The sequence below is a fragment of the Nocardia sp. 348MFTsu5.1 genome (assembly GCF_000383535.1).
Taxonomy (GTDB): Bacteria; Actinomycetota; Actinomycetes; order Mycobacteriales; family Mycobacteriaceae; genus Williamsia; species Williamsia faeni.
Window position 1 is genome coordinate 515997 of sequence record NZ_KB911510.1, and the last position, 57671, is coordinate 573667.

Annotated in this window: 51 protein-coding genes and 1 pseudogene (2 of these 52 cut by a window edge); 35 read left to right on the plus strand and 17 right to left on the minus strand. The window is 64.4% G+C overall.

Translation table 11 applies throughout. The annotated features are described in order from the left end of the window. The 3 genes in view from H290_RS0105725 to H290_RS27890 are tightly spaced (at most 55 nt apart) and all read left to right on the plus strand, a layout consistent with a single transcriptional unit that may run on beyond the window. Positions 1-626: the 3' portion of an MlaD family protein gene (locus H290_RS0105725; protein WP_020105816.1), read on the plus strand. It extends 493 nt beyond the left edge of the window; 626 of the gene's 1119 nt are visible here — the last part of the coding sequence; its start codon lies off the left edge, out of view; it ends in the stop codon at positions 624-626. Positions 627-636: 10 nt separating this feature from the next. Then, positions 637-1794, plus strand: coding sequence for an MlaD family protein (locus H290_RS0105730; protein ID WP_020105817.1), 1158 nt, complete (start codon positions 637-639; stop codon positions 1792-1794). Between the two features lie 55 nt (positions 1795-1849). Beyond that, the gene (locus H290_RS27890) at positions 1850-2638 is read left to right on the plus strand and encodes a hypothetical protein (protein ID WP_020105818.1); all 789 of its coding nucleotides are present in this window, start codon (positions 1850-1852) and stop codon (positions 2636-2638) included. Positions 2639-2671: 33 nt separating this feature from the next. Here H290_RS27890 and H290_RS0105740 read toward each other — a convergent pair whose 3' ends face one another. The 6 genes from H290_RS0105740 to H290_RS0105765 form a co-directional block, all read right to left on the minus strand. Beyond that, positions 2672-3394 carry a Clp protease N-terminal domain-containing protein gene (locus H290_RS0105740; protein ID WP_020105819.1) on the minus strand — a complete coding sequence of 241 codons (723 nt, stop codon included), beginning with the start codon at positions 3392-3394 and terminating at the stop codon, positions 2672-2674. A 61-nt stretch (positions 3395-3455) separates the two neighbouring features. After that, positions 3456-4565, minus strand: a complete 1110-nt coding sequence (locus H290_RS0105745) for an ABC transporter ATP-binding protein (protein WP_020105820.1) — start codon at positions 4563-4565, stop codon at positions 3456-3458. A gap of 14 nt (positions 4566-4579) precedes the next feature. Next, positions 4580-5455, minus strand: a complete 876-nt coding sequence (locus tag H290_RS0105750; RefSeq protein ID WP_020105821.1) for a carbohydrate ABC transporter permease — start codon at positions 5453-5455, stop codon at positions 4580-4582. Then, on the minus strand, positions 5455-6417 hold the full coding sequence (locus tag H290_RS0105755; RefSeq protein WP_020105822.1) for a carbohydrate ABC transporter permease: 963 nt from the start codon (positions 6415-6417) through the stop codon (positions 5455-5457). The genes H290_RS0105750 and H290_RS0105755 overlap by 1 nt, the downstream gene beginning before the upstream one ends. Positions 6418-6421: 4 nt before the next feature. Then, complete coding sequence (locus H290_RS0105760; protein ID WP_081631493.1) at positions 6422-7828, minus strand: sugar ABC transporter substrate-binding protein; 1407 nt, start codon at positions 7826-7828, stop codon at positions 6422-6424. Continuing rightward, positions 7825-8820: a sugar-binding transcriptional regulator gene (locus H290_RS0105765; RefSeq protein ID WP_036518006.1), complete on the minus strand. Its 996-nt coding sequence runs from the start codon at positions 8818-8820 to the stop codon at positions 7825-7827. Before H290_RS0105765 ends, H290_RS0105760 begins: the two co-directional genes overlap by 4 nt. A 121-nt stretch (positions 8821-8941) precedes the next feature. Between H290_RS0105765 and H290_RS27895 the strand changes: the two genes are divergently transcribed. Next, positions 8942-9982 (plus strand): NAD(P)-dependent alcohol dehydrogenase, encoded by a 1041-nt coding sequence (locus H290_RS27895; protein ID WP_051121906.1) that lies wholly within the window; start codon positions 8942-8944, stop codon positions 9980-9982. Beyond that, the gene (locus H290_RS0105775) at positions 9979-11454 is read left to right on the plus strand and encodes a mannitol dehydrogenase family protein (RefSeq protein ID WP_020105826.1); all 1476 of its coding nucleotides are present in this window, start codon (positions 9979-9981) and stop codon (positions 11452-11454) included. Before H290_RS27895 ends, H290_RS0105775 begins: the two co-directional genes overlap by 4 nt. A 14-nt stretch (positions 11455-11468) precedes the next feature. On the opposite strand, the gene xylB is transcribed toward H290_RS0105775, so the two are convergent. The 4 genes from xylB to H290_RS0105795 all read right to left on the minus strand — a co-directional run bounded on the left by xylB (position 11469) and on the right by H290_RS0105795 (position 20072). Then, a complete protein-coding gene (xylB, locus tag H290_RS0105780; RefSeq protein ID WP_020105827.1) occupies positions 11469-12866 on the minus strand; it encodes a xylulokinase in 1398 nt (465 codons plus the stop codon). 3 nt (positions 12867-12869) lie between these two features. After that, positions 12870-15191, minus strand: coding sequence for a malto-oligosyltrehalose synthase (treY, locus tag H290_RS0105785; RefSeq protein WP_020105828.1), 2322 nt, complete (start codon positions 15189-15191; stop codon positions 12870-12872). A gap of 31 nt (positions 15192-15222) precedes the next feature. After that, positions 15223-17775: a glycogen debranching protein GlgX gene (gene glgX / locus H290_RS0105790; RefSeq protein WP_020105829.1), complete on the minus strand. Its 2553-nt coding sequence runs from the start codon at positions 17773-17775 to the stop codon at positions 15223-15225. A 74-nt stretch (positions 17776-17849) separates the two neighbouring features. Then, positions 17850-20072: an acyltransferase gene (locus H290_RS0105795; protein ID WP_020105830.1), complete on the minus strand. Its 2223-nt coding sequence runs from the start codon at positions 20070-20072 to the stop codon at positions 17850-17852. Between the two features lie 244 nt (positions 20073-20316). On the opposite strand from H290_RS0105795, the gene H290_RS0105800 reads away from it, so the two are divergent. From H290_RS0105800 to H290_RS0105830, 7 genes are all read left to right on the plus strand, one after another. Further along, the gene (locus H290_RS0105800) at positions 20317-21558 is read left to right on the plus strand and encodes an adenosylmethionine--8-amino-7-oxononanoate transaminase (protein ID WP_231373517.1); all 1242 of its coding nucleotides are present in this window, start codon (positions 20317-20319) and stop codon (positions 21556-21558) included. A gap of 13 nt (positions 21559-21571) precedes the next feature. Continuing rightward, a complete protein-coding gene (locus tag H290_RS0105805) occupies positions 21572-22738 on the plus strand; it encodes an 8-amino-7-oxononanoate synthase (RefSeq protein WP_020105832.1) in 1167 nt (388 codons plus the stop codon). Between the two features lie 18 nt (positions 22739-22756). Continuing rightward, a complete protein-coding gene (bioD, locus tag H290_RS0105810) occupies positions 22757-23422 on the plus strand; it encodes a dethiobiotin synthase (protein ID WP_020105833.1) in 666 nt (221 codons plus the stop codon). A 74-nt stretch (positions 23423-23496) separates the two neighbouring features. After that, positions 23497-24510 (plus strand): biotin synthase BioB, encoded by a 1014-nt coding sequence (bioB, locus tag H290_RS0105815; RefSeq protein WP_020105834.1) that lies wholly within the window; start codon positions 23497-23499, stop codon positions 24508-24510. A gap of 14 nt (positions 24511-24524) precedes the next feature. Continuing rightward, entirely contained in the window at positions 24525-24767 is a 243-nt protein-coding gene (locus H290_RS0105820) for a hypothetical protein (RefSeq protein ID WP_020105835.1), read from the plus strand. Continuing rightward, a complete protein-coding gene (locus H290_RS0105825; protein ID WP_196809502.1) occupies positions 24764-25369 on the plus strand; it encodes a DUF2567 domain-containing protein in 606 nt (201 codons plus the stop codon). Before H290_RS0105820 ends, H290_RS0105825 begins: the two co-directional genes overlap by 4 nt. A 23-nt stretch (positions 25370-25392) precedes the next feature. Next, positions 25393-26853 carry an MFS transporter gene (locus H290_RS0105830; RefSeq protein WP_036518256.1) on the plus strand — a complete coding sequence of 487 codons (1461 nt, stop codon included), beginning with the start codon at positions 25393-25395 and terminating at the stop codon, positions 26851-26853. Between the two features lie 356 nt (positions 26854-27209). Here H290_RS0105830 and H290_RS0105840 read toward each other — a convergent pair whose 3' ends face one another. Further along, positions 27210-27905, minus strand: coding sequence for an NUDIX domain-containing protein (locus tag H290_RS0105840; RefSeq protein ID WP_020105839.1), 696 nt, complete (start codon positions 27903-27905; stop codon positions 27210-27212). Between the two features lie 191 nt (positions 27906-28096). Between H290_RS0105840 and nadA the strand changes: the two genes are divergently transcribed. Beyond that, the gene (nadA, locus tag H290_RS0105845; protein WP_020105840.1) at positions 28097-29116 is read left to right on the plus strand and encodes a quinolinate synthase NadA; all 1020 of its coding nucleotides are present in this window, start codon (positions 28097-28099) and stop codon (positions 29114-29116) included. Then, a complete protein-coding gene (gene nadC, locus H290_RS0105850) occupies positions 29113-29979 on the plus strand; it encodes a carboxylating nicotinate-nucleotide diphosphorylase (RefSeq protein WP_020105841.1) in 867 nt (288 codons plus the stop codon). The genes nadA and nadC overlap by 4 nt, the downstream gene beginning before the upstream one ends. A gap of 24 nt (positions 29980-30003) precedes the next feature. On the opposite strand, the gene H290_RS0105855 is transcribed toward nadC, so the two are convergent. Further along, entirely contained in the window at positions 30004-30390 is a 387-nt protein-coding gene (locus H290_RS0105855) for a phage holin family protein (protein ID WP_020105842.1), read from the minus strand. Positions 30391-30512: 122 nt separating this feature from the next. Here H290_RS0105855 and hisD point away from each other — a divergent pair, with 122 nt between their 5' ends. The 10 genes from hisD (at position 30513) to H290_RS27900 (ending at position 38988) form a co-directional block, all read left to right on the plus strand. Continuing rightward, the gene (gene hisD, locus H290_RS0105860; protein ID WP_020105843.1) at positions 30513-31844 is read left to right on the plus strand and encodes a histidinol dehydrogenase; all 1332 of its coding nucleotides are present in this window, start codon (positions 30513-30515) and stop codon (positions 31842-31844) included. Beyond that, positions 31841-32983 carry a histidinol-phosphate transaminase gene (locus H290_RS0105865; protein WP_020105844.1) on the plus strand — a complete coding sequence of 381 codons (1143 nt, stop codon included), beginning with the start codon at positions 31841-31843 and terminating at the stop codon, positions 32981-32983. The genes hisD and H290_RS0105865 overlap by 4 nt, the downstream gene beginning before the upstream one ends. Continuing rightward, positions 32980-33600, plus strand: a complete 621-nt coding sequence (hisB, locus tag H290_RS0105870; protein WP_020105845.1) for an imidazoleglycerol-phosphate dehydratase HisB — start codon at positions 32980-32982, stop codon at positions 33598-33600. Before H290_RS0105865 ends, hisB begins: the two co-directional genes overlap by 4 nt. Further along, positions 33597-34253 carry an imidazole glycerol phosphate synthase subunit HisH gene (gene hisH, locus H290_RS0105875; protein ID WP_020105846.1) on the plus strand — a complete coding sequence of 219 codons (657 nt, stop codon included), beginning with the start codon at positions 33597-33599 and terminating at the stop codon, positions 34251-34253. Before hisB ends, hisH begins: the two co-directional genes overlap by 4 nt. A 22-nt stretch (positions 34254-34275) precedes the next feature. After that, on the plus strand, positions 34276-34527 hold the full coding sequence (locus tag H290_RS0105880; RefSeq protein WP_020105847.1) for a hypothetical protein: 252 nt from the start codon (positions 34276-34278) through the stop codon (positions 34525-34527). A gap of 8 nt (positions 34528-34535) precedes the next feature. Next, positions 34536-35282, plus strand: a complete 747-nt coding sequence (priA, locus tag H290_RS0105885) for a bifunctional 1-(5-phosphoribosyl)-5-((5-phosphoribosylamino)methylideneamino)imidazole-4-carboxamide isomerase/phosphoribosylanthranilate isomerase PriA (protein WP_020105848.1) — start codon at positions 34536-34538, stop codon at positions 35280-35282. Continuing rightward, positions 35279-36139, plus strand: a complete 861-nt coding sequence (locus H290_RS0105890; RefSeq protein ID WP_020105849.1) for an inositol monophosphatase — start codon at positions 35279-35281, stop codon at positions 36137-36139. The genes priA and H290_RS0105890 overlap by 4 nt, the downstream gene beginning before the upstream one ends. Further along, complete coding sequence (hisF, locus tag H290_RS0105895) at positions 36136-36909, plus strand: imidazole glycerol phosphate synthase subunit HisF (protein WP_020105850.1); 774 nt, start codon at positions 36136-36138, stop codon at positions 36907-36909. Before H290_RS0105890 ends, hisF begins: the two co-directional genes overlap by 4 nt. Positions 36910-36953: 44 nt before the next feature. Further along, entirely contained in the window at positions 36954-37301 is a 348-nt protein-coding gene (gene hisI / locus H290_RS0105900; RefSeq protein WP_028462842.1) for a phosphoribosyl-AMP cyclohydrolase, read from the plus strand. 118 nt (positions 37302-37419) lie between these two features. Then, the gene (locus tag H290_RS27900) at positions 37420-38988 is read left to right on the plus strand and encodes an HNH endonuclease signature motif containing protein (RefSeq protein WP_051121879.1); all 1569 of its coding nucleotides are present in this window, start codon (positions 37420-37422) and stop codon (positions 38986-38988) included. 67 nt (positions 38989-39055) lie between these two features. Here H290_RS27900 and H290_RS0105910 read toward each other — a convergent pair whose 3' ends face one another. The 5 genes from H290_RS0105910 to H290_RS0105930 all read right to left on the minus strand — a co-directional run bounded on the left by H290_RS0105910 (position 39056) and on the right by H290_RS0105930 (position 42329). Next, complete coding sequence (locus H290_RS0105910) at positions 39056-39841, minus strand: trans-aconitate 2-methyltransferase (RefSeq protein WP_020105852.1); 786 nt, start codon at positions 39839-39841, stop codon at positions 39056-39058. A 157-nt stretch (positions 39842-39998) separates the two neighbouring features. Then, positions 39999-40361, minus strand: a complete 363-nt coding sequence (locus H290_RS0105915) for a hypothetical protein (protein ID WP_020105853.1) — start codon at positions 40359-40361, stop codon at positions 39999-40001. Continuing rightward, positions 40358-41719 carry a hypothetical protein gene (locus H290_RS0105920; RefSeq protein ID WP_020105854.1) on the minus strand — a complete coding sequence of 454 codons (1362 nt, stop codon included), beginning with the start codon at positions 41717-41719 and terminating at the stop codon, positions 40358-40360. Before H290_RS0105920 ends, H290_RS0105915 begins: the two co-directional genes overlap by 4 nt. Further along, positions 41707-42003 carry a WXG100 family type VII secretion target gene (locus H290_RS0105925; RefSeq protein ID WP_020105855.1) on the minus strand — a complete coding sequence of 99 codons (297 nt, stop codon included), beginning with the start codon at positions 42001-42003 and terminating at the stop codon, positions 41707-41709. Before H290_RS0105925 ends, H290_RS0105920 begins: the two co-directional genes overlap by 13 nt. Further along, positions 42000-42329 carry a WXG100 family type VII secretion target gene (locus H290_RS0105930; protein ID WP_020105856.1) on the minus strand — a complete coding sequence of 110 codons (330 nt, stop codon included), beginning with the start codon at positions 42327-42329 and terminating at the stop codon, positions 42000-42002. The genes H290_RS0105925 and H290_RS0105930 overlap by 4 nt, the downstream gene beginning before the upstream one ends. A gap of 212 nt (positions 42330-42541) precedes the next feature. Here H290_RS0105930 and H290_RS0105935 point away from each other — a divergent pair, with 212 nt between their 5' ends. From H290_RS0105935 to H290_RS0105985, 11 genes and pseudogenes are all read left to right on the plus strand, one after another. Next, on the plus strand, positions 42542-42724 hold the full coding sequence (locus H290_RS0105935; protein ID WP_028462844.1) for a 4-oxalocrotonate tautomerase family protein: 183 nt from the start codon (positions 42542-42544) through the stop codon (positions 42722-42724). Between the two features lie 25 nt (positions 42725-42749). Then, a complete protein-coding gene (locus tag H290_RS0105940) occupies positions 42750-44312 on the plus strand; it encodes an anthranilate synthase component I (RefSeq protein ID WP_020105858.1) in 1563 nt (520 codons plus the stop codon). Further along, positions 44305-45051, plus strand: coding sequence for a Trp biosynthesis-associated membrane protein (locus H290_RS0105945; RefSeq protein WP_020105859.1), 747 nt, complete (start codon positions 44305-44307; stop codon positions 45049-45051). Before H290_RS0105940 ends, H290_RS0105945 begins: the two co-directional genes overlap by 8 nt. Positions 45052-45190: 139 nt before the next feature. Next, complete coding sequence (trpC, locus tag H290_RS0105950; protein WP_020105860.1) at positions 45191-46009, plus strand: indole-3-glycerol phosphate synthase TrpC; 819 nt, start codon at positions 45191-45193, stop codon at positions 46007-46009. Positions 46010-46024: 15 nt separating this feature from the next. Further along, positions 46025-47311, plus strand: a complete 1287-nt coding sequence (gene trpB, locus H290_RS0105955) for a tryptophan synthase subunit beta (protein WP_020105861.1) — start codon at positions 46025-46027, stop codon at positions 47309-47311. Next, on the plus strand, positions 47304-48110 hold the full coding sequence (trpA, locus tag H290_RS0105960; protein WP_020105862.1) for a tryptophan synthase subunit alpha: 807 nt from the start codon (positions 47304-47306) through the stop codon (positions 48108-48110). Before trpB ends, trpA begins: the two co-directional genes overlap by 8 nt. Then, positions 48107-49144 (plus strand): annotated as a pseudogene (lgt, locus tag H290_RS0105965) (prolipoprotein diacylglyceryl transferase); the annotation flags it as partial. The gene trpA and the pseudogene lgt, both read left to right, overlap by 4 nt. Before the next feature lie 183 nt (positions 49145-49327). Beyond that, positions 49328-53896: a glutamate synthase large subunit gene (gene gltB / locus H290_RS0105970; RefSeq protein ID WP_028462845.1), complete on the plus strand. Its 4569-nt coding sequence runs from the start codon at positions 49328-49330 to the stop codon at positions 53894-53896. After that, a complete protein-coding gene (locus tag H290_RS0105975; RefSeq protein WP_020105865.1) occupies positions 53889-55391 on the plus strand; it encodes a glutamate synthase subunit beta in 1503 nt (500 codons plus the stop codon). Before gltB ends, H290_RS0105975 begins: the two co-directional genes overlap by 8 nt. A 159-nt stretch (positions 55392-55550) precedes the next feature. Continuing rightward, positions 55551-56969 carry a pyruvate kinase gene (gene pyk / locus H290_RS0105980; RefSeq protein WP_020105866.1) on the plus strand — a complete coding sequence of 473 codons (1419 nt, stop codon included), beginning with the start codon at positions 55551-55553 and terminating at the stop codon, positions 56967-56969. 34 nt (positions 56970-57003) lie between these two features. After that, a protein-coding gene (locus H290_RS0105985) for an acyl-CoA thioesterase II (RefSeq protein ID WP_020105867.1) crosses the window boundary here: on the plus strand, positions 57004-57671 show its 5' portion. It continues 223 nt past the right edge of the window; the window shows 668 of its 891 coding nt (coding positions 1-668); its start codon is at positions 57004-57006; its stop codon lies off the right edge, out of view.

Consider the following 57671-nt stretch of genomic DNA (forward strand, 5'->3'; position numbering starts at 1 on the left):
CGATCAAATACCTGACCGAAATCGTCAACGAGCTCTCCGACGCGATCGGCGGCAAGTCGCCGGAACTGACCGGTCTGATCCAGGGTCTGACCACCGGTGTCAGCCGGCTTGCGATGAACACCGAGGAGATCGACACCTCGCTCGAGTCCCTGAACGGAGTGACCACCGACGTGGCCAACGGCCGGAACCAGTTGGTGGCATCCATCAACACGGTGGGTCCGGCGTTGGCTGTGGTCAACGGTCAGATCCCGTCGATCGTGACGACGATGAACAAGACCAAGGCGGTCACCGATGCGCTCAACGATTTCTTGGACACCCAGAGCGAGAACGCAGTGGAAATGGCCGACAACCTCGCGGCCGACGTCGACGCGTTCGGACGCGCCGCCGGCGAGCTCGGTCCGCTGGCCGACCAGCTCAGGGTCCTGACCCCGAAGTGGGTCGATGCGACGCCGGGCAGTGCTGCGACCGTGTCGGCGAGGGTCTGGTACCTGTCGCCAGGCTTCGGATTCGATTCCCGCAGCAGGCTTCCCGAGATGGAGGATCTCACCAATGGGGTCAACAGCCTGGAACAGACGCTCACCCGAGTGCTGGCGCGTCTGACCGGTACCCGCGGATGTTGTGGGTGAGGGGCGAGCGATGACAGCCTGGTTGCTGAAACACAAGATATTGCTCTCGAACCTTGCCCTGGTGCTCGTGATGTTCGTCGGCGTCGGCTATCTGAGCCTGGGTGTGCTGGGTTGGCGGCCGCTGGACGACCACTACAAATTGACCATCGAGTTCGCCAATTCGGGTGGTGTGCAAGACACCTCGGATGTCACGCTGCGGGGGGCGCCGATCGGTTCGGTGGAGAAGATCCGGACCACCCCGACTTCGGTCGAGGTGACGGTCGTCGTCGACTCCAAGTACAAGATCAGCAAGGACTCGCACATCGCGGCGCTCGGGTTGTCCGCTGTCGGTGAGCAATACGTCGACTTCCAGCCCAGTACCGCTGACGGACCGTACTTCTCGAACGGTGACAAGATCTCGATGACGCAGACGTCGTCGACGGTGGCGTTCCCGAAACTGCTCGAGTCGTCACTCGACGTGGTCCGGCAGATTGATCCGGACAAGCTGAGCATCACCATCAATGAACTCGACATCGCGCTCGACAGCAGCGGCCAGAACCAACTGCGCGCGTTGTTCAACAGCGGCGGCGTGATTTTCACCGATCTCTATCGGGTGCTTCCGGAGACCGTCAAGTTGATCCAGAACAGCGGCACGATCCTGGAGACGACGGCCGGCATCCAGCCTGATCTGGGAACCCTCACCGGTGGAGTTGCCGGACTGATCGACGCCCTGGTCGCGTCTGATCAGGAGTTGCGTGCGTTCCTCGGCAATGCGCCGGCGCAGCTGACAACCTTGAGCGGATCCCTGAATCAGCTGACCGATCCGCTGACGGGTGTGCTCACGCAGTTCCTCGACATCGCCGAGCAGGGTGCGTTGCGGGCCCCGGCCCTGGTGAATCTGTTCCCGTCTATCCGGGATGGTTCGATCACCGCGCAAGCGATGTTCCACGACGGGGCTTGGTGGGCGTTCGGGTCGATCTATCCGCGTCCGTATTGCCAATATCCGGTGCTGCCGGAATCACCGACCGAAGTCCTCGAGGCGTCGGTACCGGTCAACCTGTACTGCGTGACGGAAGACGAGACGCAGGATATTCGCGGAGCCGCCAACGCGCCACGTCCGCCCGGTGATGACACCGCCGGGCCGCCCCCGAACTTCGATCCGAATGCACGTACCGCCCCGTTGGGCTGAGCTGCGGTGTAGCACGCGCCGCCGTCTGACAATTGTGATGAGGTAGAAACGCCGTATGGCCGAGAACAACAATCCCGAATCCGAAAGCGAGCCCACCGAGGGTGTCTCGATCGGAAAGAAGCCGAGCGGGAAGCCCCGACGCAAGGCGACCGCGACTGTGGACCCTGAGCCCGCTGCTGCTGAGGCGACTGCTGATGAGCCGTCAACAAATGCTCCCGTTCCGGGGCGGGTCGAGAGTGACCCGAAAGCGAAGAGCGGCAAGCAGATCACCATCAGCCTCGCGGTTGTCGGCAAGGTGCTTGCCGGTGTGGTCGTCGTTGCACTGCTCGGGGCCGTGATCTTCTTCGGCGTGAACTGGAAGTCGGACCGGGCCAAGCTCGACGCGGCCGCGGATGCGAAGGCTGCGTCCGACTACTTCGTCACCCAATTGCTTGATTCGATGAACACCAGTACGGCCGGTGAGTACGTCAACAAGATGTCGCCACTGACCACAGGTGCGTTCCGGGACAACCTCCTCAACGAGCGGGAGAAGACGCAGTCCGACATCGCGTCGATGCAGCTGAAGATCACACCCGAGATCTGGTCGTCGGGCGTGGTGTCCAACACGAAGGATACGGCCACCACGCTGGTGGTCGCCGAGATCACGGGCACCAGCAGCGTGGCCACCACCCCGGTGACCAACCTGGGAATGTTCGAGCTGACCCTGGAGAAGCACGACGGGAAATGGCTTGTCTCCCAGATGGATCCGGGTCCGTCGAGCACGGGTGTGGGATCAACCGAACCGGGTACCGGGGCAGATCCGAACGCCACCGCTCCGGCACCGGCACCCGCTCCCGCTGGCTGATCGGGGGCCTCTGAATGGCGGTGGGTTCGCCATTCAGAGGTCTGCCAAGGCGGCTACAACACTGTCTTCGATTACGGGTTTTGTCAGGCCGAGCCGGTTGAGTACGCCGTCGTCGTGCTCGTGCTCGAGGAGCGCGAGCAAGATGTGCTCGGTCCCGATGTAGTTGTGGCCCAATCGCAGGGCTTCCCGAAACGTGAGTTCGAGGACCTTCTTGGCATCGTTGTCGTAGGGCGTGAGGTCGGGTAGGTCGGTCACCGGTGAAGGCAAGGTCGTGGTGAGAGCTGATCGCGCGGTGTCGAGTGACACCCCATTGGATGAAATTGCCTTGCTTGCAAGGGATTCGGGGTCAGCAAGGATGCCCAGCGCGAGGTGGGTCGGGCTGATCTCCGCGTTCCCGGCCGCTCGCGCCTCATTCTGGGACGCCATCACCACGTTCTTGGCCCGCGGGGTGAATCTGCTGAAACCCTGGGACGGGTCCAGGTCGTTCGATGACGGCATGTCTTTCGGAACGAACCGCTTCTGCGCGGCCTGCTTGGACACCCCCATGCTCCGTCCGATCTCGGACCACGAGGCACCGCTGCGTCGGGCCTGATCGACGAAGTGCCCGATGAGATGATCGGCCACCTCGCCCAAGTGGTCGGCGGCAATCACGGCGTTCGACAGCTGATCGAGTGCGTCGGGATGAACTGCCTTGATGTTGGATATCAAGTCGTCGAGGCGCACCGGATTGGTCATCTGCGTGGGTTCTTGTGCCATGCGTCAATGCTAGGTTGACGATCCGCGTGTCGTCAACCTTTGGTTGACGATGGGGGTGTGCCTACAGGCTGATGCGTTCTCCTGTTTCAGGGTGGAAGAGATGCACTTTGCCGCTGATCTGCCGCAGCCGGACCGCCTCGCCGATCTTCGCGGGCGAGCGCTGCGGTGAACGTGCGACGAGGCTGAGGCGACCGCCGTCGAGGGTGTGCACGTTGGGGTCTTCCAGATTGGCGTAGACGTAGGTTTCGCTGCCGAGTTCTTCGAGCAGCGCGACCGTGACGCCGAGGCCGTCGCTGCCTTCGGCGAGCGCGAGTTCCTCGGGCCGGATTCCGACGGTCACCTCCTGCAGACCGGACTTCTCGAGCAGGGTTGTCGAGTCGTCGTCGAGGTCGATGGTGGATCCGGCGACGGTGACCACACCGTCGCGTACCGGAGCGGTGAACAGGTTCATCGCCGGCGAGCCGATGAAGCCGGCCACAAAGGCGTTCTTCGGCCGGTCATAGAGTTCGGTGGGCGTGCTGAACTGTTGCAGAACACCCTTTTTCAGCACCGCGACCCGGTCGCCCATGGTCATGGCCTCGACCTGGTCATGGGTGACGTAGACGGTTGTGGTGCCCAGGCGGCGTTGCAGCGCGGCGATCTGGGTGCGGGTTTGGACGCGCAGTTTGGCGTCGAGGTTCGACAGGGGTTCGTCCATGCAGAAGACCTGCGGTTCACGGACGATGGCCCGCCCCATCGCCACGCGCTGGCGCTGGCCGCCGGAGAGTTTTCCGGGTTTGCGGTCGAGGTATTCGGTGAGGTCGAGGACTTTGGCGGCCTCGGCGACCTTGCGCTTGCGTTCCTCGACGCCGATGCCGCGCATCTTGAGTGCGAATCCCATGTTCTCGCCGACGGTCTTGTTGGGGTAGAGGGCGTAGTTCTGGAAGACCATGGCGATGTCGCGGTCTTTGGGGGCCACGCCGACCATGTTGTCGCCGCCGATTTTGATTGCGCCGCTGTCGATCTCCTCGAGTCCGGCCAGCATGCGCAGGGCGGTGGACTTCCCCGAACCGGAAGGTCCGACGAGAACGACGAATTCGCCGTCCTCGATGTCGAGGTTGAGAGAATCGACGGCCAGTGAATCGGCGCCGGGGTAGACGCAGCAGGCGTTTTCGTAGCTGATGGTTGCCATGATGATGCTCCTGGTTACTTGATTGCGCCGAAGGAAAGGCCGCGGACGAGTTTGTTTTGTGCGATCCAGCCGCAGATGACCACCGGCACGGCGGCGACCACCGAGGCGGCGGATAGTTGGGCCCAGTAGAGTCCCTGCCCGGACATGAATCCGGTGAGCGCCACCGGCATTGTCTGGGCGTTGACCGCTGTCATGTTCACCGCGAAGAAGAACTCATTCCACGAAAAGATGACGCAGATCAGGGCGGTGGCGGCGATACCCGGTGAGACGAGGGGCAAGATCACTTCGCGGACCGAGGTCCACAGGCTGGCTCCGTCGATTTCTGCGGCCTCGAGTATTTCTTTGGGGACTTCCAGGAAGAACGAGCGCATCATCCACACCGCGATCGGGAGGTTCATCGACGTGTACAGGATGATGAGAGTCCAGACGTTGTCGAGCATGCCGATCTGACCGACGATGACGTATAGCGGGATGATCACCGCGACCACCGGCAACATCTTTGTACTGATGAAGAAGAAGAGCGCGTCGGTGGTCTTCTTCACCGGTCGCAGCGACAGCGCGAAGGCGGCCGGAACACCCAGTAGCAGAACGAAGGTGGTGGAGACGACGGTGACGAACAGTGAGTTCAGCAGTGCGGTGCCGACGCCGGCGTCGAAGACCTCCTTGAACTGATCGAGCGTGGGGGTGAAGAAGAAGGTCGGTGGGTCGGTGGCTGCCTGGCTCTCCTGCTTGAAGGCGGTCAGCACCATCCACGCGACCGGAAAGAAGAATCCGATGGCGAGGATCCAGGTGAACGTGGTCAGCAGGGCCCCGCCCGGATTGCGTCGCTTCTTGATGTCCTTGATGTCGGTGTGTGGCTGTGCCGGTAACTTGTTCAGTGTGGTGGACATCAGATTCCCTCCTCTTTGCTGAAGCTCTTGAAGATAAGGCGCAACGCGAGGGTGGACAGGATGATCGTGGCGACCACCGTCACCACACCCATCGCTGCGGCCTGACCGACGTCGAAGCCGAGGAATGCGCGTTGGTAGATGTAGAACGGCAGGTTGGAGCTGGCCACACCCGGACCACCTGCGGTCATCATGTACACGGCGTCAAAGGTGTTGACCAGATAGATGGCGCCGAGTACCGCACCGAGTTCGATGAACCTACGCAGGTGGGGCAATGTCAGCTCGCGGAACAGCCGGAAGCTGGTGGCGCCGTCGACTCGAGCGGCCTCCTGGATGTCCTTGGGCATGGACTGCAGGCCGGCCAGGATCAGCAGCATCATGAAAGGTGTCCACTGCCAGATCAATTCGGCCATCACGCTCGCCAGGGGGAACTTGCTGAGCCAATCGGTGTCCTCGACGCCGAAGGGGCTCAGGGCCCAGTTGACCAGGCCGTTGGTGGGGGAGAGCAGGCTGGTCTTCCACAGCAGTGCGGCCGCGACCGGGGTGAGCAGAAATGGGGTGATCAGCAGGGTGCGGACGACGCTGCGGCCGATGAACTTGCGGTCGAGCAGGATTGCGAAGAACAGTCCGAGCAGTACCGAGAGGATGACTGTCCCCACGATCATGACCACCGTGTTCCACGCGACTGTGCGGAACTGGCTGTCGGTGAAGACGTCGACGTAGTTGTTGAGTCCGTTGAACTCTCGTGATCCGGGTCGGACGAGGTTCCACGACTGGGTCGAGTAGTAGAGGGTGACGATGAACGGGATCTGGGTGGCCACGATCATGAAGATCATGGCCGGGAGCAGGGGACCCCGGCGGCGCCAGCCCTCAGCGCGTGAGATGTTGTCGCGTTTGGATGTTATCGGTGGCGGGGCCGATCCGGGGTTCGGCTCGGCACCTCGTTCAGCGAGTGTGGTGGCCATGTCCTCACTGCTCCTTCTGGTAAGACTCGCCCACTACCTCGGCATACTTCTGGGATTGTTCGAGCGCTTCGTCGACACTGATCTGTCCGGCGATCGCCGCGCTTATCTGTTGGCTCACCCGGGTACCGAGGTCTTGAAACTCGGGGATGGCCAGGAACTGGATCCCGGTGTACGGCACCGGATCCACGGTCGGATGCTGTTGATCTGCGGCCCGCATCGACTCGAGGGTCGCTTCGGCGAAGGCTCCGGAGATCTCCTTGTATGCCGGTAGCTCATAGGTCGACAGACGACTACCGGGCGGGATATGGCTGGCACCGAGCTGATCGGCAACCATGCTGATGTAGTCCTTGCTGGTCATCCATTCGATGAACTTCCAGGCTTCCTCTTTCTTCTTGCTGCTCTCCGGGATGCCGAGCGACCAGGTGTACAGCCAACCGTTGTCTCCCTTGACCATTGCCGGTGCCGGTACATACCCGACATCACCGGCGATGTTGCTGTCCTCGGGACTTTCCAGTACCGATACGGCCGAGGTCGCGTCGTACCACATGGCGACCTGGCCCTGCGACATCAGGTTTGCGCACTCCTGGAAACCTGTTGAGGCGGCGCCGGGTTCGCCGTATTTGCGGACAGTGTCCACATAGAACTGGACCGCCTCTTTGACTTCGGGGCTGTCGAGCTGGGCATTCCAGTTCTCATCGAACCAGCGGCCGCCGTAGGCGTTGATCACGGTGTCCAACGGTGCGAGGGTTTCGCCCCACCCCGGCTTTCCGCGCAGACAGATTCCGGAGACATCACCCTTGTTGAGGGCTTTGGCGGCCTCTTGGACCTCTGGCCAGGTGGGCTCGGGAGGCATGGTGATGCCCGCGTCGGCGAACATCTTCCTGTTGTACATCAGGAACGACGACTCGCCGTAGAACGGGACCGAGTACATGTTTCCCTCATACGAGAGAGCATCTTTGAGTGTCGGGATGAAATCGTCGGGATCGTAGTCCGGACTGGCTTCGATGAACGGGGTCAGGTTTGTGAGCCACCCGTTCTCGGCCCACATCTGGGTTTCGTAGTTGCTGATCATCACCACGTCGAACTCACCGCCGCCGGTGGCCACGGAGGCCGTGATCTTCGCGCGGGACTGATTCTCGGACAGGGTGACGAACTTCAGCTTGATGCCGGGGTTCTCTTCCTCGAACTGATCGGACAGCGAAACCGCGTCCTGCATCTGCGAATTCGACACCATCGCTATCGTGACGGCATCGTCGCCACCGTCGGTGAACGAGCCGGCGCCGGCGCACGCTGTTGCTGTCAACGCGACAGCCGTCACCAGCGCCAGTGGCCCGAGTAGTCGGCTTTTTCTCCGCCGCCGCGAGCCGGTTGTGTCGGCGCCGTCTGCGCGCGACCCGGGTAACCCAGTCATGGTTGACCTTTCTGTTGCGAGATGAGCCAGTGCGCGCAGGTCAGATCGGTCACCAGCGTGGTCACCATCCCGCCCCGCAGAGCACCCAGAATCGACTCTTGGCGGTGCGCTCCACCAGACACGAGAAACGTTGTGCGGCAATCGCGCACGATCTCCAGCGGTATCGACACCGTGCGGTTGACGAGGGATGAGGAGACCGGGATCCCGTCGGCGTCGTAGAACCGGCCGCCGATTTCGCCGACCGCACCGAGGCCGGCGAGTTCGTCGAGAATGGCGGTGTCGAGGTAGGCACCTTCGAAGAGGGTGGTCGAGGTCGACACCGATCCGACGCCGAAGACCATGACGTCCGATTCTTCGGCCGCCCGAAGTGATTGGGCGATGATCGAATCACGCTTCATTGCGGTGACTGTTTCTGAATCGACGTACAGCGGCGTCATCAGTCGGAGTGGCTGTGCGCCCAGTCGCTCGGCGAAGCGGGACAGCGCTTGATCGACCCCGGTGTGGTACTCGACCGAGGTCATCGAACCGTCCATCTGCACCACACGCTTGCAGGTCGCTGCTCGTGGGCCGATCGAATCTGCGGTCGCGACCGTTTCCGGTCCCCAGGTGAACCCGAGGGTGTCGTCTGGCTTCAGCCGGCGGACCAGGGCTGACGCGGCCGCGCGACCGAGTGCCGCATTGCCGGCGGCCGACCCGTCCGCGGGTTGATCGATGATGAGCGCCTCGTCGAGACCGAACAATTTCTCCAGGATCCGCTCTTCCTCGGTGTGGATGGACCCGGCGAGGTGAGGCGGCGCATCGACGACCACGCGCACCAGGCCCTGGGCCCGGGCGCGGGCAATGAGCCGTCCCGCCGTCGCACGGGACAGCCCGAGCCGGGCGGCGACCTCGGCCTGGGTCAATCCGTCGAGGTGGTACATGGTGGCCGCGCGTACCAACAGGCGCAGGTCTTGGCCTGTGTCTACGGACGGCTCGAGTGGTGACGCGTTCACCGCGTGCTCCTCGCTAGAGTGTGAGCATCTGCTCACTGGATGTTCATATGCTCAGTAAGCTAACATCCCAAATGTGACCTACGCAACATTTATGGAGGAATGTGACATGCTGCCCACCACGATGGCGGCCAGTGTTCTGGTGGCGCCCGGCGTGCTGAAGGTGGAACGACGAGAGGTACCCAGTCCTCGCGTCGGCGAGGTGCTGGTGCAGGTCAGCGCGGTCGGAGTGTGCGGCTCGGACGCGCACTACTTCCGGCACGGCCGCATCGGGGACTACGTGGTCGACGCGCCACTGGTGCTCGGGCATGAAGCGTCGGGCCGGATCGTGGCCGTCGGCGCCGGCGTCCCGCCTGCCCGGGTCGGAGAGCGGGTCTCGATCGAGCCGCAACAGCCCGACCCCGACAGTGAGCCGAGCCGCCGCGGCGAATACAACCTCTGTCCGCACATGCGGTTCTATGCCACCCCACCGGTCGACGGTGCGCTCACCGAATACGTCACGATCGGTTCCGCCTTCGCGCACGCGATCCCGGAAGCAGTGAGTGATGAGGCGGCGGCGTTGTTCGAACCCCTGTCGGTGGCGATCGCCACCATGCGTAAGGCTGCTGTCGGGGTGGGTGATCGAGTGCTGATCGCCGGCGCCGGACCCGTCGGCCTGCTCTGTGCCCAGGTCGCTGCGGCCGCCGGCGTCACCGAGGTGATCGTGACCGATGTCAATCCCGACAGGTGTGCCACAGCGCTGCGGTTCGGTGCGACCAGTGCGATCGGTCCCGACGATCTCGAAGCAGATCTCGAGGTGGATGCGTTCATCGATGCGTCCGGCGCCGAATCGGCCATCGTGGCGGGTATTCATCAGGTGCGACCAGGTGGCCGGGTGGTCCTGGTGGGCATGGGTGCCCATGCATCGATGGCGATGCCGGTGGCCCGAATTCAGAATCGGGAGTTGATCCTAACCGGAGTGTTCCGGTACGCGAACACCTGGCCGGCCGCGCGCGGGCTCGTGACATCGGGCAAGGTGGATCTCGACGCCCTGGTCACGGCCCGTTTCGGGCTCGACGAGGTGGCCGCCGCACTCGAGGCCGACCGGACACCCGGAAGTATCAAGGCCATCATCTATCCCGCCGGGGTACCGGTGGCACCGAGGCAAGGAGCCGGCCGGTCATGAGGCTCGACAACCGACATCTGTCCGAGATCGTCGACGTCCCGACACCGGGTTATGCCCGGTCGGAATTATCCTGCGGAATAGTCCATTTCGGGGTTGGCGGATTCCACCGTGCCCACCAGGCCATGTACCTCGACAGGCTCTTCGAACAGGATCCACAGTCGCGCACATGGGCGATTTGTGGTGTCGGGGTGTTGCCGAGTGACGCTCGGATGCGCGACGCACTGGTACCCCAGGACGGGCTGTACACGTTGACGCTCAAACATCCGGACGGGGTCGCCGAGACCTCGGTCATCGGATCGATTGCCGAATACCTTTATGCGCCGGACGATCCGGAGACCGTGATCGCCAAGTTGGCGTCGCCCGAGACCAAGATCGTCTCGCTGACCATCACCGAGGGCGGCTACAACTTCTCCGCGACCACCGGTGAGTTTGATCTGTCGAATCCTGCGGTGGCAGCAGACCTCGAGCCCGACGCCGTGCCGAAAACGACGTTTGGTCTCGTCACGGCAGCGCTGGCGCGGCGACGCGACAAGGGCCTTCCGTCGTTCACGGTGATGTCCTGCGACAACATCGAGGCCAACGGGCACATCGCCCGCGACACGTTCACGACCTTTGCGCGGCACAAGGATTCCGCGCTGGCCGACTGGATCGCCCAGAACACCTGCTTTCCGAACTCGATGGTCGACCGGATCACGCCGGCGACCACACCGGAGCTGATCGATGAGGTTGCCGAGCGCACCGGTATCGACGACAGGTGGCCCGTTGTCGCCGAACCCTATACCCAGTGGGTACTGGAGGATTCGTTCTCCGACGGCCGTCCGCAGCTGGAATCCGTCGGGGTCCAGGTGGTCGGTGACGTCGGGCCGTATGAGCTGATGAAGCTGAGGCTGCTCAACGCCGGACATCAGACCCTGTGCTACTTCGGCTATCTCATGGACTACCGGTACGTCCACGACGCTGCGCAGGATCCTTTGGTGCGCAAACTCCTTCGTGACTACATGAGTTCGGAGGCCCGCCCCACCCTTCAGCCGGTCCCCGGGGTCGATGTGGATCAGTACATCGACACCCTGATCGAACGGTTCTCCAATCCGGCCATCGCCGACACCATTGCGAGACTGTGTCAGGATTCCTCCGATCGCATCCCGAAATGGTTGCTGCCGGTGGTCCGCAGTCGGCTGGCCGCGGGCGGAAAGATCGACTGTGCGGCGGCGGTGGTCGCGACCTGGACCCGCTACGCCGAGGGTGTCGACGAGCACGGGGATCCGATCGATGTGGTTGACCCACTTGCTGATTCGTTGACTCGCCTGGCGCGGCAGAGTCGAGAGGATCCGTTGGCGTTTGTCGGCAACACCGCGCTGTTCGGTGATCTGGCGCAGCAGCAGGGCTTCATCGGGCCTTACCTGTGGGCGCTGGAAACCTTGCGCACCAAGGGCGCCCGAGAATTGTTGACCGAACTCCTCTCTCCCGCCTGATCGGCTCGGCGGGCTCAGCGATCGATGGTGAGTTCGGCGGCGTGCAGATACTGCTCGTAGACCACCGGTTCGGGATCGGCCTCGTAGATGTCTTCGGCTGCCGCCGACCATGTCGGAGGACCTGTGCGTGGAGTCAGGGTCCAGGCGGCCTGTCGTGCGGCACCGAGCGCAACGTATTCGCCGACTTCGGGCACCACCACGGGGTGGCCGAAGATGATCGGGGCGATCTGGCGGATCGCAGCCGACCGGGCACCGCCGCCGACCAGAATGATGCGTTTGATCGTGATGCCCTGATCGGAGATCCGCTCCACGCAATAGTGTAGAGAACACAGGAGACCCTCGATGGCGGCGCGAGCCACATTGGCGTTGTTCATGTTTCGGCCCGACATGCCGTGCAGTGCGCCGCGGGTACGGGGCAGGTTGGGCGACCGCTCGCCTTCGAAATAGGGAATCAGGCTGAGACCGTCGGCGCCCACCGGGGCCGAGAGCGCAAGGTCGGACAGTGTCGCCAGATCGAGTCCGAGCATCGTGGCCACGGTGGCCAACACCGGAGCCCCGTTGAGGGTGCAGACCAGGGGCAGATGATTGCCGGTGGCGTCGGCAAATCCGGCGACAAGCCCGCCTGGATCGGCGGGTGCGCTCGTACTGATGGCACTCACCACACCCGACGTTCCCAGCGAGACGATGCAGTCACCCTCGGCGGCGCCCAAAGCCAGTGCGGCCGCGGCATTGTCACCGGCTCCGGCGCCCAGCCCGGCCCCGGCCCGGGTGCGGCCGGCCGTGCCTGCGGGTGCAACGATCCGGGGTAGTCGCGGCAGGCGACCTCGCATCGCCAACTCCAGGAGATCGGGACGGTAGCTCTCGCCGGCAGCGCTGAAATATCCTGTCCCGCTGGCGTCGCTACGGTCGGTCCACAGCGTGTCGAGACCCTGCCGGCCGGCGAGCCGCCAGCTGAGCCAATCGTGCGGCAGACAGACCGCGGCGGTGCGGTCGGCATTGTGGGGTTCCTGATCGGCGAGCCAGCGCAATTTGGTGCCGGTGATCGCGGCGACGGGAACTACTCCGACTGCGTCGACCCAGGCCTGGGGGCCGCCGAGGTCGTCGATCAAGTCGGTGGCTGCAGCGGCGGATCGGGTGTCGTTCCACAACAACGCATCCCGGATCACCGACCCGGAGTCGTCGAGACAGATCATGCCGTGCTGCTGGGCACCCACCGATACCCCGGCAACGTCGTCGATGCCGCCGACGGCAGCGATGGCCTCCTGGAGGGCATCCCACCATCTATCCGGATGGACCTCCGTGCCCGGCGGATGTTTCGCGCTACCCGACCGGATGATCCGGCCGTCCTCGGCATCACAGACGACAACCTTGGTGGACTGCGTCGAGGAATCTATACCCGCGACCAGCACCATCAGTTACTCCCTCGTGCGTTCGAGAATCGCTACCGCAGTACCGAATTGTGCCATCGCCACGGTACCGGTCAGATCGCTTCCGGTCAGCAGGTCTCGCCAGGTGCCGGGTGGAAGTTCCAGCGTGGTCTGTTCCCACCGGTCCTGCGCCAGACGCGCGGTCCAGCGGCAACCGGTCACGATGACCGAGATGTCGGCACCGGGTTCGCCGCGTCCGAATGCGATGACGTGTTCGGAGGCCGGCCCGGTGGCGGTCAGCGGGTGATAGTCGCCGGCGACGAACACCTCACGACGCCGGCGGCGCAGGTGAGCCGCAGTCCGCACGATTGCAACCTTGGGGTGATCGACGGACCGGGTGTAGTCGATCTGGCGGCGATTGTCGGGATCGACGAGTGAATCATCGAACCATTCGGTGCCCTGATAGACGTCCGGGATACCTGGCGCAAGCATGCCGAGCGCCTTCTGCACAAGCGCGTCGGACTCGACATGGGACTGCACCTCATTCAGCAAATCGGTCATGTCTTTGGAGCAGGGTCCGTCGAATGTGTTGTCGATCCAGGCATGCACTGCCGACTCGAAGCCGGTGTCGACCTCGGTCCATGTGGTACCGACGGCGCCTTCGCGGATCGCCTTTGTGGCGTAGTCGTGGACCCGGCTCCGCAGGGCGTCCGTGATCACACCGTCGGCCGGCCAGACACCAAACAGGTTCTGCCGCAATAACAATCCGGTGACACCGTCGGGCGCGGGGTTGCGGGTCTGTGATCGATCGACGAGTTCGGTCCAGCGCGTGGGGATCTGGGACAGGACACCGATGCGGGCGCGGACATCCTCGCTGCGTTTGGTGTCGTGGGTGGACAGCGTGGTCATGGCTCGGGGCCACGCGCGCGCTCGTTCGACATTGATGCGGTGGAACTCGTCGATCGAGTCGGTGAACGTGCCCGGGTCGCCGCCGACCTCCTGCAGACTCACCAACCGGGCAGTTCGGTAGAAGAGGCAGTCTTCAACACTTTTCGCGGTCACGGCGCCGCAGACCTGCGCCAGCCGGGCGCGGGCCTCGGTGTCGGTGTCGATCGCATCGGCGATGAGGTCGAAGGCTGAACTCAGCGCGGGCAGGCGCTGCTTCTCCGTGGCCAGCACCGACTCCAACGTTCCGGCGAGAATCGGATAGTCGCTGCGATACACGCCGAGGGAGGCGATGACCGCACCGATCGCGGAGTCGAGGTCTGCATCCGGCGGTGCCGTTCCGTCGGTCGCGGACGCCAGCAGTGTGCGCCGCAGGCGTGACCGTTCGGCGGGAAAGGTGTCGGACAAAATCGACAACTTCAGGTGGCGCTCGGTGGCCTCGAGCCACCGATGATCGCCCCGGTCACCGGCGTATCGCTGATGGAGATCACCCAGTGGCTCTTCGCCGTTCGGGTCGACGAGAACAGCTCCGATGACGCGTGCCATCTCGTATCCGGTGGTGCCGTCCACCGGCAGTGAGGGATCTAGTGGCTCACCTTTGGAGAGGATCTTCTCGACCAGCAGGATGCGATCCGGGCCGATGTCATCGCGAAGGTTGCGCAGATAGCCTTGCGGGTCGGCCAGACCGTCGGGATGATCCACCCGGACCCCGTCGATGAGGTCTTCGGCGACCAGCTGCCGGACCAGGCTGTGCGTGGCCGAATAGACCACCGGATCCTCCTGCCGCAGTCCGGCGAGCCCGTTCACCGAGAAGAATCGGCGATACCCGATGACACCGATGTTCCAGGGCACCAAACGATATGACTGCTGGTCGTGTACCGCCGCTGCAGCCGACCCCGGGGTGTACGTACCGGGCGCGAGGGGAAACCGGTGCTCGTAGAACGCGAGTTCGGGGTGCTCGCCGGACGTGTCGATCTCCAGGGCATCGAGGTCGTCGGACGAACCCAGTACCGGCAGAGCGATTTTGCCATCGGCGCCGTTCTCCGGCGACCAGTCGATGTCGAAGTAGCTCGCGTGGTCCGATGCCGCGCCCAGCCGCAGTACATCCCACCACCAGGAGTTCTGGCGAGGGTCTTCGACACCGGTGTGATTGGGCACGATGTCGATGATCACCCCGATCCCACGATCGGCAGCAGCGGCCCGCAACTCCCGGAGTCCGTCGATGCCCCCGAGCGTGGGGGACACCGCCGGTGGCGGCACCCAGTCGTACCCGTGCTCGGAGCCCTCCTGGGCAGTCTGTATCGGCGAGAGGTACAGGTGGCTGACACCCAGTGCGGCATAGTGATCGAGGTTGTCGATCGCGTCGGCGAACGTGAAACCGCTGTTCAACTGGAGTCGGTAGGTGGCGCTGAGCGGCAGGATCATCGTCGACCTCCGGTGCGATGGATTGGCGGGATCAGTTCACCTTGCGCAAGATCAGCAGCGACCTTCCGGTGACCAGGACCGGGGTTCCGGCCTTGGCGAGGACAGCACTGTCACCGAGGGGGTGCGCGGTGTCGAGCTCACCGGCCCATTCCTCGGCATAGAAGGTGGTCGGCAACTGGAAAGCGATCGGCTCGTAGTGCGCGTTGAAGCACAGCAGGAAGTCGTTGTCCTGGACGACGCGTCCGCGAATGTCCTTCTCGCCGATGGCAGATCCGTTCAAGAACACCGCCAGTGACTTACCGAAACCGCTGTCCCAGTCTTCGCCGGTCATCTCCTCGCCCGACGGGGTGAGCCATGCGATGTCCCGGGGTTCGTCGCCGGACCGAACCGGCCGGCCCGCGAAGAAACGCCGCCGACGGAACACCGGATGCGCCTTGCGAAGGTTGATGACCCGGCTGGTGAACTCGAGGAGTTCGGAATTCTGTTCTGCCAGAGACCAATCCATCCACGCAATCGGACTGTCCTGGCAGTAGACGTTGTTGTTGCCGTGTTGCGTCCTGCCGATCTCGTCGCCGTGGGCGATCATCGGTGTGCCCTGGCTGAACATCAGGGTGGCCAGGACATTGCGCTGCTGGCGCCCGCGCAGGGTCTCGATGACGGGATCGTCGGTCGGACCTTCGACTCCACAGTTCCACGACCGGTTGTGACTCTCGCCGTCGCGGTTGTCCTCGCCGTTGGCCTCGTTGTGTTTGTCGTTGTACGACACCAGGTCCCGCAACGTGAACCCGTCGTGTGCGGTGACGAAGTTGATGCTGGCGCTGGGGCGGCGGCCGGTGGCCTCGTAGAGGTCGGACGACCCGGTGAGCCGGGATGCGAACTCGCCCAGGGTGGCCGGCTCGCCGCGCCAGTAGTCGCGCACGGTGTCGCGGTACTGGCCGTTCCATTCGGTCCACAGGCCGGGGAAGTTGCCCACCTGATAACCGCCTTCGCCGACATCCCACGGTTCGGCGATGAGTTTGACCTGGCTGACCACCGGATCCTGTTGCACGAGATCGAAAAACGCAGACAGTCGGTCGACGTCATGCAGCTCCCGGGCCAGGGTGGAGGCGAGGTCGAAGCGGAATCCGTCGACATGCATTTCGAGGACCCAGTACCGCAAGGAATCCATGATCAGCTGCAGGGTGTGCGGATGCCGGACGTTGAGGCTGTTGCCGGTGCCGGTGTAATCCATGTAGTGCCACGGTTCGCCGTCGAGCAGGCGGTAGTACGCGGCGTTGTCGATACCGCGGAACGCGATGGTCGGGCCCTTGTGATTACCTTCTGCGGTGTGGTTGTAGACCACATCGAGGATGACCTCGATGCCCGCGTCGTGAAATGCCCGGACCATGGCCTTGAACTCGGGCACGGCAGCCCCGGCGCGCTTGTTGGATGCATAGTCGGCATGGGGCGCAAGGAATCCGAAGCTGTTGTAACCCCAGTAGTTTCGAAGTCCCTGATCGAGCAGGGTCTGGTCTTGCAGGAACTGGTGTACCGGCATCAGTTCGATGGCCGTCACGCCCAGCTTGGTCAGGTGGTCGATGATCGCCGGATGCGCGAGACCCGCATAGGTTCCGCGGAGCTGTTCCGGGACCTCGGGGTGGGTGGCGGTCATGCCCTTGACGTGGGCTTCGTAGATCACCGTCTCGTAGTACGGGCGGTTGGGTGCGCGGTCGTGCTGCCAGTCGAAAAAGGGGTTGATCACGACCGAGGTCATGGTGTGCCCCAGCGAATCCAGGCGTGGTGGATCACCGAACAGTGGGTCCACGGGCTCGGCTTCGGGCTCGGGTTCCTGTTCCTGTTCAGAGGTGAGGATGGCCTCATCGGTACCGGTGTCGGCTTCGGTCTCGTCGTCCTCGGTGGCCCCCACCTCGACATCGGCTTCATCGTCGGTCAACAATTCGGCCACGGTACCGGCGACCGGGACGTCGTCATCGTCCGCTGGCTCGGTGACGGATTCGTCTGATGTCGAGGCAGTTTCGTTTGCCTCCGTTACCTCGACCGAAGGTGCGTCCTCCACCGGATCGGGCGCGTCGAGGGTTATCGGATACGAGTACAGCGAGGCGTCGCCGTCGAACTCTCCGTGAAACGACTTGCCGTAGGGGTCGACCAGCAGTTTCGACGGGTCACACCGCAGACCCTGGCGGGGATCGTAGGGTCCGTGGATGCGGTAGCCGTACCGCTGCCCGGGGGAGATCGTGGGCAGGTAGGCGTGCCAGACGTAGCCGTCGACCTCTTCGAGTTCGATGCGTGTTTCGGAGCCGTCCTTGCTGATCAGGCAGAGCTCGACCTTGGTGGCGACTTCAGAGAACAGTGAGAAGTTGGTTCCGGTGCCGTCGAACGTGGCACCGAGCGGGTAGGCCGTGCCCGGCCAGATCATCAGTTCTTCGACCTCTTCATGGGTGGCAGCGCTGCCGCCCGCCTGCGGTGTGGTGTCCGATGGCGTTTTTTCCGATTGCGGTGTACTCGCGTCGGTGGGCACCGCGGGGTGGCTGTCATCCGTGAGCGCACCACCGTCAGGCGTCGTCATCTGCACTCGATTGTTCATGTCCTCGACCCTACTGGGACGCGGGCCGGGTGGCATTCGGAGCAGAGCCCGTCACACCAGTCGCAATCTGCTGGTTACGTCCAGGGCAGTGCGGCCTGCATCTGACGCTGGAGTTCCGGGATGAGACTGCGGATGTAGGTGGCGCTGAGGTGGTGCCAGTCCTTGTAGACGATGATGTTTCCGACCACGGCAGGGCACGTTGTCGGGTCGCACATCCCGTCGGAGAGATCGATCGGATGCACGTTCGGGTATTTCTGCACGATGTCGAGCGTCGGGTCGGTGGGTGACAGTGCCGACGCGCGCGTGGTGCTGCAGTCCTTGTTGGAACTCTTCGACAGACAGTCCGGGGTGTTGATGGCACCGCCACCGTTGTGTGGCCAGGGGCTGTCGCGCATCCCGAGGACAGGGATCCCGGCCTGCGCGAACTGGGCGAAGATCGGGAGGTAGTCGTCGGGGACCCAGTCACCCGGGCTGTTGTCGCGGGGCCGGGTCGAGTTGGTGAACACCGCGTCGGGCCTGTCGGCGATGATCATCGGCATCACCTTGTCGACCCACTCGCGGCATTGCGGGTAGGGGACTCCGTCTTGCTTGGGTTCGGCCTCGGCGGTGAGGGGACAGCCCATCTTCAGATAGGTCCTCACCTTGAAGTGGTTCTGCTTGCCGAGGATGTCCAGCGCGGTGATCCACATCTCGGCGTGGGAACCGCCGGCCAGCGCAATTGTCTTGGTGGCGAACAGATCACCGTACTCGCCGATGTGGACGTCGCCGTCTTCGAAGTCGCTGATGTGTCCGTTGAACGAGGTTACGGGTAGGTCATTTCCCACGGCCAGCGGTGAGGGCTGCGGGTCCACGTGGGGTACCGGGACGCCGTCGAGGAGTGCATGGGCGCCGGGGTAGACACGAGGATCGAGATTTGTCGTGTCGACCTTCATATGGGTGGCGTGGTACTCCCACGCCTTGAACCCGACCGTCATCACGATGGCGGCGACCAGCAGGATGCTGCCGACCACCGTCGAGTAACCGAGGAGACGGACCCGCCACGGGTTGACGGCTGCGGCATGGGTCGCCTGGTGATGCCGGGTCGGGGTGCCTTTGTGGGGTGGGTTGTCCTTGTGGATGGACACCGAACGCGGCGCGCGCAGCGGTTCCTCGATGTATCGCTTGGTGAGCCATGCCAGCGCGATCGAGACCGCGATCAGGACGGAGCCCTCGACGACGGATGCGTGGTTCTTGTCGCGCCAGGTCAGGTAGAAGATGAGCAGCGGCCAGTGCCACAGGTACAGGGCGTAGGAGATCGACCCGAGCCAGACCATCCGGCGGGTGGCGAGGGCGTTGTTGACGGCGGGGCGCTCCACGGTCGCCCCGACTTGGTGTGCGGTCCCACCGGCCCAGATGATCGCCACCGTGGAGAGCACCGGCACCAGGGCCCACGGACCGGGATACTGCTCGACACCGACGATCCACCAACCGCAGGTGACGATCATAACGAGGGCGGTGATGGACACCAGGTTGCGAATCGCATTGGGGACCCGCCACTTCGGCATCCACACGGCCAGCAGGCCACCGGCCAGCGGCTCCCAGGCGCGCGAGATGGTGTCGTAGTAGTTGAACTGCTGGTTCACGCCCATCCGCATGTGCGCCCAATAGAAGGACACCGCGGCGACGCCGAGGATCGCTCCACCGACGAGCACGCGGATCACCGTCGGATTGGCCATTTTCTTGGAGCCGGCCTGCACCAGAAGTTTGATGGCTCCGGCGAACGCGAGCGCGGTGAGCATCGTGACCACGAAGAACTGACCCTGCACCGACATCGACCACAGGTGCTGCAACGGACTGTTCGCCGAGCTCGCCGCGGTGTAGTCCTGGGAATTGAAGGCCAGGAACCAGTTCTGGTAGTAGAACAGGCTGGCGATGACCTCGCGTCCGGTGGCGAGCCACCGGGTTTGCGGGAGGATCAGCAGGGTCCCGAGGCTGATGACGATCAGGATCGCCACCAGGGCGGGCAGAAGCCGCCGGGCCAGACGCGTGAGCCGCTTGACCGGGTTGACGGTTGTCCACAGCGTGGCGCGGTCGTCCTGACTGACGATCGTGTGCCGAAGCAGTGACCCGATGAAGAAGTAGCCCGACAGGGTCAAGAAGACATCGACGCCACCGGAAACCCGGCCGAACCAGATGTGAAAGCAGGCCACGAGGACGATCGCGAGTCCGCGGAGTCCGTCGAGGTCGGTGCGATAGGTAGGCACCGAGTCGGCGGGAACTGACGCGTTCCGCTTGTCGACCGTGGGCGTGGCAGTCAATGTTCTGGTGTCTCGTTTGCTCGGAGGGTCTGCTGCGCAATCGTCTCATCGCAGCTGTCGGTGGGCAGTCCAGCCACGTAATGTACCTGCCTCGGCTGGGAATCCCCGGGACGGTTCCGCCGCGCGCCCTCATTAGGGTGGATCCGTGCCCACGTTTCCCGAACACTCGAACGGACAAGCTGTGCTTTCCGCAGCGGACATCACCAAGCTCGATTCCGAGCTGATCTGGCATCCGTACGGCACGATGCCCCATCCCGCCCCGGCCCCGCGCGTGGTGCGCTCGGCGCAGGGTGTGCGGTTGACGTTCGCCGACGGGACCACGGTTGTCGACGGGATGAGTTCGTGGTGGGCGGCAATCCACGGCTATCGAAATCCGGTCCTCGACGACGCGGCGCGTGCGCAGCTCGACTCTATGGCGCACGTGATGTTCGGTGGGTTGACACACGAACCCGCGGCGCGGTTGGCCGAGCTGCTGGTCGAGATCACACCGGACCCGCTGCGGACCGTGTTCTTCTCCGATTCGGGGTCGGTGTCGGTCGAGGTGGCCGTGAAAATGGCTCTCCAATATTGGCGAGCGCGCGGCGAGACCGGCCGAAACAGGCTGCTGACCTGGCGCGGTGGCTACCACGGCGACACGTTCACGCCGATGAGCGTCTGCGACCCCGAGGGCGGGATGCATTCGCTCTGGACCGACGTCCTGACCCGGCAGGTCTTCGCACCGGTCCCGCCCGTCGACTTCGAATCCGATTACGTGGCGGAGTTCGAAGAACTGGTAAGGGCACACCGGAGTGAACTCGCCGCGGTCATCGTGGAGCCCGTTGTCCAGGGCGCCGGTGGCATGCGTTTCCACGATCCCGGCTACCTGACCGAGCTTCGCCGGATCTGCGACGAGCAGGGCGTCCTTCTCATCTTCGACGAGATCGCCACGGGATTCGGCCGCACCGGAGAGCTGTTCGCCGCAGACCATGTGGGCGTCTCACCGGACATCATATGCGTCGGAAAAGCACTGACTGGTGGCTACCTGTCGATGGCGGCGACATTGTGCACACGTGAGATTGCCGACACCATCTCCGGTTCGGCCGTCGGAGTGCTGGCGCACGGCCCGACGTTCATGGCAAACCCGTTGGCGGCGGCGGTGGCGGTCGCCTCCACGGAATTGTTGCTCGCGTCGCCGTGGCGTGAGCGGGTCACACAGATCTCGCAGGCCCTGACGGCCGGCCTGGCGCCGTTGTCCGCTGTTCCGGGGGTGCGCGAGGTACGCGTTCGCGGCGCCATCGGAGTGGTGCAGCTCGACAACCCCGTCGCTATGGCCGTCGCGACGGATGCAGCTGTGGACGCCGGGGTCTGGTTGCGGCCGTTCCGCGACCTCGTCTACACGATGCCTCCGTATATCTGTACCGAAACGGACATCGACATACTTGTCGGCGGTGTGAGCGCTGCCGTTCACGCCACGGTGGCGGGTAGCGCCACGCCTATTGGTCTATGAGAGGCTTCTCACAGTGAAACCGTTGACGCCGAGCACCGCTGAAGGTGCAGACACCGATACCGCGCTCGACTGGCTGCACGAGGCCGCCGAAGTTCGCGCGGCAGAGGGCCTGCATCGCACATTGGTGGCACGCGCCACCGATGACCGGCTGCTCAATCTGGCGTCCAACGACTACCTGGGGTTGTCCCGCCATCCCGACGTCATCGCGGCGGCGCACGAAGCTCTTGATCTGTGGGGTGCCGGATCGACGTCGTCGCGCCTGGTGACCGGAACGACGCAGCTCCACGAATCCCTCGAAGACGACCTTGCCGAGTTCCTCGGCTACGAATCCGCGCTGGTGTTCTCCTCCGGCTACGTCGGCAACATCGCCGCCGTATCGGCATTGATGGGTCGCGGCGACCTGATCGTCTCTGACGGCGGTTCGCACGCATCGCTGATCGACGGCTGCCGCCTGTCGCGGGCCCGGGTCGTCGTCGTCGACCGCGGTGACCATGCCGCCGTGCGCCGTGAGCTGGAAGGGCGCAGCGAACAGCGGGCGATGGTGGTCACCGATTCGGTGTACTCGATCGATGGCGCGATCGCCCCGGTTGCCGAGCTGTACGCAGCGGCCCGCGCCAACGGTGCGGTGCTGTTGGTCGACGAGGCCCATGCGTTCGGTGTTCGCGGTGCCGGTGGTCGCGGCGTTCTGAACGAAGTGGGTCTGTCCGGCGCCCCTGACCTGGTCACCACCGCCGTTCTCTCGAAATCCCTTGGCTCGCAAGGTGGCGTGGTCCTCGGGTCGGCGATGGTCCGGGAGCACCTGATCGATCGGGCCCGCACCTTCATCTTCGACACGGGCCTCGCGCCCGCCGCGGCCGGTGCCGCGCAGGCTGCGCTGCGAATACTGCGCGGGCAGCCAGACCTGGCAACCCGGGTGCGCGCCAATGCCAACCGGCTCGCGACATTGTGCGGCGGAACCGGGTCGGAGGCGGCGGTCGTCTCGATCATCATCGGTGATCCGGCCCAGGCGTTCGCGGCCGCACAACGTTGCCGCGACCGGGGCGTGCTAGTTGGATGTTTCCGTCCGCCGTCGGTACCGCCGGGCACATCGCGCCTGCGGCTGACCGTGCGCGCGGACCTCACCGACGACGACATCGCACAGGTGGCTGAAGTGGTCACCGCGGTTCTCGCCGAGATCTGAGGTCCATCTGTGCGACTCGTGATCACCGGGACCTCCACCGAGGTCGGCAAGACCGTGGCGACTGCCGCGCTCGCGGCCGCCGCGATGGCCGCCGGGGCGACCGTGGCCGTGTGCAAACCGGCACAGACCGGCGTCGGACCGGGGGAGCGCGGTGACGTCGACGAGGTGATCCGGCTCGCGGGTGTCACCGTGACAAGCGAGCTCTACCGCTTCCGCGACCCGCTCGCACCGGCCCGGGCGGCCGAGCGTGAAGGAGCGGCGCCGGTGGACCTGCATAAAGTGCTCGACGGCGTCCGGACCCTCGACGGTTGTGATCTGACGCTGGTGGAAGGTGCCGGCGGGGTGCTGGTCCGTCTGGCGGCCGACGTCACCATGCTCGATGTCGCGGCCGGTCTCGGTGCGCCGCTGCTGGTTGTCGCGGGGGCCGGGCTCGGCACCCTCAATCACACCGAGCTCACGACCTCGGCGATCAAGGCCGCCGGACTGGAATGCGCCGGCATCGTCATCGGCTCCTGGCCGTCGCAGCCGGGCCTGGCCGAGCGATGCAACCTCGACGACCTGCCCGCGCTCACCGGGGTCCCCGTGGTCGGCCGGATCCCGGCAGGGGCCGGAAGCTTACTCCGGAGTAGTTTTACTTCGCAGGCATCCGGATGGTTTGATCCGGATTGGCTGGCGGGTCTGTGACCCCTCTGCCACATGCCCGATATGCGTGATGATGCACACTGAGGGCTCAACGTTCATGACGAAAGGGATGCCACGTGACCCAGGCGCCAGTACGCACCGACATACTCGACGTCGCACGTGAGCAGGTGTTGGAACGCGGGGAAGGGCTCAACCAGGAGCAGACGCTGCAGGTTCTGCAGCTGTCCGACGACCGGTTGACCGACCTGCTTCAGCTCGCTCATGAGGTGCGGATGAAGCATTGTGGTCCTGAGGTCGAGGTGGAAGGCATCATCTCCCTCAAGACCGGTGGTTGCCCCGAGGACTGCCACTTCTGTTCACAGTCAGGTTTGTTCGCCTCGCCGGTGCGCAGTGCCTGGATCGATATTCCGGCGCTGGTCGAAGCGGCCAAGCAGACCGCGAAGTCCGGTGCGACCGAGTTCTGCATCGTGGCTGCGGTCCGCGGACCCGACAAGCGTCTGATGGCACAGGTCGCGGCCGGCATCGAGGCCATTCGCGCCGAGGTCGACATCCAGATCGCGTGCAGCCTGGGCATGTTGACCCAGGAGCAGGTCGACGAGCTCAAGGCGATGGGTGTGCATCGCTACAACCACAATCTGGAGACCGCGCGGTCGCATTTCCCGAACGTGGTGACCACCCACAGCTGGGAAGAGCGCTGGGGCACCCTGAAGATGATCCGCGAGGCCGGGATGGAGGTGTGCTGCGGCGGCATCCTGGGAATGGGTGAGTCGCTCGAGCAGCGCGCCGAGTTCGCCGCGGATCTGGCGTCGCTCGATCCCGACGAGGTTCCGTTGAACTTCCTCAACCCGCGTCCGGGCACACCGTTCGGTGACCTGGATGTGCTGCCGGCGTCCGAGGCGCTCAAGTCGATTGCCGCGTTCCGGTTGGCGTTGCCGCGCACGATCCTCCGGTTCGCCGGTGGACGCGAGATCACCCTGGGTGATCTGGGTGCCAAGCAGGGCATTCTGGGCGGGATCAATGCGGTCATCGTGGGCAACTACCTGACCACGCTGGGACGTCCGGCCGAAACCGATCTGGATCTGCTCAATGAGCTGCAGATGCCGATCAAGGCACTCAACGACTCGATTTGATCGCCGGCCCGCTGATGAATGACATCCCGATCCCGACGCCACTGGCAGCTCCGCTGGTGTACGGCGTCTACACCGGGGTGAAGTTGGACGTGGAAGACCCGCAGTCGATTCCCCGCGCCGCGCAACTCGGGCTCGAACCACCCCGTTATTGCGGACAGTGTGGTCGACGCATGGTCGTTCAGGTTCGTCCTGACGGCTGGTCGGCCCGCTGTTCGCGGCACGGTACCGTCGACTCCGTGGAGTTGTACCAACGTTGACCGGGCGTGTTCGGTCCCTGGTTTTTGTGTCGGCAGGTGTGGTCCTGGTCGGTGTGGTGTGGGGACTGATCTGGGGTTTGCTGACACCGGGTATCGACGGCCGCATGGTCGCGCCGAACAAAGCGGTCGCCACCGGTGACACAACCACCGACTTCACGGCGATAGGTGTGTACTTCGCAGTGGCGATGATCGCCGGAGTGATCCTGGCGTTGGTGTTCTGGATGCCGCCGAAATTACGCGGTCCGGCCGGGGTTGCCGGGCTGGCGTTCGGTGCGATCGCTGCCGGAATCATCGCGGTCTGGGTCGGTGACCTGGTGGCACGCCTGCGTTTCCCCGGTCGCGACGGTGTCCCGGTGGACGGGGACTTCACTCAGGCGCCGAGTCTGCGAATGTCGGACGCGTACCTCGACATCGGGGGAGGGATCGGTTTCTCCTGGGCGCTGCTGGTCGTGGCGCCGCTCACCGCGTTGCTGACCTACTTGGTGCTGGTGGTCATGAACCGGTCCGGCGATCTCGGATCCCCGGACGACCCGGCACCGGTGGTCTCTCGGCGGTCACGTCCAACGAGATACCGCACACCTGACCCGATGACGCGGCAATAGCAGTGCCACACCACAATTATCCGGTGACCTCGGCGCCGGTGCTCAGCCCTCATCGCAAGACTGCGATCCTGGTGACCTGTTGCCTGAGTCTGCTGATCGTCTCGATGGACTCGACCATCGTCAATGTCGCGATCCCGTCGATACGCGCCGATCTCGATGCCACTCCCGCACAGTTGCAATGGGTCATCGACATCTACACCCTGGTCCTGGCCAGCCTGCTGCTCCTCTCGGGAACCATGGCCGACAAGTTCGGGCGCCGACGCGTATTCCAGATCGGCCTGACCACCTTTGCGTTCGGTTCACTGCTCTGCAGCCTGGCGCCGACCGTGGAGGTACTGATCGCGGCCCGGTTCGTGCAGGCCGTGGGTGGGTCGATGCTCAACCCGGTCGCGATGTCGATCATCACCAACACATTTCCGGGGCGGGTCGAGAGGGCCCGGGCGGTGGGTGTGTGGGGTGCGGTCGTCGGCATCTCGATGGCACTGGGGCCGATCGTCGGTGGTCTCGCCATCAACATGTTCAGCTGGGAAGCGGTGTTCTGGATCAACCTGCCCATCTGCGTTGTCGCGGTGGTGGCCACCGCACTGGTTGTGCCCGAGTCGAAGTCGCAACATGTGCGCAGCCTCGATCCGATCGGCCAGGCACTTGCCGTGGTGTTCATGGCCGGGCTGATCTACGGCCTGATCGAAGGACCCGAGTTGGGCTGGACCGATCCATGGACGATCGGGATCTTCGCCGTCACGGCTGCGGCGTTTGCGTCCTTCTGTCGGTACGAATTGCGCCGCCACGACCCGTTCATCGACCTCCGCTTCTTCCGCAGTGTTCCGTTCTCGACTGCCACCCTCACCGGAATCTGCGCATTCGCCGCATTCGGCGCATTCCTCTTCGTGGTGTCGATCTACCTGCAGAGCATCCGTGGGTACAGCCCGGTGGAGACCGGACTGATGTTCTTGCCGCTGGCGTTGGGAACACTGCTCTTCTCGCCGTTGTCCGGGCGCATGGTCGGTCGCTTTGGCACCCGGCCGTCTCTGGTTTCCGGAGGGATACTCCTGGCGGTCGCGTCGACGTTGATGACCGCCGTCGACGAGGTCACGCCGATCTGGCAGCTGCTCATCACCTTCGGAGTGTTCGGAATCGGCTTCGGCATGGTCAACGCGCCGATCACTACGGGTGCGGTCAGCGGGATGCCGAGGGACCGGGCCGGCGCCGCCTCGGCAATCGCGTCCACCAGCAGGCAGATCGGTGTGGCCATCGGTGTGGCGTTGTCGGGTGTGATCGCGGGTTCGGTGATCGCCGCTCACCCCGACGCCTCGTCGGCGTCGGATATGGCGCCGCTGTGGTGGGTTGCCGCCGGCCTCGGCGTGATCATCGCCGCCGGCGGCATCTACTCGACGACCAGGAAGTCGCTGGCGACCGCATCACGCGTCGCGGACCTGTTCGCCGAAGCCGGTGAAGGGCCATTGGCGTCATCCACCGTCCGTTGACCGTGCCGAACCCACCGTCGAGCGGGCCTTCGTTACCGTCGAGCGGGCCCTTGTAACCGTCGACCGGGCCGAACCCACCGTCGAGCGGGCCTTCGTTACCACCGAGTGTGCCCTTGTAACCGTCGACCGGGCCTTCGTTGCCGTCGAGCGGGCCCTTGTAACCGTCGACCGGGCCTTCGTTGCCGTCGAGCGAGCCTTCGTAGAGTTCCTGCGCACAGCGTTGGCACGGTCGAGGTTTATATGAGCACGCTCAACGGCTCGATTGGCACGGTCGAGGGTCATTTGAGCACGCTCGACGGCTCGATGGGCACGCTCGACGGTGGGTTCGGCACGCTGGGTGTAGCCGCCCGTTGGTGTCAGAGGGGCGGGCGGAGGGTTGCGAATTCGTCGGTGATCCGAAGTTGTTTGTCGGCGAATCGGTACAGCGCGGGCGGACGTCCACCCGAAGGGCCGGTACGCCCGACTGTTCCGGTTGCCGTGATCACCCCGCGCCGCGACAGGATGCGCAGCAGGTTGGTCGAGTCCACCGGATAGCCGAGAGCGGCGCAGTAGATGTCGCTCAGGGCCGACATCGAGAACTCGGCCGGCGCCAGCGCAAAGGCGATGTTGGTGTACGAGAGCTTGGCGGCCAGCCGCGAGCGTGCGCGTTCGACGATCTTGCGGTGATCAAAACTGATCTCGGGCAGCATCGAGACGGGATGCCAGCGGGTGTCCGGGGGCAGGTTCGGGTGCGAGTCCGACGGCACCATCCCGAGGTACGACGACGCGATCACCCGGGGGCCGGGAATCCGGTCGGGTTCGGAGAACACTGACAGCTGTTCGAGGTGGGCCACCTGGCGCAGATCGACCTTTTCGGCGAGCTGACGCAACGCGGACGACTTGAGGTCCTCGTCGGCGTGCAGGTTGCCACCCGGGAGCGACCACGATCCGGCCTGCGGATCAAAAGCGCGCTGCCACAACAACACCGACAGAACCGGTGGCTCGCCCGGCAGATGTTCGCGGACCTGGAACACCGCGCAGAGCACTTCGTGGAAGACACTCGGCGACGGCATGGCTGCGAGTCTAGTGGGTGCCGACGCCCATTCCCGACCAGGCGCAACTCCCGCGTTGGGGACACGGAATGTGAGGGTGCGCACAGGGGAGTGCTAGTATCGGGCGAGGTTTTCGATCTACAGTCGAAAACCCCAGCCCATAGCCCAGGCCGGCCACCGAAGACCGGCGCCATGAACAGGAGGTGGTTGTCATGACAACCACGTCACTCAGCCTCGGAGCAACCGAGCCCCTCTACACCGGGGTCGAGCCGACTCCGGAATGGTTCGCCGAGATCAAGAGTCTCGCCAAGAAGCGCAACGCCACGCTGCTCGCGCACAACTACCAGCTGCCGGCCATCCAGGACGTTGCAGATCACGTGGGGGATTCGCTTGCCTTGTCGCGTATCGCGGCCGAGGCCGAAACCGACGAGATCATCTTCTGCGGTGTTCACTTCATGGCCGAGACCGCCAAGATCCTGAGCCCGGACAAGCGCGTGCTGATCCCGGACGAGCGGGCCGGTTGCTCGCTGGCCGACTCGATCACCGCCGATGACCTGCGCGCCTGGAAGGCCGACAACCCCGATGCGGTGGTGGTTTCGTACGTCAACACCACCGCCGAGGTGAAGGGCCTGACCGACATCTGCTGCACCTCGTCCAACGCGGTGGACGTCGTGAACTCGATCGATCCCGACAAGGACGTCCTGTTCCTGCCGGACCAGTTCCTCGGCGCCCACGTCAGGCGGGTCACCGGCCGTACGAACATGCAGATCTGGGCCGGCGAATGCCACGTCCATGCCGGCATCAACGGTGACGAGCTCACCGCCAAGTCGCGGTCGCATCCCGACGCCGAGCTGTACGTGCACCCCGAATGTGGTTGTGCCACTTCAGCTCTGTACCTGGCCGGCGAGGGCTTTGTGCCCGCCGACAAGGTCAAGATCCTCTCCACCGGTGGCATGCTCGACGCCGCGCGGGAGACCGGTGCCAAGCAGGTTCTGGTAGCGACCGAGGTCGGCATGCTGCACCAGTTGCGCAAGGCCGCACCGGATGTCGACTTCCAAGCGGTCAACGATCGCGCGTCCTGCCCATACATGAAGATGATCACCCCGGCCGCGCTCCTGCGATGCCTGCGTGAGGGCAAAGACGAAGTCCATGTGGCTGCCGACGTCGCCGAGAGGGCACGTCTCAGCGTGCAGCGGATGATCGAGATCGGTAACCCGGGGTCGGGGGAGTGACGGCCAATCCGGCCGGTACCGCCGAGGTCAAGGCGCTTATTGCTCTCGCACTCGATGAGGATCTGCGTTACGGCCCCGATGTCACCACGGCTGCAACGGTTCCTGGCGGTGCCGTTGCCACCGCGGTGCTCTCGAGTCGTCAGCACGGTGTGCTCGCCGGACTCGATGTGGCTCTGCAGGTGTTCGACGAGGTCATCGGTGCCGGCGATTACCAGGTGCTCGATCGTCTCTCGGACGGCGCGCATCTGGAACCCGGATCTGCGGTCGCAACGTTGCGTGGCCCGGTCGCCGGACTACTCGTCGCCGAACGAACCGCGCTGAATCTGCTGTGTCATCTCTCCGGCATCGCCAGTGCCACCGCGGTGTGGGTCTCGGAGGTCGAGGGGACCCACGCCAAGGTGCGGGACTCACGAAAGACGTTGCCGGGCATGCGTTCTCTGCAGAAGTATGCCGTCCGATGCGGTGGTGGACAGAACCATCGGATGGGTCTCGGTGATGAAGCGCTCATCAAGGACAACCACGTGGCGGCCGCCGGATCGGTGACAGCCGCTCTGAACGCCGTACGCGCCGCAGCCCCCGACATCACCTGTGAAGTCGAGGTCGACAGCCTCGAACAGCTCGACGAGGCCCTGGCCCTGAAGGCCGAACTTGTTCTGCTGGACAACTTTCCGCTCTGGCAGACGCAGATGGCGGTGCAGCGTCGCAATACGCGGTCGCCGTCGACCAAGCTCGAGAGCTCCGGCGGACTGACGGTCGATGTGGCCGGGGACTACGCCCGCACCGGCGTCGAGTACCTGGCGGTCGGCGGCCTCACCCACTCGGTGACCGCCCTCGACATCGGGTTCGACTGGATCGGCGACTGACTGTCACACAGCCTTGCGGCGGCGTCAGCGATCTTGACGATCGGGGACCAGCGCCCCGAGGAGGAAGTTGACCACCGAGATGATGATCGACCCACCGACGGCAGTCCAGAATCCGTCGACGGTGAGACCGAAGTCGGTGGTTTCGGTCACCCAGGCTGTCAGCAAGAGCATCAGCGCGTTGATGACAAGGGTGAACAGGCCCAGCGTCAGGATCAGCAGGGGCAACGACAGTAGCTGCGCAAACGGCTTGATCGCGGTGTTCACGATGGTGAACGCCAGTGCGATGAACAGCACAACCAGGATCTGGGCACCGGTGTCGCGACCGTCCGTGGCGATCGAGATTCCGTCCATGATGGCCGCGGCAATCCAGAGTGCGACGGCGTTGATGAGCAGGCGAGCAGCAAAGACCATGCTCAAATCCTAGGGCCGCTGGTAAAAACTGCTGTCCCGACCGCATATCCTTGGACGTAAGTCCACAGTGGCCAATCCAGGGCGACTGTGGAGCGCTCACAAATCGTCAGGAGTTCGTGCTCATGCTTGCCCGCACCGACCTTCGCGGTGCCAATGCCACCACCGCTCAACTGCGCCGGACGCTTCCGCGCGGTGCCACCGACGTCGACACGGTCTTGGGCCAGGTCAAACCGGTGATCGACGCGATCCGGGAGCATGGTGCCTCCGCGGCACTCGACTACGGCAAGAAGTTCGACGGCGTGGCTCCCGAGACCGTTCGCGTGCCCGGCGAGCAGATCGAGAAGGCGCTGGCCGAGATCGATCCCGACGTCCGTGCCGCGCTGGCCGAGGCCATTGACCGGGCCCGCAAGGTGCACGCAGATCAGCGCCGCACCGACGTCACCACCGAGGTCTCACCAGGCGGAACCGTCACGGAACGATGGATCCCCGTCGGTCGTGTCGGCCTGTATGTGCCGGGCGGCAACGCGGTCTACCCGTCGAGCGTGGTCATGAACGTGGTCCCGGCGCAGGAGGCCGGTGTCGATTCGCTGGTCGTCTCGTCGCCGCCACAGGCCCAATTCGATGGCCTGCCCCACCCCACGATCCTTGCGGCCTGCGCCCTGCTCGGTGTCACCGAGGTCTGGGCGGTGGGCGGCGCACAGGCCGTGGCCCTGCTGACGTACGGCGGTACCGATACCGACGGCACCGACCTCGATCCGGTCGACCTGATCACCGGGCCGGGCAACATCTACGTGACCGCGGCAAAACGGCTGTGCCGCAGCGTCGTCGGCATCGACTCCGAGGCCGGACCCACCGAGATCGCGATCCTGGCAGATAGTTCGGCCAGCCCGGTCAACGTGGCCGCCGACATGATCAGCCAGGCCGAACACGACGTGATGGCCGCTTCGGTCCTCGTGACCGACAGTGTGGAACTGGCCGACGCCGTGGACACCGAGATCGAGGTCCAGATCTCCCGGACCAAACACGCCGATCGTGTCCGCGAAGCTCTCGGCGGGTCGCAGTCGGGAATCATCTTGGTGGACAACGTCGATCAGGGTTTGCAGGTCGTCAACGCCTACGCTGCCGAACACCTCGAGATCCAGACCCGGGACGCAGCCGCGGTCGCTGCGCGGGTCCGTAGTGCCGGTGCCATCTTCGTCGGCGACTACTCCCCGGTGAGCCTCGGCGACTATTGCGCCGGCTCCAATCACGTTCTGCCCACCTCGGGTTCGGCCCGCTACGCCTCCGGGCTGTCGGTGCAGACCTTCCTGCGCGGCGTGCACGTCATCGACTACGACGAGGCCGCACTCAAGGAGGTCTCGGGTCACGTGCTGAACCTGTCGAAGGCCGAGGACCTGCCGGCGCACGGTGAAGCGGTCCGCCTGCGGTTCGCCGGTTCGGAGGATCTCCGGTGACCTCTTCGACCCCCACCTCGTCGACCAGACGGATCGGGCTTGATGACCTGCCCTTGCGCGAGACGCTGAAGGGCCAGTCGCCCTATGGTGCACCGCAGCTCGACGTCCCGTTCCGCCTCAATACCAACGAGAACCCGCATCCGCCGTCGCAGGCGTTGATCGACGACGTCGCGGCGTCGGTGCGTGCGGCGGCATCCGAATTGCACCGCTATCCCGACCGGGACGCGGTGGCTTTGCGGACCGATCTCGCCGCCTATCTCAGTTCGGCGACGGGTGTCGCGCTCGGGTTTGAAAACCTTTGGGCGGCAAATGGATCCAATGAGATCCTGCAGCAGTTGTTGCAGGCCTTCGGTGGTCCGGGCCGCAGCGCGCTCGGGTTTGTCCCGTCGTACTCGATGCACCCGATCATCTCGACCGGCACCGACACCACCTGGATCGACGGAACTCGCAACGCCGACTTCTCCTTCGACACCGACGGCGCACTCTCGGCAATCGCGGAACTGCGGCCCGACGTGGTCTTCCTGACGTCACCGAACAACCCCACCGGTGGCTCCATCCCGCTCGACGACATGCGGGCCGTGGCTACTGCCGCACCAGGAATCGTCATCATCGACGAGGCCTACGGTGAGTTCTCGGCGGCACCGAGCGCGGTGGCGCTGATCGAGGAGTTCCCCGCGAAGATCGTCGTCAGCCGGACGATGAGCAAGGCCTTTGCCTTCGCCGGTGGACGCCTGGGCTATCTGGCCGCCGACCCGGCCGTGATCGACGCGTTGCTGCTGGTGCGGTTGCCGTACCACCTGTCGGTGGTGACGCAGGCTGCTGCCAGGGCGGCACTGCGGCACGCCGACGACACCCTCGCCGGTGTCGCCGCGATCGTCGCCGAGCGCGAGCGGGTCACCGCGGAACTGACCCGCCTGGGCTACGCGGTGGTCGACTCGGACGCGAACTTCATCCTCTTCGGGCCATTCGCGGACGCGACCGCGAGCTGGCAGAACTATCTCGACGGGGGCGTGTTGATCCGCGACATGCATATCGAGGGACATCTGCGTGCCACCATCGGACTGCCGGCCGAAAACGACGCGCTGCTGGCCCGCAGCGCCGAACTGGCCCTCACCGACCTGATCGGAGACCAGAAATGACCGCACAACCGCGGGTTGCCCGCATCGAGCGGACCACCCGGGAGTCCGCGATCACCGTGGAGATCAATCTCGACGGCACCGGGCGCACCGACATCTCGACAGGCGTGGCCTTCTACGACCACATGCTGACGGCGTTCGGTGCCCACGGCAGCTTCGACCTCACGGTCGCGGCGACGGGTGATGTCGAGATCGAGGCCCACCACACCGTCGAGGACACCGCGATCGTGCTCGGCCAGGCCATCAACCAGGCGCTCGGTGACAAGAAAGGCATCCGCCGGTTCGGCGATGCCTGGATCCCGATGGACGAGACCCTGGCCCAGGCCATCGTCGATGTCTCCGGACGCCCCTACTGTGTGTTCACCGGCGAGCCCGAGCACCTGCTGACCACCACCATCGGTGGCAACCCGGGCGTGCCCTACCACACGGTCATCAACAAGCACGTCTTCGAGACCTTGGCCATGAACGCCCAGATCGCGTTGCACGTCCGCACGATCTACGGCCGCGATCCACACCACATCACCGAGGCGCAGTTCAAGGCGGTGGCGCGCGCATTGCGGGCCGCGACCGAATTGGACCCGCGAGTGACGGGTGTGCCGTCGACGAAGGGTGCGTTGTGACGACGGGCGACAGCTTCGGCGATCGCACCGTTGCGATCCTCGACTACGGTTCGGGCAATCTGCGGTCGGCGCAGCGGGCCCTGGAACGGACCGGCGCGCAGGTGACCGTGACGTCCGATCCGACGGTTGCACTGGATGCCGACGGTCTCGTGGTCCCCGGTGTCGGTGCATTCGCGACCTGCATGGAGGGTCTGCGAGCAGTCAACGGCGACCGCATCATCGATGATCGGCTTGCCGGTGGACGACCCGTTCTGGGCATCTGCGTCGGCATGCAGATCCTGTTCGAGCGAGGTGTCGAGTTCGGTGTCGAAGCCGAAGGCTGCGGTCAATGGCCGGGCACGGTCAGTCAGCTGCAGGCCGACGTCCTGCCACACATGGGCTGGAATACCGTTGAGGCGGAACCGGATTCGATGCTCTTCGCTGGCATGCCCGAAGGTGAGCGCTATTACTTTGTGCATTCGTATGCGGCGCAGATCTGGGAGTTGCCGCCGGACGCACTGTTCAAGCCGCCCAAGCTGACGTGGGCCACCCACGGCGGACGCTTCCTCGCCGCGGTGGAGAACGGTCCTTTGTGCGCCACCCAGTTCCATCCGGAGAAGTCCGGGGACGCCGGCGCCCACCTGTTGCGTAACTGGGTCGGGTCGCTCAAGTGACCACCATCCCGGCGTCACCGCGATGAGCACACCGCAGTTCTCGTTCGCGCGGCTGGCCCTGTTCACCGTGGGCGCGGGGGTTGTGGTTCTGGCCATCTCGACGGTGGTCGTCATCGGACTGGCGCAGGTGTCACCACTGGCCGCGTTGATCGTCGCGGTTCTGGCGCTGGTCCTGGCGATTGTTGCGATGGGTATTGTTGCCAACCGGATGGTCGACCGCGTGGCGCAGGCGATGCGCGAAGAGTCAGACCGAACCGATATCGAAGGAGATTGATCCTCAGCATGAATGCACGACTTGAACTGCTCCCCGCGGTCGATGTGGCCGACGGCCAGGCGGTACGCCTGGTGCAGGGTGCCGCCGGCAGCGAAACCTCTTACGGTTCGCCCCGCGAGGCGGCCCTGACCTGGCAGCGTGACGGCGCGGAGTGGGTGCATCTGGTCGATCTCGACGCCGCATTCGGCCGCGGCAGCAACCGTGAGTTGCTGGCCGAGGTGATCGGTGAGCTCGACGTGAAGGTCGAGTTGTCGGGCGGTATCCGCAACGACGATTCCCTGAAGGCGGCACTGGCCACCGGTTGTGCGCGCGTCAATCTCGGTACCGCCGCGTTGGAGGACCCCGAGTGGTGTTCACGCGCCATCGCCGAATACGGCGACCGGATCGCGGTGGGTCTCGATGTCCAACTGGTCGACGGGTCGTACCGCCTGCGCGGCCGCGGCTGGGTGTCTGACGGCGGAGACCTGTGGGACGTCCTCGAGCGCCTCGAGCGTGACGGCTGCAGCCGGTACGTCGTGACCGACGTGACCAAGGATGGCACCCTCACCGGACCGAACCTGGAACTGCTGCGTGAGGTCACCGCCAAGACCAACGCACCCGTCGTCGCCTCGGGTGGCGTCTCGGCCATCGAGGACCTCGTTGCGATTGCCGGACTGGTCAGCACCGGTGTTGAGGGCGCGATCGTCGGAAAGGCGCTCTACGCCGGACGTTTCACCCTTGTCGAGGCGCTTGCGGCGGTCGCGTCGGCGTCATGACCTCGGCGCTCGGAGGTACCCTTCCACCCGATCTGGATCCGGAGCAGTTGCTGGCGAGCGCTGCTGCGATTCTTGATCAGACCGCCGACCGGTTCTTGTCGGGCGTGGGTGCACCCAGCGCAGTCACAAAGGGTCACAACGACTTTGCGACCGAGTTCGATCTCGAACTCGAGCGGACCATCTCTGCGGAGTTGGCTCAGCGAACCCAGATCGCGGTCCACGGCGAGGAATTCGGTGGCCCGGATCTGACCGAGGGCACGGTGTGGGTCGTCGACCCGATCGACGGCACCTTCAACTACTCGGCCGGTTTGCCGATCGCGGGCATGCTGCTGGCGCTCGTCCACGACGGCCGACCCGTACTCGGTCTGACCTGGTTGCCGTTGTCGGGCCTGAACTATCAGGGATTCGTCGGCGGTGGCCTGGTGTGCAACGGCAAGCCGATGCCGCAGCTGCCGCCGGGCAAGCTCAGCGAGGCGATGCTGGCGTTCGGCGCGTTCAACATCGCGAGCCGGGGTCGCTACCCGGGCGCGTACCGTGTGGAAATGCTGGGCGAGCTGAGTCGTCGTACCTCGCGTCTGCGGCTTTTCGGGAGCACCGGATTCGACCTCGCTCTCACCGCGGGTGGACAGCTCGACGGTTCGATCACGTTTGGCCACCACGCCTGGGACAACGCTGGTGGCGCCGCTCTGGTCCTGGCCGCAGGCGGCCGGATCAGCGACATCGAAGGCCGGCCGTGGTCTGTCACCTCGCCGTCGATCGTGGCGGCAAGTCCCGGTGTCCACGAAGAGCTGATCGAATTGATCGGACGATTGGGCGATCCCGGTGCGTTTGAACCTCCGAAGGAGAAATACACATGACGGTCGCGGTTCGGGTCATCCCCTGTCTGGACGTCGACGCCGGACGCGTGGTCAAAGGTGTCAATTTTCAGAACCTGCGTGATGCCGGAGATCCGGTGGAGCTCGCCGCCGCCTACGACAAGGCCGGCGCCGACGAACTCACCTTCCTCGACGTGACGGCGTCGAGCGGCAATCGCGGCACGATGATCGACGTGGTCAAGCGCACCGCCGATCAGGTGTTCATCCCGCTGACCGTCGGTGGCGGTATCCGCACCGTCGCCGACGTCGACCGCCTGCTCCGCGCCGGCGCCGACAAGGTCAGCGTCAACACCGCTGCCATCGCCAATCCGGACGTCCTCGGCGAGATGAGCCGCCATTTCGGATCGCAGTGCATCGTGTTGTCGGTCGACGCCCGCACCGTCCCGGAAGGTCAACCGCCGACGCCGTCGGGCTGGGAGGTCACCACCCACGGCGGTCGTGAGGGCACCGGCATCGACGCCGTGGAATGGGCCCGCCGCGGCCAGGACCTCGGGGTGGGGGAGATCCTGCTCAACTCGATGGACGCCGACGGCACCAAGAACGGCTTCGATCTCGCGATGATCACCGCAGTACGCGCTGCGGTGAAGGTGCCCGTGATCGCCAGTGGCGGCGCGGGTGCCGTGGAACATTTCTCGCCCGCGGTGCGTTGCGGAGCAGACGCGGTGCTGGCCGCCTCGGTCTTCCATTTCGGTGAGCTGACCATCGGGCAGGTCAAGGATGCAATGCGTGCCGAGAATATTGCGGTTCGCTGAAACAGGCGCTGCACCAATTATTTTCAGATAGGGAAGTGGCAACGATGTCGCTGGACGCCGGAATCGCACAGCAGCTCAAACGTAATGCCGAAGGGCTGGTCTGCGCGGTTGTACAGGAAGCAGGCACCGGCCAGGTGCTGATGGTGGCCTGGATGGACGACGACGCCTTGGCCCGCACCCTCGAGACCGGTGAGGCGACCTACTTCTCGCGGTCACGGGGCAAGCAGTGGATCAAGGGTGAGACCAGTGGCCACACCCAAAAGGTCATCGAGTTGCGCCTGGACTGCGATGGCGACACCGTCCTGATGACCGTGGAACAAACCGGGGCCGCCTGCCACACCGGCGACCACACCTGCTTCGACGCGAACGTCCTCTACGCCGCACCGGACTGACCCTGCGGGAAGTCCGCCGAGCGTGCCCAAATCGCCGCCGAGCGTGCCCAAATCGCCGTTGACCGTGCCGAAAATGTCGGGCGATCTAGTTGTCGGAGGGCGCTGATAGAAATATGTCATGGGTTCGGGGGTGGCAGATCTGATCAACCGTATCGAGGGCATGGCTCTTGATGCGGAGGAGATCGTTGCTGTCCGTGAGGTGTTGTCCCGCAGACTCGTTGACATTTCATTGGCGTCGTTGTCAGACAAAGATACGGTCGAGTTGGCGCAGGTCATTGAAACCCAAACGCGCCGTGATGAAGCCGTGAAGGTTCGGGTCGCGGTGGAGTTGCGGGAGCGGTCGGTGGCCGCGAAGCAGGGTCTCAAGCACAACAAGTTCTTGCGCCACCATTTGCGGATCTCGGCGACTCAGGCCAGCGCGCGGTCGAAACGCGCTGAGCGCGTCGGTGAATGGCACACACCGTCCGGTGACGTCACGTCACCGGTGTACCCCTACACGTGGCTGGCAATGCGGGACGGTGCGATCGGGATAGCCCACTACAACGTCATCGATGAAGTGTTGCGGGCATTACCGGGCACGATTCGTAGTGACCTGGCTTTGTGGTCTGAGGGTGAGCGGTTGATGGCCGAGGCCGCCCGCACGATGGATCCGGATGAGTTGAAGAGGGTGGGCCTGCATCTGCATGCGCACCTGAATCCGGATGGCGAGTTCGACGATGTCGACCGCGCGCAAAAACGCGACCTGAAAGTATCCAAACAGGGCGCCGACCACATGGCCGGCATCACCGGCACCCTCGACCCGGCCACCAAAGCGTTGTGGGACATCGTCGCCGCCAAATGGGCCGCGCAGGGCATGAACAACCCGAACGATCCGGACTCACCCACAGGCAGCGCAGACAAAGCGGACGCCGAAACGCTCGAGGCCGCAGCCAAACGCGACACCCGCACCCCCGGGCAGCGCAATCATGATGCGTTCAAACGGTTGATGGAAATGGTGGTCGGGCAAGGCATCCTCGGTCAGCATCGTGGTCTGCCGGCGCAGGTGATCGTAACGATGACCTTGGAGCAACTCGAGGCCGAAGCGGGCCTGGCGACCACCGCTTCCGGCGGTGTGCTGCCGGTACGCGACGCCCTGCGGTTGGCTGGAGTCCATCGCAAGTTCCTGACCCTGCTCGACGACAAACACCGCCCGCTGTTCCTAGGGCGCGAGAAACGCCTCGCCACTGCGGATCAACGGTTGGCGTTGATCGCCGCCGAAGGGGGATGTTCACGCCCGGGCTGTGATGCGCCGGCGACTGAAACCGCAGTGCATCACATGGTCGAGTATTCCAAAGGTGGTCGCACCGACATCACGGTCCTGACCCTGGTCTGCGGACCCGATCACGGTCACATCCATGACGGGGATACCGGGTGGATCACTGAGATCATCAACGAGGGCACCGGTCCGCCGGGTTGGCAGGGTCGGGTCGGGTGGCGCCAGCGAGGAACCCTGGATCCGCCGCAGCCCAACAACACTCATTTTCCGGAGAAGTTCTTCACGAATCCGGAGATGTGGAACCCGGACAGCGACGCCGACGCCGAATGGTTCAAACAACGCGCCCGGGCAGCATTCGAGAAGAAGGCCGCCGAGGCACCGGTGTACAACATCGACTTCGGCTGGAAACGAGCCACCTACCGCGCCGCCTGACGCCAACCCCCGATGATGTGGTCATTTGGCGAACAAACGCCCAGGTCGGCACCGCAACAACAACACATCATCGGGGTGGGGAGGTGAGGTTCAATGTTGCTCGCAGCTGACTGAATTGCAGCACAGCGGGCTCACCCGTCACTTGCTCGTACCTGGCGATCACCTTACCGACGAAATCGTCGACGGCGGATGTGGGGAGTCGGCCCGTCCAATCCGTGGCACCAACCGAAAACCATTGCGCGAACGCTTCGGTCGAGTCGAATTGCCAACGCAGATCCTGCACACCGAGATCCGCGACGGTGAATCCGGCGGCCGCGGCGAACTCGCTGAACTGCGTTGGTTCGACGTGGAAGTACGGCGCCGCGAAGTCGTCGAAGTGCCGGCGCCACACGGAACTGGCCGCCACCTCCATGGCCACGTCTTCGACACTTGGACGGTCTGTTGCGCACACGATCTGGATGACGGCCCGGCCCCCGTCGTCCAGACTGCGGGCAATGCCTTGCAATGCAGTGGTCTGGTCGTGGATCCAGTGCAGCGCGTTGAATGACACCGCGATATCGAAATCTCGATTGAACGGCAACGCCAACGCGTCGTCGACATGGAATTGCACGCGGAGCAGATCGGCCGGAACTCGGGTCAGCGCCTTCTCGATCATGTGCCGGGAAGCGTCGACGCCCACGACGGAACCCGCCGGCAATCGCTCGGCGAGTTTCATCGTGATGAACCCGTCGCCGCAGCCGACGTCGAGGAGTCGCTCATCGCCGACGAGTTCGAGATCGCCGATCGAGACCTCGGCCACCATTCGCTGGAGCGCACTGACGTCGGCGTACCGATCGCCATCCCAATCGACCACAACAGCTCCCTCTCCAGGCGGCCACATGTGTAGTTCAAGTGTGCCGTCGGTGCCTATCACCTGGTTGCGAAATGCGTCATTTCGTAACCGGTCGGCCCACACTCACCACCGAAGGCCCGACGGCGCCGCTGCGACGGGCACCCTGATTCCGATGGCCCTACCATTGGTAGCGTTCGGTCTTCGCGAGTTTCGCTCCGACGGCCTTGCCTTCATCGGTGACCTCAACCCAAAGCTCGAATGAAGGTACGGAAAGTCCATCTGGATGACGCTGCGTGAACTCCTCGACGGCTGTTCTTTGCGCCCTGGCTTCGCCCGGGAGTCGCGTGAATACCTCGGCTACAGTACCCAGTTCGGCTAGTTGATTGTCCAATAGATAATTGAGTGCACTGCTCACCGCCTCACCTGTGCCCGTCCATGTGCGCAATTCTGCGTTTGCGTACTGATACGCGTGATCGATGGAAACCCAGTCGAGCAATCCCGCCACCAAGACATCGTTGGCAATCGATACAAATGGTTTCACGGCAGTATATGCACTTTCTTAGGTCGGCCATTCGGTGGGAAGATGTCAATGGTTTCGCCGCCGGAGCTGGACGATAGTCGAAGTCCAACCTTCGTACCGTCAGGCATCAAGACCATCTTGCCATTGTAAGAAATAGGCGTGATGTCACGACCGCCAATGGATAGGTGGCTGAAAACGGCTTCCAGCTGGTTGTAGTTCGAAACCACCCAAACATCTTTATTGCTGCCTTTTGTGAGGTCACTCAGGATATTGAGGCTGCGGAAGCCGCCGCTCCGTTCACCCGATGTGTTGATGGCAGCGATGATTGGTTCCGCTCCCTGCCACCCAGCGAGTGCCCCGCGGGTTCCAGCGAAGGTTCCCGCGAGTTGTGGGCCGAACATGCCCATGCTTTCAACTGTGCGAGCGAAGGTTCGGATGATTGTTGCAATTCGCGCGCCGGCGGCTGTTAGGCGTCCTACAGCGACCGCTTGCATTGCGACGGTTCCGGAGCCGAAACTGACAAGCCCTGCAGTTATGGCGGCCGCTTCGATCGCTACCGTCCATCCGAGCAGGCTGCTCAGCTCGGACAGGATTTGGCTGTGTGCATCATCAATCGCCTGTGCATACTTCTCGCATTCGTCAGCTATTGATAGGAATCCTTCGCCTACGGCTTTGGTCTGTGTATTCAGATTATTGAGGGCGGTGAGTATGTCGTCGAGCTCCGGAGCTTTTTGTGTACAAAGCTTTGTCTCTGCAGCGTTGAGATAAGTGATGCGCGAAGTGATGTCTTGTCCGGCAGTACTCCACGCGGCAGCAACAGCCCGAAGTTTTCCTTGTTGTCCGTTAGGCCATATCTCGCCTTGGACGTACGGCACGATCATCGACCAGAAAGAGGGTTCTTCTGACTCGCCGCCGAAGGCTGACGGAACTGCAGGTGGAAGGTATATGGGCTTGTTTCCCGGAAGTGACGATGGTTGGGTGAGGATGAACGGAGATGCTGCTGTATCAGCTGCCTCATAGTTGAACCCTGTGGCGGCCATGAGGTTGTGAAACACGCCAGCGGCGTTGACCAACGACGCGGCTGCCTCGAGTGCGTTCCCTTCGGTACCAATTGCTGCTTTGTCGTAGGATTCAGCCCACTTCCGGCCAGGGGCGTCGGATCCGGCCATCCCTCCGGAAGCCGCCAGTACTCCGGTCAATTGCTCGAGATCCGCCTGGAGTCGCATGTGCATCGTGCCAATGGTTTTGATGGCCGTCCATTGGTAACTCTGCGGCTCGTTGTCGATTTGGCCGGTGTTGGTGGATTCGCTCGGCAGGAGGAGTTGAGTGAGTGGACTTGACGTTACCGGGGGGCTCGGGTGGCCCATCAGCGTCTCCACATCTTCAGATTTGCCTCGACCGCTGCGTTGTAGTTCGAATGTGCGGTCGTGCCGACGCTGTGCAGATCGGCCAAAGACTGGCGCATCTCTGCCGCACCTGACGCCCACTCTGCGTGTGCTTGTCTCTGAGCGCTGGCCGCCTGACCGGTCCACGTCAAGTGGAGATCCTTGACGAGTTCGTCGATAGCGGCGAGGTCTTCTTCGACTGACTTTGTCAGCCGGCTCATCTGCTCCAATACCTCGCCCAGTGCAACACGATCGATGCGTAGTCGGTTGGCGCTCATGGGGTACCTAGATTCAGAACGGACTTTGCCGCATGGAACGTCGAGGTGATCGTCTCCTCAGTGCCCTGAAGTTCGCGGGCTGCCGTGCCTAAGGCTTCGACCGAGTTCCGCAGTCCTGCCATCACGTCGGTGGCGCCCTCGAGCCATTCACCCCACTCTTGTTGATAGATCCTGGCCGTAGCGCCCTCCCATCCTTCGAGTAGGGGATTCATTTTTTTGGTCAGATCAACGACGCCGGCCTCCATTCGATCGGCGACCCCATCGATCATTCGCTGGATCGCGTACAACTGATCCAGATCTGCTTGAAGATCTCCCCCTGGTTTCACAATCCCCCCGATTGCTGGTTGTCTTTTCAGTCGCTGATTCTAGACACGATGAAGGACTTCAGCCCCTCGCGTACCTGGTGGTGCAGCCGCGACTCGAAGCTGGTGCGCTGCTCTCGGATGCGGGCTATCGATGCATGCCAGCCGAAGTAATATGGATTCGCTCGGTCCAACGACCAACTCGGGAATCCGGCGGCATGTGGCACAGTTTTTCCATGCCACTGATCCAGATCTCCCAGACACCCGGACTCAGCGATCGCGTCAAGCGTGAAACCATCGCCGCGGTCACCGAGGCGTATGCGCGTGCGACCGGTAAGAACCCCGATTCTGTCTGGGTCACGATCACCGAGGTTCCGCGGTCTCACTGGGGTGTGGGTGGGGAGCCGCTCGGTCAGTAGAGCGCGGCTGGGACAATCAGAAGCGATGGCAAACAAGACCACCGCCCCCGGCACTGCGGGCGGCTTCACAGACACCACAACGCTGGCCCAGTTCCTGGAGCTGGCAGCCGACCATCGGGTTGTGCCGGTGACCCGAAAGGTCCTGGCCGATTCGGAGACACCACTGGGTGCATACCGAAAACTCAGCGGCGACCGCCCCGGGACATTCCTGCTCGAGTCGGCGGAGAACGGCCGGTCGTGGTCGCGATGGTCGTTCATCGGCGCCGGCTCTCCCGCCGCGCTGACCTCGGTCGACGGTGAAGCGCAGTGGTGGGGGACCCGGCCTGCCGGAGCGCCGACGGGCGGCGATCCGCTGGTTGCCCTCGCCGAGTCCCTGCGAATCCTGGCCACCGACCGGTTCCCGGACCTGCCGCCGCTGACCGGCGGATTTGTGGGCTTCCTGGCGTACGACGCCGTCCGGCGCCTCGAACGCCTGCCCGACACCACGGTCAACGACCTCCAGTTGCCGGAGATGCTGATGCTGCTCGCGACCGACATCGCGGCGGTCGACCATCACGAGGGCACCATCACGCTGATCGCCAACGCGGTGAACTGGGATGGCAGCGCCGATCGGGCCGAAGAGGCCTATGCCGACGCGGTGGCCCGCCTCGACACGATGACGGCAGCGCTGGCCGCGCCGGCACCGTCGACGGTCTCGACGTATCACCCCGCCGAGCCGGAGTTCGTGGCCCAGCGCACTCGCGAGGAGTACGGGACGATCGTCACCAGCCTGGTCTCGGAGATCGAGGCCGGCGAGGCGTTCCAGGTGGTGCCGTCGATGCGTTTCGAAATGCAGACCGCTGCCGATCCCATCGATGTCTACCGCGTGCTGCGCACCACCAACCCGAGCCCCTACATGTATCTGCTGCGGGTGCCCGGCAATGGTGGACCGGACTTCACGATCGTCGGATCGAGTCCCGAAGCCCTTGTCACCGTGAAGGATTCGGTGGCAACCACACATCCGATCGCGGGTACCCGCTGGCGTGGGGCCACCGAGTCCGACGACCTGCTCCTCGAAAAAGACCTCCTCGCCGACGAGAAAGAGAACTCCGAGCACCTCATGCTCGTCGATCTCGGACGCAACGATCTCGGTCGGGTGTGCGAGCCGGGCACGGTAAAGGTGTCCGACTATCGGCACATCGAGCGCTACAGCCACGTCATGCACCTGGTGTCCACGGTGTCGGGGGAGCTGCAGGCCGGCAAGACCGCCCTCGACGCGGTCAACGCCTGTTTCCCGGCGGGCACCCTGACCGGTGCGCCCAAGGTGCGGGCGATGGAACTGATCGACGAACACGAGAAGACCAGGCGCGGCCTGTACGGCGGCATCGTCGGCTACCTCGACTTCGCGGGCGACGCCGACACCGCCATCGCCATCCGCACCGCGATCCTCAAAGAGGGCCGTGCGTACGTGCAGGCCGGTGGTGGCGTGGTGGCCGACAGCGAGGCCGACTACGAGTACAACGAGGCGAGCAACAAAGCGCGAGCAGTTCTCAAGGCGATCGCGGCGGCCGAGACGATGACACCGATCGCAGGCGACTCCGGTGAGTGAGACCGCGCCACACGACGTCAAGCCCGCGAGCAGTCGTGGTCGCCGGCTGGGGATGATCGCCGTCCTCCTCGGATTCGGCGCACTGGCTTTCTGGGCAGCCTCCCGGATGACGTGGGCCGAGCTGGTCGCCGCGGACGGCATGACGCCGCCGCGCACGTTCACCGTCAAGGGTGCGGACTGGGCGCCGGCGCTGACCCCGCTGGCGATCGTGCTGCTGGCCGGGATCGCTGCGGCCGCGTCGTTGCGTGGCTGGGCGCTGCGCATCACCGCGTTTGTCGTCGCGGCGGTGGCGATCATCGGGATCTTGCCCGCGCTGACCCTCTTCACCGGCGATGACGATGTCAGCTACGCGGCGAAGGCGATCGGGCTGGCCGGCCGCTACGAAGCGCTCCAGGTCGACACCAAGATCCTGCCGGGCCTGCTCGTGATCGCCGGTGCGCTGGCCGCGGTGCTCGGTGCCGTGCTGATGCTGCAGACCGCGTCCCGCGATGCGCCGATGTCGTCGAAGTACAAGTCGCCTGCCGCGCGCCGCGCCGAGCTCGAAAAAGAGGTCTTTGCCCAGCGCGACGCCGAGCGCCGAGCGGCCGACGGAAGCGGTCACGAAGCGGGTGCCGTGGCCGGCCCGGACAGAGGCTCGGATACCGGCTCGACAGGTGTGGACGGCAACGAACGCTTGCTCTGGGATGCCCTCGACACCGGTGACGATCCGACGATCGATCCGACGGATCGCGAAAGGTGACAGGCTTCACTTTGTTCGGCATACCCCGAATCCGGCTTGGAGTGGGTCGGCGCTACCCTTTCCTTACTGAAAACACGAGTTGCTGTGGTCTCGCGCAGCTGGCTACATCCTCGTCAGTGGCGTGAGAAAGGGGTTGACCATGAGCAAGCAAACCGTCCTTGATTCGATTCTGGCCGGGGTAAAGGCCGATGTGGCAGCACGCGAAGCTGTGATCGACTTCGCAGCCATCAAGGCCGCCTCCGCGGCAGCACCGGACCCGATCGACGCGACCGCGGCGCTGCGTGAGCCGGGGATCGGCGTCATCGCAGAGGTGAAGCGCGCCAGCCCGTCGAAAGGCGACCTGGCCGACATCATCGATCCGGCCGCGCTGGCGAAGGCCTACGAGGCCGGTGGTGCGCGGATCATCAGCGTGCTGACCGAGGAGCGCCGGTTTCGCGGGTCGCTCGCCGATCTGGATGCTGTCCGTGCCGCCGTGAAGATCCCGGTCCTGCGCAAAGACTTCATCGTGGGCCCATATCAGATCCATGAGGCCCGTGCCCACGGCGCGGACGTCATCCTGCTGATCGTCGCCGCGCTCGAGCAGAACGTGCTCACCTCACTGCTCGACCGCACCGAGTCCCTGGGGATGACCGCGCTCGTCGAGGTCCATACCGAGGAAGAAGCGGATCGAGCGCTGCAGGCCGGAGCATCGGTGGTCGGCATCAACGCCCGCAACCTCAAGACCCTCGAAGTCGACCGCGACAGCTTTGCCCGGATCGCCCCCGGATTGCCTTCCAAGGTGATCCGGATCGCCGAATCCGGTGTTCGCGGAACCGCCGATCTGCTGGCTTACGCCGGCGCCGGCGCCGACGCGGTCCTGGTCGGAGAGGGCTTGGTCACCGCTGGTGACCCTCGTGCAGCCGTCTCGGAACTGGTCACCGCCGGTACCCACCCGTCCTGCCCCAAACCAGTCCGTTAGGCCTCTGCCTCCACCATGACCTCGTCGTCTGCCGCATCAGCTTCTTCCTTTTCCGAACTCCCGCCGGCCAGCGCCGGTCTGGTCAACAGAACATCGGTCGAACCCGATCGCGGTGGACACTTCGGTGTCTACGGTGGCCGGCACGTACCCGAAGCCCTGATGGCCGTGATCGACGAGGTCACGGTGAACTGGGAGAAGGTCCGTACCGACGACGAGTTCCTGCACGAACTCGATCGCCTGCAACGTGACTACAGTGGTCGCCCGTCGCCGCTGTACGAGGCCAAGCGACTGTCCGAGCATGCCGGTGGCGCGAGGGTCTTCCTCAAGCGAGAAGACCTGAACCACACCGGATCTCACAAGATCAACAATGTGCTCGGTCAGGCGTTGCTTGCCAAGAAGATGGGCAAGAACCGGATCATCGCCGAGACCGGAGCCGGTCAGCACGGTGTGGCCACCGCCACCGCGTGCGCCATGTTCGGCCTCGAATGCATCGTCTACATGGGTCGCGTCGACACCGAACGCCAGGCGCTCAACGTCGCGCGGATGCGTCTGCTCGGTGCCTCGGTGGTCTCCGTCGACACCGGTTCGGCGACTCTGAAGGACGCGATCAATGAGGCGATGCGTGACTGGGTCACCAACGCGCACAACACGTATTACTGCTTCGGTACCGCTGCCGGACCGCACCCGTTCCCGGTGATGGTCCGCGATCTGCAGCGGGTTGTCGGGCTCGAGGCCCGTGAGCAGATCCTCCGCTCGGCCGGACGGCTTCCCGACGCCGTTGTCGCCTGCGTCGGCGGCGGATCGAACGCGATCGGCATCTTCCATCCGTTCATCGACGACAAAGATGTGCGTCTGGTCGGCTACGAAGCCGCCGGCGACGGCGTAGAGACCGGACGTCACGCCGCCACCTTCACCGGTGGAACCCCCGGCGCGTTCCAGGGTGCCTACTCGTACCTGTTGCAGGACGAAGACGGCCAGACCATCGAATCCCATTCGATCTCAGCCGGACTCGACTATCCCGGCGTCGGGCCCGAGCACGCCTACCTCAAGGACATCGGCCGCGCCGAGTACCGTCCGATCACCGACAGCGAAGCCATGGATGCGCTCGCGTTGCTCAGCCGGAAAGAGGGCATCATCCCGGCCATCGAGTCGGCGCACGCTGTTGCCGGTGCACTCAAGCTGGGCGTCGAGTTGGGGGAGGGCGCGATCATCGTCGTCAACCTCTCCGGGCGTGGCGACAAAGACGTTGACACCGCTGCCAAATGGTTCGGACTTCTAGACGAGGATGCAGACAATGCCTGAGGCCGACTCTCGGCTCGGACCACTGTTCAACCGCTGCCGCGCCGAAGGGCGCAGCGCACTGATCGGTTACCTGCCGGTCGGATACCCGGACCTGCCCGGTTCGCTGGCATCGATGCGGTCGATGGTCGAATCCGGTTGCGACATCATCGAAGTCGGCGTCCCGTACTCCGATCCGGTCATGGACGGTCCGACCATCCAGAACGCGGCCGAACAGGCCTTGCGAGGTGGTATCCGGGTCCGGGACGTCTTCACCGCAGTCGAGGCCATCGCCGATGCCGGCGGCAGTGCCGTGGTCATGACGTATTGGAATCCCGTGCTGCAGTACGGGATCGATCGATTCTCCCGCGATCTGGCCGGTGCCGGCGGATTGGGCCTGATCACGCCGAACCTCATTCCCGACGAGGCCGATGACTGGATGGCGGCCTCCACGGAGCACAAACTCGACCGGATCTTCCTGGTCGCCCCGTCGTCGACCGAAGAGCGCCTGGCGATGACCCTCGAGGCGAGCAGCGGATTCATCTATGCGGCCTCCACGATGGGCGTCACCGGTGCCCGCGACAACGTGTCGTCGATGGCTCCGGAGCTGTGTGCCCGGATCCGGGCGCATTCGGACATCCCGATCGGTGTCGGACTCGGCGTCCGCAACAAGGTCCAGGCCGCGGAGATCGCCGAATACGCGGACGGGGTCATCGTCGGATCGGCGTTGGTCTCGGCCGTCGCAGAGGGTGATGCCGCACTGCGCGAACTGACCGCGGAACTGGCCGAGGGAGTGCGGGCGGGCTCCGGGGTCCGTTCGTGAACAGCGAACCGCTGGCATTCATCCCCAGCCCGCCGCAAGGTGTCTGGGATCTGGGACCCTTCCCGATCCGCGCGTACGCGCTCTGCATCATCGTCGGCATCATCGTCGCGATCTACTGGGGCAACAAGCGCTGGATCGCACGCGGGGGTCGCGATGGTGAAGTCCTCGACGTGGCGATCTGGGCGGTGCCCTTTGGCCTCATCGGTGGCCGGATCTACCACGTCGCCACCGACTGGCAGACCTACTTCGGTGACGGACCCAAAGATCCGATCGATGCCATCAAAATCTGGGACGGTGGCCTGGGTATCTGGGGTGCTGTCGCCTTCGGCGCGCTCGGTGCCTGGATCGGCGCTCGACGGGCCGGGATCAGGTTGCCGCCCTTCGGCGATGCGATCGCCGCACCGATCCTGCTGGCGCAGGCGATCGGCCGCGTCGGCAATTACTTCAATCAGGAACTCTACGGCGACACGACCGACCTGCCGTGGGGCCTGAAGATCTATGAACGTGTTGATTCTTCGGGCTACACCAGCCCGGGCCTGATCGACGGCAAATCCAACGGCGTGGTCGACGCGATCGTCCAACCGACGTTCCTCTACGAGATGTTGTGGAACATCCTGATCGTGATCGCGCTGGTCGTCATCGACCGGCGGTTCCGGATCGGGCACGGTCGACTGTTCGCGCTGTACGTCGCCGGATACTGCCTCGGACGGTTTGTCATCGAGACGATGCGCACCGATGCGGCGTCGCTGATCTGGGGTGTGCGGATCAACCTGTTCACGGCTGCGGTGGTGTTCGCCTGCGCTGCGATCTACGTGGTGATCGCTCCCAAGGGGCGTGAGTCCCCGTCGGAGATCTATCACCCCGGTGCCGGGCGGGATGCAGAACATGAGCCGAGTGAACATCCGGTAGACGGCTACGTCGAAGACGAAGTGGCCGAAGATGGGAAGCCGGCATCTGCCGCGGACGATTCGGACACGGGCGAGGACTCACTCTCGGCCGACGAGCAGCGGAACGCCAAGCCGGACACCGAAAGCGAGACCGGCGAGCGTCACGTGTGACCACAATTTGATTCAGCCGACCTTCGGCTCAACTGCTAGCATTAGCAGTCGCACCAACTCTGAATTCTCAGGTGCGTGTTCACACCACGGGCCAGCGACGTCCTGAGGATTGTCTGTTGGTTCCCTCGGATGTCCGGGGGCCAGGCGTGGAGGTCGGATTTGCTGTTCTCTCAGGTCCCCAAGGCTCAGGGTCTATACGACCCGGACGCAGAAGTCGACTCGTGCGGTGTCGCCATGGTCGCCGATATTCACGGCCGTCGAACGCACGAGATCGTCGCAGATGGTCTGCTGGCGCTAGAGAACCTCGACCATCGTGGCGCGGCCGGAGCCGAGATCAACAGCGGTGACGGGGCCGGGATCCTGATGCAGGTTCCACATGGATTTCTGCGCGAGGTCGTCGATTTCGTCCTGCCCCCTGCCGACCCGGTCGCCGGGAACACCTTCGCCGTCGGAAACTGCTTCCTGCCCGCGGAGCCGCAGGCTCGCGCTCTCGCGGTGGCACGCGTCGAGACGATTGCCGACGAAGAGAACATCACCATCCTGGGCTGGCGTGAACTGCCGGTCGAGGTCGACGCCGCCGACATCGGCGACACCGCCCGGGCCTGTATGCCATACATGAGTCAGCTCTTCGTCGCCGCGCCGTTGCGGGCCGATGGCACGGCGCCGGCAGGTCTCGATCTTGATCGCCTGGTCTACCCGCTGCGCAAGCGTGCCGAGCGGGTGACACCGGAGACCGAAGCCGAGGGCAGCGGACTCTATTTCGCGTCGTTGTCGAGCCGGACCATCGTCTACAAGGGCATGCTGACGACCAAGCAGCTGCCCGCGTTCTATCCGGACCTGCGGGACGAGCGCGCACACAGCGCGATCGCCATCGTGCACTCCCGGTTCTCGACCAACACGTTCCCGTCCTGGCCGCTGGCCCACCCGTTCCGCTTTGTCGCCCACAACGGTGAGATCAACACCGTGCGCGGCAACCGCAATCGGATGCGCGCCCGCGAGGCCATGGTGGCCACGGATCTGATCCCCGGGGACCTCTCGCGTGTGTTCCCCATCTGCAGCCCCGACGCATCGGACTCGGCCTCGCTCGACGAGGTGCTCGAACTGCTTCATCTGGGTGGCCGCAGCGTTCCGCACTGCGTGATGATGATGGTCCCGGAGGCCTGGGAGAACGTCCCCGACATGGATCCCCGGCGTCGGGCATTCCTCCAGTTCCACGCCTCGCTGATGGAGGCCTGGGACGGTCCGGCGTGTGTCACCTTCACCGACGGCACCTTGGTGGGAGCGGTACTCGACCGCAACGGGCTGCGACCCGGACGCTGGTGGCAGACCGCCGGCGGCAAGGTTGTCCTCGCGTCGGAGGCCGGCGTGCTCGACATCCCGAACGAGGAGATCATCGCCAAGGGGCGGCTCGAGCCCGGCAAGATGTTCCTGATCGACACCGCGGCAGGCCGCCGTATCCCGGACTGCGAGGTCAAGGGGCAGCTGATCGACGAGAAGCCGTACGAGGAATGGCTGCACGCCGGTCTGCTGGAATTGGCGCGACTGCCCGAGCGTCCCCGGTTTGTTCCCAGCCACGAATCGGTCGTCCGTCGCCAGGTGACCTTCGGCTACACCGAAGAAGAGCTCCGGATCCTGATCACTCCGATGGCTGCGTCAGGGTATGAGGCGCTCGGATCGATGGGCACCGATACGCCGATCGCGGTGCTCTCGCAGCGGTCCCGGCTCCTCTACGACTATTTCGTGGAATTGTTTGCGCAGGTGACCAATCCACCGCTCGACGCCATCCGCGAGGAGATCGTCACGTCGATGGCTCGCGTGATGGGTCCGGAACAGAACGTACTCGATCCGTCGGCCGCCTCCTGCCGGCAGATCCTGTTGCCGTGGCCGGTTCTCAACAACGAGGAACTCGCCAAGATCGTGCACATCAACGACGAGGGCAATCACCGTGGCCTGTCGGCGAAGGTGCTGCGTGCGCATTACCCGGTGGCCGAGGGCGGCCCCGGGCTCGAACGTGGGTTGGCGGATCTGCGGGCGCGCGCCAGTGAGGCCATCGCGGCGGGCTTCTCCACGCTGGTGATCAGTGACCGGGAGACCACGCGTGACAATGCGCCGATCCCGTCGCTGCTGGCGACCTCCGCGGTCCACCACCACCTGGTCCGGACCAAGGAGCGGACCCGGGTGGCGCTGGTCGTCGAGACCGGTGACGCCCGCGAGGTCCACCACGTGGCATTGCTCATCGGCTTCGGTGCCGCCGCGGTCAATCCCTATCTGGCGTTCGAGACGATCGAAGACCTTGTCGCAGAAGGTGAACTGACCGGTGTCAACGCGTCGAAGGCAGTCCGCAACTATCTGCAGGGCCTGGGCAAGGGTGTGCTCAAGGTGATGAGCAAAATGGGGATCTCCACGGTCGGGTCCTACACCGCCGCACAGTGTTTCGAGGCCGTCGGCCTGGCCCCGGATCTGGTGCAGGAGTACTTCACCCGCACCAAGACCAGGATCGGTGGCATCGGCCTCGACGAGATCGCCGAGGAGGTCCGGATCCGCCACCACCGGGCCTACCCGGAGAACCCGACGGAGCAGGTGTATCGCCCGCTCGAGGTCGGCGGCGAATACCAGTACCGGCGCGAAGGTGAACTCCACCTCTTCAGCCCGGAAACGGTGTTCCTGCTTCAGCATGCGGCCAAGTCCGGCAGGACCGAGGTCTACCGCAAGTACACCGATGAGGTGAACCGGCTCTCCCGGGAAGGTGGCACGCTCCGCGGGCTGTTCGAATTCGCCTCGGACCGTGAGCCGGTCCCGCTCGACGAGGTGGAACCGATCGAAGAGATCATGAAGCGGTTCAACACCGGTGCGATGAGCTACGGCTCGATATCGGCCGAAGCGCACGAGACGATCGCGATCGCCATGAACACCATCGGTGGGCGCTCGAATTCCGGTGAGGGCGGCGAGGACACCGATCGTCTGTACGACCCGATGCGCCGCAGCGCGGTCAAGCAGGTCGCCTCGGGCCGGTTCGGTGTCACCAGCGACTACCTGATCAATGCCACCGACATCCAGATCAAGATGGCGCAGGGCGCGAAACCCGGTGAGGGCGGCCAACTCCCGGCGTACAAGGTGTATCCATGGATCGCCAAGACCCGGCATTCCACGCCGGGCGTCGCGCTGATCTCGCCGCCGCCACATCACGACATCTATTCGATCGAGGATCTGGCCCAGCTGATCCACGACCTGAAGAACGCCAATTCGCAGGCGCGCATCCACGTCAAGCTGGTCAGCGCGATGGGGGTCGGCACGGTGGCCACCGGTGTCTCGAAGGCCCACGCCGACGTGGTGCTCATCTCAGGTCACGACGGTGGTACCGGTGCATCACCGCTGACGTCGCTCAAACATGCCGGAACCCCATGGGAGATCGGACTGGCCGACGCCCAGCAAACCCTGATGCTCAACGGGTTGCGTGACCGCATCACCGTGCAGTGCGACGGTGCGTTGCGGACCGGTCGAGACGTCATGGTCGCTGCGCTGCTCGGTGCCGAAGAGTACGGATTCTCCACTGCGCCACTGATTGTCGCGGGTTGCATCATGATGCGGGTCTGTCACCTCGACACCTGCCCGGTGGGAGTGGCCACCCAGAACCCGAAACTGCGGGCGCGGTTCACGGGTCAGGCGGAGCACATCATCAACTTCTTCAAGTTCGTGGCCGAAGACGTCCGCGAACACCTGGCGATGCTCGGATTCCGCACCCTCGACGAAGCGGTCGGTCATGCCGAGGCGCTGCACACGGCACCCGGTGTGGCGCACTGGAAGTCGAAGGGACTCGACCTCTCACCGATCTTCAGCACACCGGAGACCACATCGCCGAAGCGCCGGATGCGGGGTCAGGACCACGCGCTGGACAAGGCACTCGATCAGACCCTCATCCAGCTGGCGGAAGGTGCACTCGAGGATGCACATCCGGTAACCCTCGAACTACCGGTCCGCAACGTCAACCGCACCGTCGGCACACTGCTCGGGTCGGAGGTGACCCGGCGATACGGCGCGACCGGTCTGGCCGAGGACACCATCACGGTGTCCCTGACGGGTTCGGCAGGCCAGTCGCTCGGCGCGTTTCTGCCGCCGGGTGTGACGCTCGCGTTGACCGGAGACGCCAACGACTACGTCGGAAAGGGATTGTGCGGCGGCAAGATCATCGTCCGGCCCGATCCGGATGCACTGTTCATCGCCGAGGATCAGGTGATCGCGGGCAACACCATCCTGTACGGCGCCACCAGTGGTGAGGTCTATCTGCGTGGTCGCGTCGGTGAGCGGTTCTCGGTGCGCAATTCAGGTGCCCTCGCGGTGGTCGAAGGCGTGGGTGACCATGCCTGCGAGTACATGACCGGCGGGCGTGTGGTGATCATCGGGCCGACCGGGCGCAATCTCGCGGCCGGTATGTCCGGCGGTATCGCCTATGTCTACCAACTGGATTCGTCCAAGGTGAACACGGCGATGGTCGACCTGCTGAGCCCCGATCCCGACGACCTGCTGTTCTTGCACGAACGCATCACCAAGCATGTGGAGCTCACCGGCTCGGCAGTGGGAGCTTCGATGCTCGCCGACTGGCCCCGGCGCAGCCGTAAGTTCACCAAGGTGATGCCCACCGACTACCAACGTGTCCTCGATGCGGCCCAGATGGCGGAAGCCGAAGGCCGAGACGTGGATTCGGCGATCATGGAGGCAGCTCGTGGCTGATCCGCGCGGATTTCTGGATGTTGGCAAGGCCGAGGCGGCAGCGCGCCCGGCGGACGAGCGGGTCAAGGATTGGCTGGACGTATACGCCGACACTGATCCGCTGAAAGAGGACCGCAACGTCTCTGAGCAGGCCCGCCGCTGCATGGACTGTGGTATCCCGTTCTGCCACTCGGGAACTGCCGGCTGTCCGTTGGGCAACCTGATCCCGGAGTGGAACGATCTGGTGAGGCGGGGTCGGTGGGATGTGGCGAGTGATCGGTTGCACGCCACCAACAACTTCCCGGAATTCACCGGAAAGATCTGTCCGGCACCCTGCGAATCAGCCTGCGTGCTGTCCATCTCGCAGGCGACCACCGGTGGCAGCGTCACCATCAAGCGCATCGAGAAGACCATCGCGGAGGACGCCTGGCGCGAAGGTTATGTCCGGCCACAGACGTCGAAGACCACGTCCGGGAAATCTGTCGCCGTGGTCGGATCGGGACCGGCCGGATTGGCTGCGGCACAGCAGCTCACACGGGCCGGACATGCGGTGACGGTCTATGAACGCGACGATCGTCTGGGGGGTCTGCTGCGCTACGGAATCCCCGAATACAAGCTGCAGAAGGCCGACATCGATCGGCGGTTGGCCCAGATGCGCGACGAGGGCACCGAATTCGTCACCAGTTGCAACGTCGGCGTCGATCTGACGGTCCCGCAGCTGCGGGAGCGCTTCGACGCTGTTGTGCTGGCCGTGGGCGCTCTGAAGGCGCGTGACAACCCGGTGCCCGGACGGGACCTCGGTGGAGTGCACCTGGCCATGGAACATCTGGTGCCCGCCAACAAGGAATGTGAGGGCGACGGTCCCTCCCAGATCTCCGCTCACGGCAAACATGTGGTGATCATCGGCGGCGGTGACACCGGTGCGGACTGCCTCGGGACGGCGCACCGGCAGGGCGCGGCGTCGGTGACCCAACTCGACTACAACCCGGAGCTACCCGAAGAGCGCGACGACGATCGGTCGCCGTGGCCGACGTGGCCGTTGATCCTGCGTAGTTCGTCGGCCCACGTCGAAGGCGGAGAGCGTAAGTATCAGGTGGCGGTGCAACGGTTCATCGGTGATGACAAGGGCAATGTCGCTGCGATGGTTCTGGCGGAAGTCACCGTCGAGCGTGATCAGGACGGTCGCCGCACGATCGTCCCGATCGGTGACGAGTTCGAATTGCCCTGTGAAATGGCGCTTTTCGCGATCGGTTTCGACGGTGTCGAGGACATGACCCTCCTGACGGATCTGGAGCTCGCGACCAATCGCCGTGGCGCACTGGGCTGCGGCAGTGACTGGCAGACCGACGCGCCCGGGGTCTTTGTGTGCGGCGACGCACATCGGGGTGCCTCGCTGGTCGTGTGGGCGATCGCCGAAGGTCGCGCGGCAGCACGTGGGGTCGACGAGTTCCTGATGGGTGCGTCCGACCTGCCATCGCCGGTACATCCCGCGGCACTGCCCCTGTCGGTCCGTTGACGTCGTCAACGTCGCTGATCGGACCGATTTGTGGGCCTCGCGGTTGTCTGTCCGGAATCGGACGTATGCCCGGGATTGCAGGTGTGGTGCAGAAAACAACTCATGACGTTCTGATGGCTCACGTAGAGGGGGCCGACTGTGCGGACTAGGGTCGTAGGAGTGAATCGACGTACCAAAATCGTATGCACCCTCGGACCTGCAACCGCCACCGATGAACGTGTTCAGGAGTTGGTCGAAAGCGGCATGGATGTCGCGCGATTGAACTTCAGCCACGGCAAGCACGAAGACCACCGGGAGATGTACGACCGGGTGCGTAAGGCATCGGACGCCACCGGGCACGCGGTCGGCATCCTCGCGGACCTCCAGGGCCCCAAGATCCGGCTCGGTACGTTTGCCGACGGACCGGTGCACTGGTCGGCGGGCAAAGAAGTGCGGATCACCGTCGAGGACTGCGAAGGAAGCGTCGATCGCGTCTCGACCACCTACAAGCAACTGGCCGAGGATGCGCAGCCCGGTGATCGGCTGCTGGTCGACGACGGCAAGGTCGGCCTGACCGTTGTCGATGTCGAGGGCAATGACGTCATCTGCACGGTCACCGAGGGCGGCCCGGTCAGCAACAACAAGGGTGTCTCCCTGCCCGGGATGAACGTCTCGGTGCCGGCGATGTCCGACAAGGACGAAGCCGACCTGGAGTTCGCACTGGCACTCGGCGTCGACCTCATCGCGCTGTCGTTCGTGCGGTCACCGGCCGACATCGAACTCGTGCACGCGATCATGGACCGGGTCGGACGACGGGTCCCGGTCATCGCAAAGCTGGAGAAGCCCGAGGCCATCGACAACCTCGAAGCAGTCGTGCTGGCGTTCGACGCGGTGATGGTGGCCCGCGGCGACCTCGGTGTCGAACTTCCCCTCGAAGAGGTGCCGCTGGTGCAGAAGCGGGCCATCCAGATGGCACGTGAGAACGCCAAGCCGGTGATCGTCGCCACCCAGATGCTCGAGTCGATGATCGAGAACTCTCGGCCGACCCGCGCCGAGGCCTCCGATGTCGCCAACGCCGTACTCGACGGCGCCGACGCCGTGATGCTGTCGGGGGAGACCTCGGTGGGCTCCTACGTCATGGAGACGGTCCAGACGATGGCGCGCATCGTGCAGGCCGTCGAGAACAGCCCGCGAACGGTTCCGCCACTGTCGCACGTGCCGCGTACCAAGCGCGGCATCATCTCGTACGCCGCCCGCGACATCGGAGAGCGTCTCGACGCCAAGGCGCTGGTGGCCTTCACACAGTCCGGTGACACCGTTCGCCGGTTGGCCCGCCTGCACACGAAGCTTCCGGTACTGGCGTTCACGCCGATGCCCGAGATCCGCAGTCAACTGGCGATGAGTTGGGGCACAGAAACTTTCATCGTTCCCAAATGCGACTCGACCGACGCGATGATCCGCCAGGTGGACAAGGCGCTGCTCGAGATCGGTCGGCTCAAAGTAGGGGACCAGGTCGTCATCGTGGCGGGTTCACCTCCCAATACCGCCGGCGCCACCAACATGATCCACGTCCACCGGATCGGCGAAGACGACCACTGAGCCCGGTGGCCCCCGGGGGCATCCTCTACAGTTTGTGCCTGTGAGTGATGCCCCGGGTACCCCGTCGGATCTGTCCAAACTTCTCTCTCTTTTCGATCTGGAGGAGCCCGAGCCGGATCTGTACATCGGGGTACACCCGACGCAGGTGGGGGCCCGGACCTTTGGCGGTCAGCTCCTGAGCCAGGGTGTGGTGGCGGCGGGCAGGAGTGTGCCGCGGCCGACACCGGTTCACGCGATCCACGCGCACTTCATCCGCGGTGGCGATGTGACAAAACCGCTCGAGTATCACGTGACCCGCCTGCGCGACGGGAAGCCGTTCGCCAACCGCCTGGTGACGGTCATGCAAGAGGGCGACGAGATCTTCTCGATGCTTGTCGCGTTCCAGGACAACAAGGCCGGACTCGAACATTCGGTGCAGATCCCCGAGGTGCCGTACCCCGAGGATCTACCGCCGCTCGGAGAGCACTTCAAGGGTTACGAAGACCGGGTTGCGACGTTTGTGAACGCGATGCATCCCATCGACATCCGTTTTGCCAACGATCCCACCTGGAAGGCCCGCGAAACCGGCGAGCGCCTCGAACACAACCGGGTGTGGATGCGGACCGACGGTCAGATGCCCGACGATCCGCTGCTCCATGTCGCGGCGATGTGTTACGCCTCCGACACCACGCTGCTGGATTCGATCATCACCACGCACGGATT

What these genes read in the sequence shown, in the direction of transcription:
- H290_RS0105730 (WP_020105817.1), top strand. Translation starts at nt 637, where the DNA reads ATGACAGCCTGGTTGCTGAAACACAAGATATTGCTCTCGAACCTTGCC.
- H290_RS27890 (WP_020105818.1), top strand. Translation starts at nt 1,850, where the DNA reads ATGGCCGAGAACAACAATCCCGAATCCGAAAGCGAGCCCACCGAGGGT.
- H290_RS0105740 (WP_020105819.1), bottom strand. Translation starts at nt 3,394, where the DNA reads ATGGCACAAGAACCCACGCAGATGACCAATCCGGTGCGCCTCGACGAC.
- H290_RS0105745 (WP_020105820.1), bottom strand. Translation starts at nt 4,565, where the DNA reads ATGGCAACCATCAGCTACGAAAACGCCTGCTGCGTCTACCCCGGCGCC.
- H290_RS0105750 (WP_020105821.1), bottom strand. Translation starts at nt 5,455, where the DNA reads ATGTCCACCACACTGAACAAGTTACCGGCACAGCCACACACCGACATC.
- H290_RS0105755 (WP_020105822.1), bottom strand. Translation starts at nt 6,417, where the DNA reads ATGGCCACCACACTCGCTGAACGAGGTGCCGAGCCGAACCCCGGATCG.
- H290_RS0105760 (WP_081631493.1), bottom strand. Translation starts at nt 7,828, where the DNA reads ATGACTGGGTTACCCGGGTCGCGCGCAGACGGCGCCGACACAACCGGC.
- H290_RS27895 (WP_051121906.1), top strand. Translation starts at nt 8,942, where the DNA reads ATGGCGGCCAGTGTTCTGGTGGCGCCCGGCGTGCTGAAGGTGGAACGA.
- H290_RS0105775 (WP_020105826.1), top strand. Translation starts at nt 9,979, where the DNA reads ATGAGGCTCGACAACCGACATCTGTCCGAGATCGTCGACGTCCCGACA.
- xylB (WP_020105827.1), bottom strand. Translation starts at nt 12,866, where the DNA reads ATGGTGCTGGTCGCGGGTATAGATTCCTCGACGCAGTCCACCAAGGTT.
- treY (WP_020105828.1), bottom strand. Translation starts at nt 15,191, where the DNA reads ATGATCCTGCCGCTCAGCGCCACCTACCGACTCCAGTTGAACAGCGGT.
- glgX (WP_020105829.1), bottom strand. Translation starts at nt 17,775, where the DNA reads ATGAACAATCGAGTGCAGATGACGACGCCTGACGGTGGTGCGCTCACG.
- H290_RS0105800 (WP_231373517.1), top strand. Translation starts at nt 20,317, where the DNA reads ATGCCCCATCCCGCCCCGGCCCCGCGCGTGGTGCGCTCGGCGCAGGGT.
- H290_RS0105820 (WP_020105835.1), top strand. Translation starts at nt 24,525, where the DNA reads ATGAATGACATCCCGATCCCGACGCCACTGGCAGCTCCGCTGGTGTAC.
- H290_RS0105840 (WP_020105839.1), bottom strand. Translation starts at nt 27,905, where the DNA reads ATGCCGTCGCCGAGTGTCTTCCACGAAGTGCTCTGCGCGGTGTTCCAG.
- nadA (WP_020105840.1), top strand. Translation starts at nt 28,097, where the DNA reads ATGACAACCACGTCACTCAGCCTCGGAGCAACCGAGCCCCTCTACACC.
- H290_RS0105855 (WP_020105842.1), bottom strand. Translation starts at nt 30,390, where the DNA reads ATGGTCTTTGCTGCTCGCCTGCTCATCAACGCCGTCGCACTCTGGATT.
- hisD (WP_020105843.1), top strand. Translation starts at nt 30,513, where the DNA reads ATGCTTGCCCGCACCGACCTTCGCGGTGCCAATGCCACCACCGCTCAA.
- hisB (WP_020105845.1), top strand. Translation starts at nt 32,980, where the DNA reads ATGACCGCACAACCGCGGGTTGCCCGCATCGAGCGGACCACCCGGGAG.
- H290_RS0105880 (WP_020105847.1), top strand. Translation starts at nt 34,276, where the DNA reads ATGAGCACACCGCAGTTCTCGTTCGCGCGGCTGGCCCTGTTCACCGTG.
- priA (WP_020105848.1), top strand. Translation starts at nt 34,536, where the DNA reads ATGAATGCACGACTTGAACTGCTCCCCGCGGTCGATGTGGCCGACGGC.
- H290_RS0105890 (WP_020105849.1), top strand. Translation starts at nt 35,279, where the DNA reads ATGACCTCGGCGCTCGGAGGTACCCTTCCACCCGATCTGGATCCGGAG.
- hisF (WP_020105850.1), top strand. Translation starts at nt 36,136, where the DNA reads ATGACGGTCGCGGTTCGGGTCATCCCCTGTCTGGACGTCGACGCCGGA.
- hisI (WP_028462842.1), top strand. Translation starts at nt 36,954, where the DNA reads ATGTCGCTGGACGCCGGAATCGCACAGCAGCTCAAACGTAATGCCGAA.
- H290_RS27900 (WP_051121879.1), top strand. Translation starts at nt 37,420, where the DNA reads ATGGGTTCGGGGGTGGCAGATCTGATCAACCGTATCGAGGGCATGGCT.
- H290_RS0105925 (WP_020105855.1), bottom strand. Translation starts at nt 42,003, where the DNA reads ATGAGCGCCAACCGACTACGCATCGATCGTGTTGCACTGGGCGAGGTA.
- H290_RS0105935 (WP_028462844.1), top strand. Translation starts at nt 42,542, where the DNA reads ATGCCACTGATCCAGATCTCCCAGACACCCGGACTCAGCGATCGCGTC.
- H290_RS0105940 (WP_020105858.1), top strand. Translation starts at nt 42,750, where the DNA reads ATGGCAAACAAGACCACCGCCCCCGGCACTGCGGGCGGCTTCACAGAC.
- trpC (WP_020105860.1), top strand. Translation starts at nt 45,191, where the DNA reads ATGAGCAAGCAAACCGTCCTTGATTCGATTCTGGCCGGGGTAAAGGCC.
- trpB (WP_020105861.1), top strand. Translation starts at nt 46,025, where the DNA reads ATGACCTCGTCGTCTGCCGCATCAGCTTCTTCCTTTTCCGAACTCCCG.
- trpA (WP_020105862.1), top strand. Translation starts at nt 47,304, where the DNA reads ATGCCTGAGGCCGACTCTCGGCTCGGACCACTGTTCAACCGCTGCCGC.